General features: G+C 43.8%; 54 protein-coding genes and 1 riboswitch. Of the genes, 39 read left to right on the top strand and 15 right to left on the bottom strand.

Annotation, left to right across the window (positions count from 1 at the left end):
- Positions 1-147 precede the first annotated feature (147 nt).
- Positions 148-227: riboswitch (Fluoride riboswitch) on the top strand.
- A 63-nt stretch (positions 228-290) separates the two neighbouring features.
- From ACEYCN_RS00440 to ACEYCN_RS00420, 5 genes are all read left to right on the top strand, one after another.
- Positions 291-1475 carry a cation:proton antiporter gene (locus ACEYCN_RS00440; RefSeq protein ID WP_373712338.1) on the top strand — a complete coding sequence of 395 codons (1185 nt, stop codon included), beginning with the start codon at positions 291-293 and terminating at the stop codon, positions 1473-1475.
- A 151-nt stretch (positions 1476-1626) separates the two neighbouring features.
- Positions 1627-2703: an aspartate-semialdehyde dehydrogenase gene (locus tag ACEYCN_RS00435; protein WP_373712337.1), complete on the top strand. Its 1077-nt coding sequence runs from the start codon at positions 1627-1629 to the stop codon at positions 2701-2703.
- A 62-nt stretch (positions 2704-2765) separates the two neighbouring features.
- Positions 2766-3701, top strand: coding sequence for a 4-hydroxy-tetrahydrodipicolinate synthase (gene dapA / locus ACEYCN_RS00430; RefSeq protein ID WP_373712336.1), 936 nt, complete (start codon positions 2766-2768; stop codon positions 3699-3701).
- A 15-nt stretch (positions 3702-3716) separates the two neighbouring features.
- Complete coding sequence (locus ACEYCN_RS00425) at positions 3717-3872, top strand: hypothetical protein (RefSeq protein WP_373712335.1); 156 nt, start codon at positions 3717-3719, stop codon at positions 3870-3872.
- A gap of 36 nt (positions 3873-3908) precedes the next feature.
- Positions 3909-4223 (top strand): GNAT family N-acetyltransferase, encoded by a 315-nt coding sequence (locus ACEYCN_RS00420; RefSeq protein ID WP_373712340.1) that lies wholly within the window; start codon positions 3909-3911, stop codon positions 4221-4223.
- Positions 4224-4265: 42 nt separating this feature from the next.
- Here ACEYCN_RS00420 and pepF read toward each other — a convergent pair whose 3' ends face one another.
- Positions 4266-6056 carry an oligoendopeptidase F gene (pepF, locus tag ACEYCN_RS00415; protein ID WP_373712334.1) on the bottom strand — a complete coding sequence of 597 codons (1791 nt, stop codon included), beginning with the start codon at positions 6054-6056 and terminating at the stop codon, positions 4266-4268.
- A 239-nt stretch (positions 6057-6295) separates the two neighbouring features.
- On the opposite strand from pepF, the gene ACEYCN_RS00410 reads away from it, so the two are divergent.
- Positions 6296-6634: an ATP cone domain-containing protein gene (locus ACEYCN_RS00410; protein ID WP_373712333.1), complete on the top strand. Its 339-nt coding sequence runs from the start codon at positions 6296-6298 to the stop codon at positions 6632-6634.
- Between the two features lie 36 nt (positions 6635-6670).
- Here the strand turns inward: ACEYCN_RS00410 and ACEYCN_RS00405 are convergent, their stop codons facing one another.
- Complete coding sequence (locus ACEYCN_RS00405) at positions 6671-7372, bottom strand: YdcF family protein (protein ID WP_373712332.1); 702 nt, start codon at positions 7370-7372, stop codon at positions 6671-6673.
- A 476-nt stretch (positions 7373-7848) separates the two neighbouring features.
- Here ACEYCN_RS00405 and ACEYCN_RS00400 point away from each other — a divergent pair, with 476 nt between their 5' ends.
- The 9 genes from ACEYCN_RS00400 (at position 7849) to ACEYCN_RS00360 (ending at position 22110) form a co-directional block, all read left to right on the top strand.
- Positions 7849-9969, top strand: coding sequence for a 5'-nucleotidase C-terminal domain-containing protein (locus ACEYCN_RS00400; protein ID WP_373712331.1), 2121 nt, complete (start codon positions 7849-7851; stop codon positions 9967-9969).
- A 108-nt stretch (positions 9970-10077) separates the two neighbouring features.
- Positions 10078-11112 carry a YeiH family protein gene (locus ACEYCN_RS00395; protein WP_373712330.1) on the top strand — a complete coding sequence of 345 codons (1035 nt, stop codon included), beginning with the start codon at positions 10078-10080 and terminating at the stop codon, positions 11110-11112.
- A gap of 194 nt (positions 11113-11306) precedes the next feature.
- Complete coding sequence (locus tag ACEYCN_RS00390) at positions 11307-11567, top strand: DNA repair protein (RefSeq protein WP_373712329.1); 261 nt, start codon at positions 11307-11309, stop codon at positions 11565-11567.
- Positions 11560-12150: a signal peptidase I gene (gene lepB / locus ACEYCN_RS00385; protein WP_373712328.1), complete on the top strand. Its 591-nt coding sequence runs from the start codon at positions 11560-11562 to the stop codon at positions 12148-12150. Before ACEYCN_RS00390 ends, lepB begins: the two co-directional genes overlap by 8 nt.
- A gap of 42 nt (positions 12151-12192) precedes the next feature.
- Positions 12193-17181 carry an InlB B-repeat-containing protein gene (locus ACEYCN_RS00380; protein WP_373712327.1) on the top strand — a complete coding sequence of 1663 codons (4989 nt, stop codon included), beginning with the start codon at positions 12193-12195 and terminating at the stop codon, positions 17179-17181.
- Positions 17182-17282: 101 nt separating this feature from the next.
- On the top strand, positions 17283-18773 hold the full coding sequence (locus ACEYCN_RS00375) for a SpaH/EbpB family LPXTG-anchored major pilin (RefSeq protein WP_373712326.1): 1491 nt from the start codon (positions 17283-17285) through the stop codon (positions 18771-18773).
- 165 nt (positions 18774-18938) lie between these two features.
- A complete protein-coding gene (locus ACEYCN_RS00370; RefSeq protein ID WP_373712325.1) occupies positions 18939-19874 on the top strand; it encodes a class C sortase in 936 nt (311 codons plus the stop codon).
- A 206-nt stretch (positions 19875-20080) separates the two neighbouring features.
- Entirely contained in the window at positions 20081-21124 is a 1044-nt protein-coding gene (locus ACEYCN_RS00365) for a zinc-binding dehydrogenase (RefSeq protein ID WP_373712324.1), read from the top strand.
- A 119-nt stretch (positions 21125-21243) separates the two neighbouring features.
- Positions 21244-22110, top strand: a complete 867-nt coding sequence (locus ACEYCN_RS00360; protein ID WP_373712323.1) for a VOC family protein — start codon at positions 21244-21246, stop codon at positions 22108-22110.
- A gap of 30 nt (positions 22111-22140) precedes the next feature.
- Here ACEYCN_RS00360 and ACEYCN_RS00355 read toward each other — a convergent pair whose 3' ends face one another.
- On the bottom strand, positions 22141-23097 hold the full coding sequence (locus ACEYCN_RS00355; RefSeq protein WP_373712322.1) for a polysaccharide deacetylase family protein: 957 nt from the start codon (positions 23095-23097) through the stop codon (positions 22141-22143).
- 143 nt (positions 23098-23240) lie between these two features.
- On the opposite strand from ACEYCN_RS00355, the gene ACEYCN_RS00350 reads away from it, so the two are divergent.
- The 9 genes from ACEYCN_RS00350 (at position 23241) to ACEYCN_RS00310 (ending at position 32505) form a co-directional block, all read left to right on the top strand.
- Entirely contained in the window at positions 23241-24527 is a 1287-nt protein-coding gene (locus ACEYCN_RS00350; RefSeq protein ID WP_373712321.1) for a homoserine dehydrogenase, read from the top strand.
- A gap of 1 nt (position 24528) precedes the next feature.
- Entirely contained in the window at positions 24529-25392 is an 864-nt protein-coding gene (thrB, locus tag ACEYCN_RS00345; protein ID WP_373712320.1) for a homoserine kinase, read from the top strand.
- 261 nt (positions 25393-25653) lie between these two features.
- The gene (argC, locus tag ACEYCN_RS00340; protein ID WP_373712319.1) at positions 25654-26676 is read left to right on the top strand and encodes an N-acetyl-gamma-glutamyl-phosphate reductase; all 1023 of its coding nucleotides are present in this window, start codon (positions 25654-25656) and stop codon (positions 26674-26676) included.
- A gap of 15 nt (positions 26677-26691) precedes the next feature.
- The gene (gene argJ, locus ACEYCN_RS00335; RefSeq protein ID WP_373712318.1) at positions 26692-27885 is read left to right on the top strand and encodes a bifunctional ornithine acetyltransferase/N-acetylglutamate synthase; all 1194 of its coding nucleotides are present in this window, start codon (positions 26692-26694) and stop codon (positions 27883-27885) included.
- 368 nt (positions 27886-28253) lie between these two features.
- Positions 28254-28988 (top strand): acetylglutamate kinase, encoded by a 735-nt coding sequence (gene argB, locus ACEYCN_RS00330; protein WP_373712317.1) that lies wholly within the window; start codon positions 28254-28256, stop codon positions 28986-28988.
- A 2-nt stretch (positions 28989-28990) separates the two neighbouring features.
- A complete protein-coding gene (locus ACEYCN_RS00325; protein ID WP_373712316.1) occupies positions 28991-30121 on the top strand; it encodes an acetylornithine transaminase in 1131 nt (376 codons plus the stop codon).
- Between the two features lie 133 nt (positions 30122-30254).
- A complete protein-coding gene (locus ACEYCN_RS00320; protein WP_373712315.1) occupies positions 30255-30641 on the top strand; it encodes a nuclear transport factor 2 family protein in 387 nt (128 codons plus the stop codon).
- An 11-nt stretch (positions 30642-30652) separates the two neighbouring features.
- The gene (locus tag ACEYCN_RS00315; RefSeq protein ID WP_373712314.1) at positions 30653-31639 is read left to right on the top strand and encodes an aldo/keto reductase; all 987 of its coding nucleotides are present in this window, start codon (positions 30653-30655) and stop codon (positions 31637-31639) included.
- A 23-nt stretch (positions 31640-31662) separates the two neighbouring features.
- Positions 31663-32505, top strand: coding sequence for an aldo/keto reductase (locus ACEYCN_RS00310; RefSeq protein WP_373712313.1), 843 nt, complete (start codon positions 31663-31665; stop codon positions 32503-32505).
- 154 nt (positions 32506-32659) lie between these two features.
- On the opposite strand, the gene ACEYCN_RS00305 is transcribed toward ACEYCN_RS00310, so the two are convergent.
- Positions 32660-33493 (bottom strand): LysR family transcriptional regulator, encoded by an 834-nt coding sequence (locus ACEYCN_RS00305; RefSeq protein ID WP_373712312.1) that lies wholly within the window; start codon positions 33491-33493, stop codon positions 32660-32662.
- A gap of 305 nt (positions 33494-33798) precedes the next feature.
- On the opposite strand from ACEYCN_RS00305, the gene ACEYCN_RS00300 reads away from it, so the two are divergent.
- The 14 genes from ACEYCN_RS00300 (at position 33799) to ACEYCN_RS00235 (ending at position 46594) form a co-directional block, all read left to right on the top strand.
- Positions 33799-34491 carry an N-acetylmannosamine-6-phosphate 2-epimerase gene (locus ACEYCN_RS00300; protein ID WP_373712311.1) on the top strand — a complete coding sequence of 231 codons (693 nt, stop codon included), beginning with the start codon at positions 33799-33801 and terminating at the stop codon, positions 34489-34491.
- Between the two features lie 193 nt (positions 34492-34684).
- A complete protein-coding gene (gene ylqF / locus ACEYCN_RS00295; RefSeq protein WP_373712310.1) occupies positions 34685-35536 on the top strand; it encodes a ribosome biogenesis GTPase YlqF in 852 nt (283 codons plus the stop codon).
- Complete coding sequence (locus ACEYCN_RS00290) at positions 35523-36293, top strand: ribonuclease HII (protein WP_373712309.1); 771 nt, start codon at positions 35523-35525, stop codon at positions 36291-36293. The genes ylqF and ACEYCN_RS00290 overlap by 14 nt, the downstream gene beginning before the upstream one ends.
- Positions 36294-36311: 18 nt before the next feature.
- Positions 36312-36587: a hypothetical protein gene (locus ACEYCN_RS00285; protein ID WP_373712308.1), complete on the top strand. Its 276-nt coding sequence runs from the start codon at positions 36312-36314 to the stop codon at positions 36585-36587.
- A gap of 60 nt (positions 36588-36647) precedes the next feature.
- Entirely contained in the window at positions 36648-37490 is an 843-nt protein-coding gene (gene dprA, locus ACEYCN_RS00280; RefSeq protein WP_373712307.1) for a DNA-processing protein DprA, read from the top strand.
- 91 nt (positions 37491-37581) lie between these two features.
- Positions 37582-39687: a type I DNA topoisomerase gene (topA, locus tag ACEYCN_RS00275; RefSeq protein ID WP_373712306.1), complete on the top strand. Its 2106-nt coding sequence runs from the start codon at positions 37582-37584 to the stop codon at positions 39685-39687.
- A gap of 130 nt (positions 39688-39817) precedes the next feature.
- Entirely contained in the window at positions 39818-40522 is a 705-nt protein-coding gene (locus ACEYCN_RS00270; RefSeq protein ID WP_373712305.1) for a SatD family protein, read from the top strand.
- 168 nt (positions 40523-40690) lie between these two features.
- Positions 40691-42034: a methylenetetrahydrofolate--tRNA-(uracil(54)-C(5))-methyltransferase (FADH(2)-oxidizing) TrmFO gene (gene trmFO / locus ACEYCN_RS00265; RefSeq protein WP_373712304.1), complete on the top strand. Its 1344-nt coding sequence runs from the start codon at positions 40691-40693 to the stop codon at positions 42032-42034.
- A 108-nt stretch (positions 42035-42142) separates the two neighbouring features.
- Positions 42143-42376 (top strand): type II toxin-antitoxin system RelB family antitoxin, encoded by a 234-nt coding sequence (gene relB / locus ACEYCN_RS00260; RefSeq protein WP_373712303.1) that lies wholly within the window; start codon positions 42143-42145, stop codon positions 42374-42376.
- Positions 42369-42647, top strand: coding sequence for a type II toxin-antitoxin system RelE/ParE family toxin (locus tag ACEYCN_RS00255; protein ID WP_373712302.1), 279 nt, complete (start codon positions 42369-42371; stop codon positions 42645-42647). Before relB ends, ACEYCN_RS00255 begins: the two co-directional genes overlap by 8 nt.
- Positions 42648-42711: 64 nt before the next feature.
- Positions 42712-43719 (top strand): DNA glycosylase AlkZ-like family protein, encoded by a 1008-nt coding sequence (locus ACEYCN_RS00250; protein ID WP_373712339.1) that lies wholly within the window; start codon positions 42712-42714, stop codon positions 43717-43719.
- A gap of 106 nt (positions 43720-43825) precedes the next feature.
- The gene (locus tag ACEYCN_RS00245) at positions 43826-44650 is read left to right on the top strand and encodes an alpha/beta hydrolase (RefSeq protein ID WP_373712301.1); all 825 of its coding nucleotides are present in this window, start codon (positions 43826-43828) and stop codon (positions 44648-44650) included.
- Between the two features lie 15 nt (positions 44651-44665).
- Complete coding sequence (locus ACEYCN_RS00240; protein WP_373712300.1) at positions 44666-45412, top strand: esterase family protein; 747 nt, start codon at positions 44666-44668, stop codon at positions 45410-45412.
- A gap of 15 nt (positions 45413-45427) precedes the next feature.
- On the top strand, positions 45428-46594 hold the full coding sequence (locus ACEYCN_RS00235; protein ID WP_373712299.1) for an acetyl-CoA carboxylase biotin carboxylase subunit family protein: 1167 nt from the start codon (positions 45428-45430) through the stop codon (positions 46592-46594).
- An 85-nt stretch (positions 46595-46679) separates the two neighbouring features.
- On the opposite strand, the gene xerS is transcribed toward ACEYCN_RS00235, so the two are convergent.
- The 7 genes from xerS to ACEYCN_RS00200 form a co-directional block, all read right to left on the bottom strand.
- On the bottom strand, positions 46680-47750 hold the full coding sequence (xerS, locus tag ACEYCN_RS00230; protein ID WP_373712298.1) for a tyrosine recombinase XerS: 1071 nt from the start codon (positions 47748-47750) through the stop codon (positions 46680-46682).
- Positions 47751-47858: 108 nt separating this feature from the next.
- Positions 47859-48383 (bottom strand): AAA family ATPase, encoded by a 525-nt coding sequence (locus ACEYCN_RS00225; RefSeq protein WP_373712297.1) that lies wholly within the window; start codon positions 48381-48383, stop codon positions 47859-47861.
- 76 nt (positions 48384-48459) lie between these two features.
- Positions 48460-49212, bottom strand: coding sequence for a DUF3307 domain-containing protein (locus ACEYCN_RS00220; protein WP_373712296.1), 753 nt, complete (start codon positions 49210-49212; stop codon positions 48460-48462).
- Positions 49213-49249: 37 nt separating this feature from the next.
- Positions 49250-50788: a signal recognition particle protein gene (ffh, locus tag ACEYCN_RS00215; protein WP_373712295.1), complete on the bottom strand. Its 1539-nt coding sequence runs from the start codon at positions 50786-50788 to the stop codon at positions 49250-49252.
- Positions 50789-50824: 36 nt separating this feature from the next.
- Complete coding sequence (locus ACEYCN_RS00210; RefSeq protein WP_373712294.1) at positions 50825-51157, bottom strand: putative DNA-binding protein; 333 nt, start codon at positions 51155-51157, stop codon at positions 50825-50827.
- Between the two features lie 71 nt (positions 51158-51228).
- Complete coding sequence (locus ACEYCN_RS00205; RefSeq protein WP_373712293.1) at positions 51229-51765, bottom strand: hypothetical protein; 537 nt, start codon at positions 51763-51765, stop codon at positions 51229-51231.
- A gap of 15 nt (positions 51766-51780) precedes the next feature.
- On the bottom strand, positions 51781-52479 hold the full coding sequence (locus tag ACEYCN_RS00200; RefSeq protein WP_373712292.1) for a GntR family transcriptional regulator: 699 nt from the start codon (positions 52477-52479) through the stop codon (positions 51781-51783).
- Positions 52480-52613: 134 nt separating this feature from the next.
- Between ACEYCN_RS00200 and guaA the strand changes: the two genes are divergently transcribed.
- The gene (guaA, locus tag ACEYCN_RS00195; RefSeq protein WP_373712291.1) at positions 52614-54164 is read left to right on the top strand and encodes a glutamine-hydrolyzing GMP synthase; all 1551 of its coding nucleotides are present in this window, start codon (positions 52614-52616) and stop codon (positions 54162-54164) included.
- Between the two features lie 64 nt (positions 54165-54228).
- On the opposite strand, the gene ACEYCN_RS00190 is transcribed toward guaA, so the two are convergent.
- The 4 genes from ACEYCN_RS00190 to ACEYCN_RS00175 form a co-directional block, all read right to left on the bottom strand.
- A complete protein-coding gene (locus ACEYCN_RS00190; RefSeq protein ID WP_373712290.1) occupies positions 54229-55035 on the bottom strand; it encodes a DUF6287 domain-containing protein in 807 nt (268 codons plus the stop codon).
- A 13-nt stretch (positions 55036-55048) separates the two neighbouring features.
- Positions 55049-55810, bottom strand: a complete 762-nt coding sequence (locus tag ACEYCN_RS00185) for an SDR family NAD(P)-dependent oxidoreductase (RefSeq protein WP_373712289.1) — start codon at positions 55808-55810, stop codon at positions 55049-55051.
- An 87-nt stretch (positions 55811-55897) separates the two neighbouring features.
- Positions 55898-56497 carry a lysozyme family protein gene (locus ACEYCN_RS00180; protein ID WP_373712288.1) on the bottom strand — a complete coding sequence of 200 codons (600 nt, stop codon included), beginning with the start codon at positions 56495-56497 and terminating at the stop codon, positions 55898-55900.
- Between the two features lies 1 nt (position 56498).
- On the bottom strand, positions 56499-56940 hold a 442-nt coding region (locus ACEYCN_RS00175), incomplete at its 5' end, for a nucleoid-associated protein (RefSeq protein WP_373712287.1).

Raw genomic sequence — 56940 nt, 5'->3', positions numbered from 1 at the left:
TAACGCAGGAGCGGACCTTGATGATTTGTGTGAACCTTTTCATCTCATGGCAACATGCCCCTAACCTCTCTTCCTAGGAAGGGAGGTTTTTTTGAGCCCAAAAACTTGTGAAGGGCTTGACAAAACTTGAAAACCTGATATACTAAAGCATTATAAGGGAATGAGGCACTCCCTAAATTCATGCTTGAATTTGAACCGCGATTTACGCTGATGGCTTCTATGACGCTTTTTGTGCTGTCATGGAAGTCATTTTTTTCATGACCTTGGATTTGATTAGAAATGGAGATAGGATGTTACTTTCTTTTGCTTTCCTGTTTTTGGGTGGACTTTTTTTTGCTCTCTTGGCTGAAAGAGTGAAATTGCCGCGTATCATCGGTATGTTGCTGGCTGGTGTGCTGTTTGGTCCCTACTTGCTGGACCTCTTTGATGCCAGTCTTTTGGACAATTCAGCTACTTTTCGTCGGATGGCTCTCATCATCATTCTGATCAAGGCTGGCTTGACCATTGATCTTAAGGATTTGAAAAAAGTTGGGCGACCTGCCTTCCTCATGTCCTTTGTGCCAGCTAGTTTTGAAATCTTAGCCTACCTCCTTTTTGCCCCCATCTTGCTGGGCATGTCCCTACTGGATGCGGCCCTTTTGGGGTCTGTCATGGCGGCCGTATCGCCAGCAGTAGTGGTTCCTCGAATGGTGAACCTTATAGATAAGGGTTACGGCAGCAAGAAATCCATCCCCCAGCTCATTCTTGCGGGAGCCTCTTTGGATGACATTGTGGTGATTGTTCTTTTTACTAGTTTCTTGTCCATGGCCAGCGGAGACAGTGTCAACCTGCTCAGTTTTTTCAATATTCCCATTTCCATCCTCTTGGGTCTCTTAGTCGGGGGCCTCTGTGGGCTGGGCCTGCTACATTTTTTCCAGCAGGTCCGAATCCTGCATCCGGTCCATAAAATTCTGATTATGCTGGGCGTTTCTTTCTTCCTGGTAGCATTGGAAACAATCTTGGATGGAAAAGTTGCTCTTTCTGGGCTCTTGGCTGTCATGGCTATGGCTGCTGTTCTCAAGATGAAGGGGCCCGATCAGGACATTCAGCACCTGGCCTCGTCTTTTGGCAATATTTGGATAGGGGCTGAAGTGGTACTCTTTGTCCTGGTGGGGGCAGCAGTGGATGTTCGCTATCTGGGAGAGGCTGGTCTGCCAGCGGTTGGCTTGATTGTCTTGGCCTTGCTAGTTCGGTCTCTGGGAGTCTACATCAGTGTGTCAGGAAGTCAGCTCAATGCAAGGGAAAAAGTCTTTGCCATCATCGCCTACCTGCCCAAGGCCACTGTCCAGGCTGCCATCGGCTCGGTTCCATTAGCAGCTGGTTTGGAATCAGGCAAACTCATTTTGTCTGTGGCGGTCATCGGCATCGCTCTGACGGCTCCTTTGGGGGCTATCTTGATGGATGCCAGTTATCAAAAACTATTGACCAAAGACTAGTTTTGGGAGATTTTATCTGATTTTCCTTTTTCTTAGAAAAAAAGAAGAAAGAGGGCTGACAATTTTGGCGTAAAATAGTATAATAGTGAAAATATTAATTTTTAGAAAATTTCGAAAGTGTCTTATGTGATGCTGGAGATGAGGAGTAGATATGGGATATACTGTTGCTGTTGTTGGAGCTACTGGAGCTGTTGGAACACAGATGATTAAGATGTTGGAAGAATCCAGTCTTCCAATTGACAAGATTCGCTTTTTGGCTTCTGCACGCTCTGCTGGAAAAACCTTGCAGTTCAAGGGTCAGGATGTCGTGATTGAAGAAACAACGGAAACGGCCTTTGAAGGAGTGGATATTGCCCTCTTTTCTGCAGGTGGTTCTACCTCAGCTAAGTTCGCACCTTATGCTGTCAAAGCTGGAGCAGTGGTGGTGGACAATACCTCTCATTTCCGTCAACATCCAGAAGTTCCTTTGGCCGTTCCAGAGGTCAATGCCCATGCCTTGGATCAGCACAATGGTATCATTGCCTGTCCAAACTGCTCGACCATCCAGATGATGGTAGCTCTTGAGCCGATTCGTCAAAAATGGGGCTTGGAGCGCATTATCGTATCCACCTATCAGGCTGTATCTGGAGCAGGTATGGGGGCTATCTTGGAGACTCAGGCTCAACTCCGCTCTGTCTTGAACGATGGGGTTAATCCAAAGGATGTGGAAGCCAATATTCTGCCTTCAGGTGGGGACAAGAAGCATTATCCGATTGCCTTTAACGCCCTTCCGCAAATCGATGTCTTTACAGACAATGATTACACCTACGAAGAGATGAAGATGACCAAGGAAACCAAGAAAATCATGGAAGATGATTCTATTGCTGTTTCTGCGACCTGTGTGCGTATTCCTGTTTTGTCTGGCCATTCTGAATCCGTTTATATCGAAACCAAGGAAGTTGCACCAATTGATGAAGTGAAGGCAGCCATTGCAGCCTTTCCAGGTGCCGTCCTGGAAGATGATGTGGCCAACCAAATCTACCCTCAGGCCATCAATGCTGTCGGCAGCCGCGACACCTTTGTGGGCCGTATCCGAAAGGACTTGGATAAGAAAAATGGTATCCACATGTGGGTTGTTTCAGACAACTTGCTCAAGGGGGCTGCCTGGAATTCTGTTCAGATTGCAGAAACCCTGCACGAACGTGGCCTGGTCCGCCCAACCGCAGAATTAAAATTTGAATTGAAATAATAAACCTTGATTGGCTAGAATGATTTCTAGCCAATCCTTCTATACAAGGATAGGAGAAGCCTATGTCCATTCAAGATTTAAGAAATGTCCATATCATCACAGCACTGGTCACCCCTTTTCATGAGGATGGGTCCATCAATTTTGAGGCTTTGCCAAAGCTGATTGAGGCTTTGCTGGAGCAGCATACGGAAGGAATCCTTTTGGCTGGTACGACTGCGGAAAGTCCAACCCTGACCCACGAGGAGGAATTGGAGCTTTTTGCGGCTGTTCAAAAAATTGTCAAAGGCCGTGTTCCCCTTATCGCAGGGATTGGAACCAATGATACCAGGGACTCAGTTGAATTTGCCAAGGAAGTGGCAGCCTTTGGTGGTTTTGCAGCTGGCTTGGCCATTGTTCCTTATTACAATAAGCCCAATCAAGAGGGCCTGTATCAGCATTTCAAAGCTATTGCGGATGCCAGTGATTTGCCTATCATCATCTACAATATTCCTGGCCGGGTCGTAGTAGAGGTTGCGCCTGCTACCATGCTGCGCTTGGCAGAACATCCAAATATTATTGGTGTTAAAGAATGTACGACGCTGGATAATATGGCCTATCTGATTGAACACAAGCCAGATGATTTCCTGATTTTCACAGGGGAAGATGGTGAGGCCTTCCATGCCATGAACCTGGGAGCAGATGGGGTCATCAGTGTCGCTTCCCATGTCTGTGGCAATGAAATTTATGAGATGTTTGAGGCCATTAAGGCCAGTGATATCAAGAAGGCAGCTAAAATTCAGCGCCAATATCTGGCCAAGGTTCACGCCCTCTTCTCGGTAGTCAGTCCTGCACCAGTCAAGGCTGTACTCAACCACCTTGGCTACGAAGTTGGTCCCTTGCGTTTGCCACTGGTTTCCTGCACTCCAGAAGAGGCCAAGCGCATCATCAAGGTTGTGTTGGAAGAAGACATTATCGCCACCCGCGAAACGGTCAAAGGCGTCATTCGTCCAGATTATTGATAGGGAGGAATGGACTTGCTAGCTGTTAGACGGGCAGAAGCCAAAGATGTGGAGGCCATTGCTTCTATTTGTAGCGATGGTTGGCGTCAAACTTACAAGGACATTTTGCCCCAGTCCTACATTGAAAAGGTGATTGCGGATTATTATTCCCTTGAGCGTGTCGCCAAATAATGTGCTGAAAACACGCCCTATTTTCATGGCTACTGGCTGGCGGAGATGGACGGTCAAGTCGTGGGCTGTATTGGCGGAGGCATAGACCAAGGAAATGCTGGCCATATCTATGTTTTCTATGTTCGACCAGAACTCAAGCGCCAGGGTGTGGGAAGTGCTCTGCTCAAGGAGTTTACTGCCTACCAGAAAAATACTTATGGAATTAAAGAGCAATGGGTCTCCTCTCTCACCGAAGGGAATCGCATTGGACAGGCCTTTTACGAAAAGAGTGGCTTTGTCTTCGACTTTGCAACTGAAAGCCGTGACCCTTCTCATGCCCAGAGAAAATTTCATTTAAAACGCAGTGTTTAATGATAAAACCAGTTCACTTTTGTGGACTGGTTTTTATGGTATTTAAACTAATTCTTCCAACTTATCCACCAATGAGCCTACATAGGCGATGGTTTCTTTAAGTGGTTGGTCTGTTGAGACATCGATGCCAGCATGTTTGGCCAAGTCTTGGGCAGACAAACTAGCTCCCAATGACAGGGTCTCCAGCCAGGTTTCAACAACCTGCTCCGGTTTTTCTTCCAGCTGTTTGGCCATGGCCGTACCAATGGTCAAGCCAGCTGAGTAGGTATATGGATACAGTCCCATATAATAATGGGGTTGTCTCATCCAGATGAGACCTGCATCCTCACCGATTTCAAAATCTTCTCCCCAGAACTCCTTGATAAGATCCAGCTTGATCTGGCAAAGAATATCGCCATTGAGGTATTCATCCTTGTCCAAACGGGTATAGACTTCCCGTTGGAAGGCTGCTTCCAGGAGGTGGGTCACCATGTTGTGGAAGTAGGTACGGCTAATCAGCTCACTGATGAGATAGGCTTGGAAGCCAGGGTCCTGATTCTGTTTGAGTAGGGTGTTACAGGTCAAGACTTCATTGGCAGTGGATGGCGCCTCGATAAAGTAGAGAGATGGTTCGTAGTTGAGGATGCTTTGTTTCTTGGCAAGTTGGAAATGTCCTGCGTGTCCCAACTCGTGAGCCAGTACCAGGATTTCATTCATGAGACCGGTCCAGGAAAGGAGGATGTAGGAAGGTCCATCATAAAGAGTAGCACAGTAGCCACCAGTTGCCTTACCTTCGTTCTGGGCAAAGTCAATCCAGCGCTGGTCAAAGGCCTCTTCAATCATCCGCACATAGTCCTCGCCCAAGATTCCCAGGCAGTCCATGAGAAATTGCTTGGATTCTTCTGGCGTAATCCGTTGGTTGAAGTCAGAAGGCAGGCTAATTTTCAGATCGGCATGAGTAATCTTGTCTAAGCCATGGGCTTTGGCCATGAGTTTGACAAAACGACGCATGTGGGGAGCCAGCTCTTTCATAATGACATCAATCTGACGGTCAAAGAGGTCGCGGGAAATATTTTGCTGAAAAAGGAGATAGTCAATAGTCGAGTCGAAGCCCCGAAGTTTGGCTTGAATTTGCTCATTTTTGACCTGGGCTAGGTAAGCTGAAGCAGTTGTGTTTTTATAAGCATGGAGGGTTTGGTAGAAGCTGGCTGCGGATGCGCGACGCAGTTCTGTATCATGACTGATTTCGTAGTCATTTTCAAACAGAACATAGCTATTTTTATAGCTTTGACCATTGGCCTCAAAATCAGCAAAGGTCATGTCCTCAAACTTGGTTGTTTCATAGCTATCATAGGCCTGACGGAGGGTCGGAGCGAAATTAGCCAACAACTCTTCCTGATCAGCTGTTAATTGATGAGGCTTTTGGCGAAGGATATTTTCCAAAAAGCTTTTCCACTGAGGCTGCTCAGAAATAACCGTTCTCAGCAGGTCATCCTCTTGCAAACCAAGTTCAGTTTCTAAAAAGGAAAGACGAGGAGCAGTGGCAGCAAAAACCAGTTGACACTCGTTGGCCATACTAGCTAGGTCCACATTCATCTTGTCCACATCTAGGTTGAGGAAGGCATAGTGCATGAGGCGACTATTGATGATGAGGATTTGTTCATAGTCTTTGAGGGCTGAGGCAATGGTCTGGCTATCTGTCAATTTTCCCTTGAACTCGGACTCAAATTGACCAATCATTTCCTTATAATCTTCTAGGGCTTGACGGTAGTCAGCTGGATGTTGATAAATGAGGCTGGTGTCCCAGGTCAGTTGGCTGTCGATTTCTTGCCGTTTGGGCATAACAGTTGTCATAAAATTCTCCTTTATATGATTTGTCAAATAAAACTCTAAAATTGATTATATCATATTGGATTAAAAACTTGACAAATGGTCCATATACTTGGATAATAAAAGTAAGATAAACAAGCTTTTTGCTTGAACATGTGAACACCGAACAACTGGTTCATCTGGTTTTTGTAGATGATAGGAATTTGGCCATCCATCATCCCTTATCTTTTCTGGCCTGACTACTTGACCAAAGGAGAGTCTATATGCAAGTTATTAAACGGAGTGGTGAAATTGTAGAGTTTGATCCAGATAAGATTTATCAGGCCATCATCAAGGCAGCCCAAACAGTCTATGTTATTGATGATACCTGGAGACAAAATCTGGCCCAGGTGACCAAAAAAGTGGTTTTGGATTTGGAAGAAGCCCATACTGAACGCCCAACCATCAGCATGGTGCAATCACAGGTAGAGCACCGTCTCTTGGACGCTGGCTATATCACCATTGCAGAACACTATATTTCCTATCGTTTGCAACGGGATTTGGAACGCAATGGCTATGGAGACAAGATTGTTGTCCACCTTCATTTTGAACAAGTGAGATAAAACAAAAAGCACTATTTCAGTGCTTTTTTTGCTTACTTACAATGGCTGCTTCAACAGATATAATATTGTGATCAAAATAGTGAGTGGTATTACCAATATACTGAGAAGTGTGATATGTAGTTTGCGTTTGAGGTAGAGGTAACCAACCAATTCTCGAATGTAGGCATTGAGAGTGAAGTAAAGACGAGTTTTGGCACCAAATCCAATGCAGGAAATTTCTAGCTCCTTGGCCAGCAAGAGAGCGCGAAAAAGATGGTAATAGTTACTGATAATAGCAAATCGGCTGCCATTTGTCATCAGTTCTTTGGAAAAAAGGATATTTTCTCTTGTATTTCGAGCCTTGTTTTCGATAATGATATCTTCTGCAGCAATACCTTGTTTCTCTGCGTAGAGAGCCATGGCCTGACCTTCGGAGATTCTTTCATCTGGACCTTGCCCGCCAGAAAAAATCAGTTTGCAATTTTGGTTAGATTTGTAGATGTGGATGCCCTTTTCAATGCGACTGGCCAGCAAGGGGGGGACCTTATCTCCAATCAGGCCACTCCCTAATACCACCACATAATCTAATTTCTGGTTTTTCCAATGGAAAAGGTTTAGGAAACTTGAAATAGTATATACAATGGTCATGATAAAGAGGTAGAAGATAATCAGAGTACCAAGGTAATAAAAATAGAGCATCAGAGGCTGATCTGAAAAGGTATCGAGATAAGTGTTGCCGATGATGGGATATAGAAACAAGAGGATTCCCAAAGCTAGGAGCATAAAATTTTTTAGGGAACGTCCTTCTCTTTTCAGTAACCTAAGACCATTGAAAATAAAGACAATAATCAGGATAGTTGGGCTGAGTGCAAGCAAAACAGCAAATATAAATATGATTATTAGAAGAAGGGCACTCCAAAAGGTTTGTCCATTCGTATGGATATAGCGGATGGTTATGATTAAAAAGCTGATACCTGCTGTTACTAGAAAGGTCAAGAAACTGAGCCCGAGAAGCAGTGTTCTGGGATCTTTAAAATAGATGAATAAACTGGTAAATAAAGCAAGACATGAAATTGTGATGAGCAGATACATAGAAACCTCCAGGTGGTTTGCAATCATTATACCAAAAACTCGAAGATGAAAAGAGGTCAAGAAATAGGTTTGAAATTGAAATCGGTTTCCAAATATTGTAAAATGGAGTAGTAGTTTTAAGTATTTTTAGTTTGGAGGAAACTATGAAGAAAAAATTTTGGTTAAAATCAAGTGCCCTAGGTCTCTTGATTTCGGGAAGTTTGCTGGCCAGCACCGTATCAGCTGACCAAGCACCGATTCAAATTTTGGGCATCAATGATTTTCATGGAGCCCTAAATACGACTGGTTCGGCCTATATGCCAGAAGGTCGGATTTCAGGTGCAGGATCTGCTGCGGTACTTTCCACCTATTTGAAAAATGCAGAGAATGAATTTTTGGCGGCTAATCCAAATGGTGTCAGTCTGCGTGTTCAGGCTGGTGATATGGTTGGAGCCAGTCCAGCCAATTCCGGTCTCTTGCAGGATGAGCCAACGATCCGTGTTCTCAATGCTATGGGCTTTGACTATGGTACACTTGGTAACCATGAATTTGACGAAGGTCTGCCAGAGTTTTATCGGATTCTCAATGGCCAGGCTCCGTCCCCAGGTCAATTTTATGATATCGTAAACAACTATCCACGTGAGGCTTCTCAACAAAAAACTGTCATCGCTAATGTCGTAGATAAGGCTACGGGTGCAATACCTTATGGTTGGAGTCCTTATGCCATTGAAAATGTAACAGTCAACGGTCAAACTGTCAAGGTTGGTTTTATCGGAGTTGTTACTACAGAGATTCCGAGTCTGGTTTTGAAGCAGCACCACGAAGGCTACAATTTCCTTGATGAAGCTGAAACTATTGCGACCTATGCGAAACAGCTGCGTGAGCAAGAGGTAAATGCTATTGTGGTCTTGGCCCATGTTCCATCGACCAGTCAAGGAGATGTGGCTAGTGGCCAAGCTGCTGACATGATGGCCCGTGTGGCGGCGATTGACCCAAATCATTCAGTCGATGTCGTTTTTGCAGGTCATAATCATGTCTATACTAACGGTTTATCAGGTAATACCCGTATCGTACAGGCAGTTTCTCAAGGGAAGGCCTATGCCGATGTGCGCGGTATTCTTGACACGGAAACCAAGGACTTTGTATCAACTCCAACAGCGACAGTTACAGCAACTGCACCAGGTGTTGAAAAAGATCCAGCTATTCAGGCTATTGTTGATGAAGCAGATAGCATTGTTTCAACCGTGACTCAGGCTAAAATCGGAACAGCCGTTTCATCTGATGATATTACGCGTGATGTTAATGAGTTTAAGGAAAGTCCAGTTGGTAATCTGATTACAACTGCTCAGCTTGAAATTGCACGCAAGGAAGGCTACCATGCAGACTTTGCCATCACCAATAATGGCGGAATTCGCTCAGACTTAATTGTCGGTGATGATAAATCCATCACTTGGGGTGCGGCGCAAGCAGTGCAACCTTTCGGCAATATCTTGCAAGTTGTTGAGTTGACTGGTCAGCAGATTTATGATGCTCTCAACCAGCAGTATGATGAGTCCGAACGGTACTTTCTTCAGATGTCTGGCCTTAAATATGTCTATACAGATGCAGATAACCCTACACCTGAAAATCCTTATAAAGTCTATAAGGCCTATAAGGCGGATGGAACAGAGTTGGACCCAAATGCCACCTATACAGTTGTCATCAATGATTTCTTATTTGGCGGTGGCGATAGCTTTTCTGCCTTAACAGGTGGCCGATTTGTAGGTGCTATCCAGCCTGATACAGAAGTGTTTGTTTCCTACATCAAGGGACTGGAAGCAGCTGGTCAGCCAGTTTCAGCAAGTATCACCGGCGTTAAAACTTACAAGTCAGCTGAACAAATTGCAGCTGAGCAAACAACCACTGAGGAAGTGGAGATTCCATTTGAAACCCAACGTTTGGAAGACGCTACTTTACCAGAAGGAACTGAAAAAGTGGTGACCAAAGGTGTTAATGGCAAAGCCAAAGTAGTCAAGGATGCTACTGGTAAGGAAATCAGTCGAACAGTCTTGGTAGAACCAGTGACCGAAGTGATTCATGTTGGAACCAAAAAAGTAACCAAGCCTGGTCAAAATGTTCCAACTCCGACAACAACTGAAGAACCAACTCCTCCAGCAGCTAAGGCTAAAAAGAAAGCTCTTCTTCCAGCTACTGGTGAACAAGCAGGTCTTTTCTTAACCATTTTAGGAGTGGTCGGACTTGGTCTAGGCCTGGTACTCTGGTTCAAAAAAAGCAAAGCAAAATAAACAGTGAAAAATTCTATATGATTTTTATCATGTAGGATTTTTCTTGTAAATTGATGACCACATGTTGAAAAAGGAGTATAATAGGGAGGTATACATAGGAGGCAATACATGAAAGTCACGATAGGTAAATACATACCAGGAATTGGAATCTGTCTAGGAATAGCCTTTGTCAGCCAGTGGTTAGGGCAGTATTTTCCCCTTGTTGGTGGGGCTGTTTTTGCCTTGTTGATAGGGATGATGTTGGTCCCTCTTGTAAAAGAAAGTGATCGATTGAATGTTGGATTGACTTTTACTTCTAAGAAAATTTTACAGTCTGCTGTTGTGCTACTTGGTTTTGGTCTAAATCTGGGAGTTGTGTTGCAAACTGGGAAGCAGTCTTTACCAATCATTCTTTCTACTATTTCAGCTGCTCTCTTCATCGCTTATATTGGACGCCGATTTTTGAACATTGAGAGCGACATTGCGACCTTAGTTGGTGTAGGTTCCTCCATTTGTGGAGGTTCAGCCATTGCTGCGACAGCTCCGGTCATAAATGCCAAGGAAGAGGATGTTGCTCAGGCTATTTCAGTCATCTTCTTTTTTAATCTGTTAGCGGCTCTTTTGTTTCCTAGTTTAGGTCAGTTTTTGGGTTTTTCTACGCAAACCGGAGCGCACTTTGGTCTCTTTGCGGGTACAGCCATCAATGACACTTCCTCTGTAACGGCGGCAGCTTCGACCTGGGATAGTCTTTATCACTTAGGAAGTCATACATTAGATACAGCGGTGACCGTTAAATTAACAAGAACACTTGCTATCATCCCTATTACAGCAGTCTTGTCTATTTTTTATACCAAAAGAGAAGTAGGAGTAGAGCGGAAATTTTCAGTGAAAAGTCTCTTTCCAACCTTTATCTTCTTTTTCATTCTAGCTAGTCTTTTCACAACTGTCTGGACTAGTTTGGGATTTTCTAACCAAGTCTTTCTCCCAGCAAAAAATCTGTCAAAATTTTTCATCACAATGGCTATGGCAGCAATTGGCCTGAGAACAAATTTTTTACATCTTTTACAAAGAGGGAAAAAAGCACTTTTGCTTGGATTTTGCTGTTGGATCGGTATCACCCTAGTGTCCCTTTTGTTACAGCATCTGATGGGAATGATACGCTGATAATTTGAAAGTTGTAGCGCAATAATTTGGTGTCAGAAACCGTCATTGTCATAGACTTTATGGACAATTTGTGATAAAATAAACAAGGCCCATATTATTTCATTGAAATGTGAAGCGAACCACTTGTTTTTTTAACTTTCTTCTGATATACTCACACTTAGTTTTCATCATACATAAAGGTTATATAAATTAGAATGAACGAAAAAGATTTTCGGAAGCTCAAGCGAGTGGAACTATACGAAATTATGCTGGCACAGGCTGAAGAAATTGATGACTTGAGAGCCCAGCTGGCAACAGCCAAAAAAGAACTGGAAAATAAGAGGATTGATATTCAACAATCAGGATCAATTGCAGAAGCTTCTCTTAAACTGACGAAGATCTTCGAAGAAGCTCAAAAAGCAGCAGATCTCTACCTTTCCAATATAAAAAAAGAAACAGGAGATGCAGATGAGTAGCCTAAACTACCAGAAAAGGCAGCTTCCTGAAACATCAGAAATAAAAGCAGCGTACCAAAAAGCCAAATACAAAAAGACCTTTTGGGAAACCATCAGAAGTACCGTGTTTATGCTCGTAGTGGTTGCTGCTTTTGCTGTGCTTATCGCTGTCTTATTTCTTCCTATTTTGAGAATTTATGGCAATTCCATGAAGGGAACATTGGACAGCGGTGATATCGTTGTTTCTGTGAAAAGTACTGATTTCGAAACCAGTGATGTAGTTGCTTTCTACTATAATAACAATATTCTTGTTAAACGCGTGATTGCCGAATCTGGTGATTGGGTGGATATGGACGAGAAAGGCAATGTCTACGTCAATAAGAAGAAGTTAGATGAGCCTTACTTGGCCAATAAAGCCTATGGTCATACAGATATTACATTTCCCTACCAGGTACCTGAAAACCGGATTTTTGTTATGGGAGATAACCGAGAAGAATCCATCGATTCGCGAAACAATGCCATCGGTACGGTTGCTGATGAACAGATTGTCGGAAAGTTAATTTTTAAAATCTGGCCTCTGCAAAAGTTAGGAGGCATTGAATAGAATGAATTGGAATAAAAAATTTAAGAAGAAGGGAGGGAGACTATGTGGAATCCGTTTAAGTTTGAGAAATTTCTATTATGGCGAAAAAAATACAGTAAAATTGTCAATCTAATTGCTATTTTAGTTGTATTTGCAACAACCTATGCCTTAATTTTACCGGCCTTAACGCTTGACCAAGATAAGGTAGATCAAACTTCGGGTATCAATACCCAGCTGGCCCCATCAACAACAGAAAATGGCAGTGGGCAGATAACGACCCTTGAGGCACCAGTAGTACCTGCAGCACCACAAGCAGATACCCCAGCTCCAACTGATTCACAAGAGCCAGCAACGACAGAAGCTAATAGTGAATCTACTCCTGACCAAGAAAAGATTACTGAGCCAACCACCATGGTGCAAAAGGGTGATGGTTACGAGCTGACTGCAGAATTTGATGCAAGTGCCCAATTTCCAAAAGGTGTCGAGCTAAAAGTTAGAGAGCTGGATAGTCAGTCTGAGGAATATAAAGCTCATTATGATAAAGCCAAGGAAACCTTGAGAGCAAGCAGTCTCAGCTATGCACGATTCTTTGATATTCAATTCCTTTTTGAGGGAAATGAAGTAGAACCAGCTTCACCTGTCAAGATTAGTATAAAAAATGACAAGGCCCTTCAACTCGGTGAAGACAGCAAACTTAAAATTGTTCACTTTGAAGATGCTAACCAAGTAGAAGTCATTAAGGCAAATACAAAGGAAGAGAACAAACAAGTTTCAGAAGTTTCCTTCCAAGCAGATTCTTTCTCCGTCTATGGAGACGTTGCAGCTGATTTCTATACGGTAAAATTTGTCATGTTGGATTCAGATGATGTAGAGCAGGAAATTGTTACACTGGTTGACATTGCTGAGGGAGCTACCATCAAAGACCTTCCTGAAGAACCATTCAAATCTGGCCATACCTTTAAGCATTGGATGGATCGGAAAACAGGAAATATTGTGACAGCAGACACACCTGTTACCGAAGATATGGTTGTTGAGGCTGTTTTTGAACCTATTTCCATCTATACGATTAAGGTCAATTATTTCTATCAGAATAAGAGTGCAAATCAAAACGTTGTTTTCGACTCTGAAACCTTCCAATTGGATGATAGTGATATTCCATATCGAATTACACCTCCAGCCTCTACAAAGGTTTACCGAAGTGATGATCCGTCCCTACCAGCAGATGCAATCTACTATCCTCAGCAGCCTCTTATTGAAATCACCCAGGATCAAATTGCAACACTGGCAAATCAAGAAGATAAGACTATCACAATCGATTTGGAGTTTGTACCCTATACAGCAGAATATGACTTTGTTTATCTTTTGAAAGATTTGACTGGTGATGGCTACACTGAGATTGAGCGAGTCCATGCTTATGGAATTTTAGGATCGACTGTTACTGCTCAAATCCTCAATTATAGCTATGCTGATTTTGAAAAAACAGATTCTGTAGAAATCACTCAAAGAGATGGTCAAGAATTAAAGGTTTATTATACTCGAAAATCATATACCTTAAGTTATCAAACTAATGGCGGAAGTTATGTAGAACCCCAAACAGGGCTTTATAAAGAGAAGCTGTCAATTTCCAGTGTTATTCCAACAAAAGAAGGCTATACCTTCGCTGGTTGGTATTCAAACAAAGACCTGTCAGGCAGCCCTGTAACTGGGTCAATCGAGTTAGATGGAGATCAAACACTATACGCCAAGTGGGAACCCAAAATTGTTCCTTACACTGTAGTTTATTTTAAAGAGGTTTATGATACTAGTACAGGGACCTTTAGCTATGTTTATCAAACCACTGCTAGCAAATCTGGAACTGTCGGAACGACGGTTCAGGCAAGTTCTGCAGATTCGATAGCCTCTACCTTGCCTTACCACCAAACAGATACCGTAGCTAATGCTAACTCATCAGTTGTCATTAAACCGGATGGTTCTTCTGTGCTCAATGTCTACTATAAACTGAAGCGCTATACTCTTCGATTTGACTTAGGCTCAACAGGTGATTATTGGGCAGACAGTCGTCTCCGTCTGGTCATGAATGGACAGACCTATACCAAGACAAGTGGAACATACTACGAGATTAAAGATGTGGTTCTTGGTCAATATATGGCACCGCAGTGGCCGTCTTCTACAAATGAAATTTTTGACTCAGGGAACTCCTATGGTTTCACTGGTTGGTATAACATAAATAATCCGAATAATACCTTATATCTAACGGACCGTGATAAGGTGACAGAGGATGTCATCAATGGAGCAGACAGTAACAATATTAAGATATTTACTGCACAGTGGCAAGCTGGCTTAATTGATAAAAAAGTAGAATATTACTTACAGTCTGCTGATAATCCAAATACTTATGACTTGTCTGACCTCAGTCAGTCCTTCAAGTCACGTTGGAATTCAGGTCTTGGCCAGAAGTCCATTGCTGGTTTTATTCCAATTTCGGTGCCACCAGGTCAGCCAGGTAATGTAACCTCTACAATCTGGATTAATAGTTATTACGGTTATCGAAATGTTGTAACAACCTACCGTTTCTATTACCAACGCGAAACCTATACCATCGACTATTTCTACAAGGATAGTTTGATTAAATCGACAGGAAAAACAGTTCGGTTTGATCAGAATATCAACACTCCGACCTATGATTACATACCTCCGCGGCCTGCAACAGTCGATGCGGACTATACTTGGGGAGGTTGGTACTCAGATCCTGACCTAAGAAGTAAATACACCTTCGGGGTAATGCCGCCAAACAATCTAGCCTTATATGCCAATTGGGTTGCTCCTTCCTATCCAGTTACCTTTGATCTGAATGGGGGAAGCGGAACACCACCGCCAACGCAGATGGTAGAGAAATACAAAACTGCGACAGTGCCATCTGATCCAACCCGTGATTATTATGATTTTGTTGGTTGGTATACTCAGCCAACTGGAGGGACATATTACGACTGGAGCAAACCTGTAACAGGTCCTGTCACCCTTTATGCAAGGTGGAAACTGAAGCCTTTGACCTATACTGTCAAATACTTAGAAGCGGGCACAAATAAAGCACTAGCAACAGAGAAGGTAGTTACTAGTCCAGCCTTTGTACTAGGTCAAACGATTACTGAAGATGCATTAGCTATCACAGGATATCGACCAGACAGTAGAAGTAAAGATGTTGTGTTGGACTATGCCAACAATGAAATTATCTTCTACTATGCGAGCAAAACGGCTGACATTACCTATACTATCAAATATGTCTTAGCAACAGATCCAACTATCGAAGTGGCGCCATCAGTAACTAAGACGGTTCCAGGAAGCACGATTCGTGTTAAGGAAACGGCCACCAAGGTAAATAAAGAGTATTTTGCTACTCAGCCAAATGTTACTGCAGACATGCTTGCCAAGGATTACTATCCAGTGGTCAATCTCAAAACCTTGACCCTATCATCCAATGATGCCAACAATGTTCTAGTTTTTGAATATCGGGATTATGATACCGCTAAGATTACCGTGAATTATCTAGACATGGATGGAAATCCAATTCCTGGTCAAAAACCAACCATTGCTTATCGTAAAAAATCGAGTTCTTATCTAGTTACTCGTCCAAGTATTGCTGGCTATACCTATGAGAAATCTTTGGATAACAACAATGTTGCCAATAAGCAACTCTACCGAATTTCTGATACTAATGATATTGTCATTGATCTCTACTATAAGAAAAATTTGACTTTAACGGCTACAAATAAGAGCAAAATTTATGATGGTCAAGCTCTTGAAAGTACAGATTTGACAGATATCAATACAGATTATCAGGCTTACTTAGAACCAGGAGACACACTTGAAAGCATCGCATTTGCTGGAAGCCAAACGGATGTTGGTCAAAGTGCAACAACTCCGAAAGATGCTGTTCTGAAATCCGGTACTACTGATAGAAATTACTTCTACAATATTCAGTACATTCCAGGCGTTCTGACTGTAACCCCACAACCAGTAGTTGTCTACATTGAGGGAGAAATCAAGGATAAGATTTACGACGGCAAAGCGGAAACAATTGGCTATAGTATTAAAAGTATTGAAGATAGTAGCGGCCTCTTTAAAGAATCTATGATTGTGTTCAATGGTTCAGATACCGACAAGACGCTTACGAAAACTGATGCAGGTGAATATATCCTCAGTCTTCAAAATCGTTTCTCAAGCTCAAGTCCAAATTTCTCAGTTGATTTCCATATTTTAGATGGAAAACTAACTATCGATAAACGTCATTTGATTTTAACATCTGATTCAGCAAGCAAGGATTATGATGGTAGTGAGCTCCGTGCTGACAGTATCGCTATTTCGGTTCCAACTGGAGTTGACTATACTGGATTTGTCGATGGAGAAGGAGTTGTTCCAACCTTCCTAGGCGGACCAACCGAACCAGGTTTCATGCCGAATTACTTCAACTATCAGCCTAAGGACGGAACCAATCTGGCCAATTATGAGTTGGATAGTCAGTTTGGTCAGTTGAAAGTTAATGAAGTTATCAAAATTCAGAAGACTGACTTAACTTGGCAGGACTTGTCAGGTGGTAAGTTTGAACTGACTAAGTGGGATGGTCTCAATTGGGCTCAGGTTGATGGTGCACAATATTTTGCTATAACTAGCACAGATGGCAGCAATATTCCTGTGGGCTTGGAACCTGGTCGTTATCGACTCCAGGAGTTGGCAGCACCGGATGGCTTCATTATCCTAGACAGCTTTATCTACTTTACCATTAAGGATAACTTCAATGAAGAACAGACAATGTCCTTCTACACGGTCTCCCTATCTGATGAAATGGGTAACGATGCTACTCCAGAAAGGGCCCAGTTAGAAAGAACAACGGGTGATGCCAGTCATCGCATCAAGGTTGCTAATGAGCAAGGCCGAGCTCTGCCAAGCACTGGCGGAAGTGGACAGAAATGGTTTATCCTTTCTGGACTTGTTCTCATAGTCTCCTCCTATCTGATGCATCTATTTGTTCAACGTAATCGGAAAAAGAGGTCCTAGGGCTGAATTTCCGCTTACTTTAATACTAGTTTCGCAATGCGAGTTGCAGGATTTCATGTCTGCCTCTCCGTAGTAAAAAAAGAAAAAGGAAAAAGAAAATCATGAATAAATTAAAAAGTCTTTTCATGACCGTGTTGGCAGTGCTAGCTATGGTCTTGCCTACCACTGTCGCTAGTGCGCAAGAGGTGGATACAAACGCAGGTGGTACAGGAACAATTACTGTACGCAATGCTTCGCAAAGTCAAACCTATGAGCTTTACAAACTCTTTGATGCAACTGTAACAGCAGATGGTTCTGGTATCTCTTATAAACTCCCAAGTGGTAAAACTGCAGCAGATTTTGGTGGTGACACCTGGTTTGATGTGGATAGCAAAGGCAATATCACTGCAAAACAAAATGCAGATGTGTCAACTCCAGAATTTGCTGCATGGGCAAAAAGCTTCGGAACAAAAGTTACTAGCTCGACTGCAACAGATAATACTCTAGTATTTACAAACTTAACATTTGGTTACTATTTTGTAACTTCTTCACTTGGGGCAGTGCTTACTGTTGACAGTACAACTCCGAATGCAACTGTTATTGACAAGAACGAACAAGGACCAACTATTCCAGATGGTACAAATGGTGGTGGTAAGAAAATTTTAGCAGCAGATGGATCAACTACATCCACAACAACTGCTAAAATTGGTGATACAGTACCATTCCAAATTAAGTTTAATGCTACTAACTATGTAACTACTGCTGGTGTGACCAAGCAAATCCTATCTTACACTGTTACCGATACGCCTACAGCATTAGCAATTGACCAAACCTCCGTAGTTGTCAAAGTTGGTACTAAAACACTTGTTAAGGATACTGATTACACTGTTAGCTTTGACTCTAACGGCAAAATGACTGTTGTCTTGGATTGGATGCAAGATAATAAGTCAACTATTTACGATTCACCAAGTGAAGTATTAGTAACTTATTCCGCTGTAGTAACGAAAGATGCTAAAGAAGGAGAAGCGACCAATACTGCAACTATTGGATACAATTCTTTTGATCCAACAGATCTAACAGATCCAAATAACCCTGACAATCCAAACCCAACTCCAACAGATCCAACCCCAGTAAATCCTCAGAATCCAGACGATAACAAGACTACAGTGACTACTCACCGTTTCACTTTGAAGAAAACAAACGATGCAGGTGAAACTCTTACTGGAGCAGAATTCAAACTCTATGATGCTTCAACTGGTGGTACTGAAATCAAGGTTGTCAAAGATGCAGATGGAACTTACCGTGTAGCAGAAGCTAATGAAGCAGGCGTTGCGATTGAAGCTGGTCAAGTGGTTATTAAGGGCCTTAAAGGTGGTACAACTTATTACCTTGAAGAAATTAAGGCACCAAATGGTTACAATGTATTGACTGAACGTCAAGCTATCGAAGTGACTGCTGACAACACTGCGCAAGCAAATGTTATCAACAAAAAAGGTGGTGTATTACCGAATACTGGTGCAATCGGAACAACGTTATTCTACTTAGTTGGTTCAATTCTACTTTTGGTAGCACTGGTTTATACTATTTCAAAACGTCGTATGAACAATATCTAAGCGTCATACATCGTTCATAAAGAACTTATCTTCGGAAGTGCGGAAGCAGCTGTTGGAAGTATTTCCGAAGGTATTTCTTTGGTCTAAACACTTGTGTTTAGACTTTTGGGATAGGGAATTTCTGTCTCAAAAGTGTGATACACAAGGAAGAAAGGAGGGAATTGCATGTTCAAGTGGCTTAAACAGAAAGCCCCTTCTTTTGTTATGCCTCTCGTCTTTTTTGTTGGTCTGGGATTATTAGCTTACCCCTCTGTCAGTGATTACTGGAATTCTTTCCACCAATCTGAGGCTATCATGTCTTATTCACAAAGTGTATCGGATATGACAGATGAGGAATATCAGAAAATCATTGATAGTGCCCATCGCTACAATGACAGCCATCCCCTTAATTGGAATGTTTCGGCATCTGATTTAGAAACGTATAATCAGGAGCTCAATTTCAACAATAATGGCATCATGGGTTATATTGAAATTCCTAAAATCCATGTGAAGCTCTCCCTTTTTCATGGGACAGATGAAAAAGTTCTGGAAACTTCAATTGGGCACCTGGAAGGAACGTCTTTACCTGTAGGTGGACTTGGGACGCACAGTGTTCTATCAGGCCACCGCGGCCTCCCGTCAGCTCGTCTATTTTCAGATTTAGACAAACTGCGAGAGGGAGATATTTTTACACTTCATATCCTAAACGAAACCTTGACCTATCAAGTGGACCAGATCCGTGTAGTAGAGCCAACAGACTTATCTACCTTGGTGGCAAATCCTGAGCAAGATTTGGTAACTCTCGTGACCTGTACGCCTTATGGTATCAATTCCCATCGTTTACTAGTTCGTGGACATCGGATTGAAAATGTGGACGGAAACGCTTCAGTTATTTCAGATGCCGTTCAAATCAAGGCTATCTTTATTGCACCATTTATCGCGATTCCGATTTTACTGATTCTGATTATTTATATCCTTATTGTTACCAGCAAGGGTTATCAAAATAAACACAAGAACAGGGTGGCTCGCTATTTAGCGGAAAAATCAATCAACCTGTCCCCCCTTTCTAAAACATCTTACCGTGATGTGATAGAAGCCATCATAAAGATGAGAAATAAATAAAAGACTAGCTACCATATGTGAACCGCACCCCAAAAGTTAGATTTTGTCTGTCTAACTTTTGGGGTGCGGTTCATTGCTAGTCTTTTATTTATGCTCGATTTGTCATTATTTTCATATTTTTACTTGACTTGGAGTTGACTTCAAGTGTTATACTAGTGTAAAAGAAGTGGAAAGGCATATCTTCAAAAGATATGAAAGGTTTTTCTATGAAAACAGCAATTTTTGAAAAGGCAGGTTCTATGATTGTGGAGGAGGTTGCCAAACCAAGCCTTCAAGCTGATGATGATGTTATTATCAAAATTGTTCGGGCCTGTGTCTGCGGATCCGATTTGTGGTCCTATTCCCACGGTGATAACAAGGAAGGTCATTCTATCAACTCTGGTCATGAAGCCCTAGGCATTATCGAAGAGGTTGGATCTGCCATTACAACGGTAAAACCGGGTGATTTTGTCATTGTTCCTTTTACTCATGGTTGCGGTCACTGTGATGCCTGCCGGGCAGGTTTTGATGGAACCTGTGACAATCACCCTGGTTATAGCAACTGGGGTGGCGGTTACCAGGCTCAATATCTTCGTTTCCACTATGCCAATTGGGCACTGGTCAAGGTCCCAGGCCAGCCGAGCGATTATTCAGAAGGGATGATCAAATCCCTCTTGACCTTGGCAGATGTCATGCCGACTGGCTACCACGCTGCCCGTGTGGCCAATGTCCAACGTGGAGATAAGGTGGTGGTCATTGGTGATGGGGCTGTAGGCCAGTGTGCAGTCATCGCAGCTAAGATGATGGGAGCTTCCCAAATTATCATGATGAGTCGCCATAAGGACCGCCAAGAAATGGCCCTAGAATCAGGAGCCACAGCAGTAGTAGCAGAAAGAGGCCCAGAAGGGATTGCAAAGGTACGTGAAATTCTCGGAGGCGGTGCGGATGCTGCTCTGGAATGTGTCGGAACAGAAAGTTCCATTGACCAAGCCCTCGGCGTTCTCCACAATGGTGGCCGAATCGGTTTTGTTGGGGTTCCCCACTATAATAATCATCCACTGGGATCAACCTTTGCCCAAAACATCACAGTTGGTGGTGGGGCTGCATCCGTCACAACCTATGACAAACAAGTCTTGCTCAAGGCAGTGCTGGACGGGGATATTAACCCAGGCCGTGTCTTTACAGATACCTACCACCTGGATGATGTCAATCAAGCCTACCAAGATATGGCTGATAGAAAGGCTATAAAGGCGATGTTGCTGGTGGATTAAGTGAGGAAAACGGAAAATGATTTCCGTTTTCTTTTTGTTCAAATTTAAGATTCGATAGCATATTTTTGTCTTTTTGTCACTATTTAGTTATAATTTTTTTATAGAAAAGGAGGAAGAAGATGAGATATCCCTACCAATCCGAAATAAGTTTAGGCGAGGTGACACTAAATGTACATGATGTGGTAAGCCAAGCAGCGTTTTATAGTAAATACATTGGTTTTTCCATCCTGAGTCAGACAGATTCAGAAGCGGAACTGGGCTTGAAGGAGTCAAAGCAAGTTCTTATCCGCCTACTGAAGACAGATTTACCAGCTGAGAAAAATTATGGTCTCTTTCATATAGCAATCTTAGTTCCAAGTCGTCCAGCATTAGGAGCAGCCTTGAAACACTTGCTGTTATCCGGTGTCAACTTGACAGGTGGTGCAGACCACGGCTATAGTGAGGCTATTTATCTGGATGATCCTGAGGGAAATGGGATTGAAATCTATTGTGATAAGCCAGTCGAAGAATGGGATATCCGAAAGGATGACAGAATCATAGGAGTGACAGAAGAGTTGGATGCCAATGGCCTTTTGGCCAGCAGCCAGAATTTGAATACCTACTACTTGAACAAAGAGACAGTCATCGGCCATGTTCACCTGAGTGTGAGGGATGCTATGGCCTCATCCAAACGCTATCAGAAAATCTTTAACCTAGGAGACAAGATGACCATTCCATCGGCTTCCTGGATTGCTTCAGGAAATTACCACCATCATTTAGCTTTCAATCAATGGGCTGGTCCAAATTTAGCAAAGCGTGAGAAATATCGGCCAGGTTTGAATTATTTCACTGTTGCTTTTAACAATCCTATCCCATTCAAGGCTTCTCTCAAAAAGGCAATGCTCCATTCGGTGCCTATCCTAGAACGATCAGATACTTATTACTTCATGGAAGATGGGGATGGTCTGCGGATAAAGGTTATCCTTGAAAATGATTGTTTAAACTAAAGAAAAAATACGGAAAAAATTCCGTATTTTTTATGGAGTTGCAATTGTTTGAAGCAGTAGTTCCGCTGTCATGGAAGGAAGAACACGGACACGGTTGAGTGATAGGAGGCCATCGGCTGCAGAAGCAATTCCTTCATTGGTGGTCAAAGCCATTTTAAAATTATTTCTTTCTGCAATGGCAATAGTTTCTTCTGTATAGCTTCCTGATGGATAGGCAAAGGAGATTGTGTCTTGATCCAAGTTGCTATCTAAATAGCTTTTTGAATCTGCCAGCTCAGTATTTTGCAAGGCTGGGTCCGTATTGCCCAAGGCCGGATGAGTGACCGTATGACCTTGGAGTGAAATACCATTTTCTTTCATTTCCTTCATCTCGTCCAAACTGAGATTGGCTTCGTGTCCAACTGTACCTGTGATGACATTGTTAGTGGCTTTCATCCCATATTTTTTGAGAAGAGGATAGGCAATATCATAGAAGTCCCATAAACTATCATCAAAGGTCAACCAGACTGCTTTTTTGTCTTTCGGTACAACATTCTCGGTCAGCATCTTGTAGGCTTCTTCTGGAGATACCGCATAATAGCCAGCTTGCTGAAGCGCCTGAAGATGACTTTCAAAGGTTGTAGGGTCAACAATCAAGTTTGCATTCCCTTCTTCACCAGGAGCTATCACATGAATCGCATGGTACATTAGAATAGGAAGCTGGACTGGTTTCTCTTGTTTTTCCCAGACAATGTCTGTTGTAGGAGCAGGATCCTGTTCTTCTGTTGAAGAAAGAGTTGCCGCTTCAGTTGTAACTGGAACTTCCGAATTATTAGCTACTTTCTTTGGTTGTTGCTTGTTTGTTGTTTGGTGTCCAAGATTAGCTAGGTAACTTTCACTTTGAGTATAGATAACCCCAATAACCAAGGCAACTAACATCAGTAAGGTCAACATCAGTAGAAGCAGTTCCTTTTTATTTTTCTTTCCTTTACGATGAGCAGTTGCCATCATTTCCTCCTTCAGTAAAAACAGGTCAGTTATTTTGATTGATTTGTTTTTTTGCGTACTACGCTTATTATATCATAACATTCTTTGGAATAATATCAGAAAATTTGATATAATAGAAAAAATTATATTTAAAAGGAGTCATCATGACAGTCAAGATTGGATTATTGGGATTTGGTACAGTAGCCAGCGGTGTGCCATTTTTATTGACAGAAAACGCTGAAAAAATTAAGCAAGCTGCCCAAGATGACATTGAAGTGACCAAAATTTTGGTCAAGGATGATGCAGAAAAAGAGCGTCTCTTGGCTGCAGGTCATGATTATCACTTTGTTACTGACATTGATGAGTTGATTTTGGACGAAGAGATTTCCATTATCGTGGAGTTGATGGGCCGAATCGAGCCTGCAAAAACGTTTATTTCACGGGCACTCCAAACCAAGAAGCATGTCGTTACTGCAAATAAGGACTTATTGGCTGTTCATGGAAGCGAGCTTCGGGCTATCGCCAAGGAAAATGGCGTTGCTCTCTACTATGAAGCAGCGGTAGCGGGTGGGATTCCTATCTTGCGGACCCTAGCAAACTCTTTTGCTTCCGATAAAATCACTCGTATCTTGGGAGTCCTTAACGGAACCTCTAACTTCATGCTGACCAAGATGGTGGATGAGAGTTGGACCTATGAAGAAGCGTTGAAAACTGCGCAGGAACTGGGCTATGCGGAAAGCGACCCAACCAATGATGTGGAAGGGATTGACGCAGCCTATAAAGCTGTGATTTTGAGTCAATTTGCCTTTGGTATGACCATTGCTTTTGATCAGGTGAGCCACAAGGGGATTACAGGAATTACGCCTGAAGATGTAACTGTTGCTCAAGAATTGGGCTATGTCATCAAGCTTGTCGGTGATATCCAAGAAACAGCATCTGGTATTTCTGCTGAGGTGTCACCGACTTTCTTGCCAAAAGATCATCCGCTTGCCAGTGTTAATGGTGTTATGAACGCTGTTTTTGTAGAGTCTGTCGGTATTGGTGAGTCTATGTTTTATGGTCCGGGTGCGGGTCAAAAGCCGACTGCAGCTAGCGTGACAGCTGATATCATCCGCATTGTCCGTCGTTTGAAAGACAATACAATTGGCAAGGATTTCAATGAATTTTCTCGTCCGCTCCAGTTGGCAACTGCAGAAGATGTGAAGAGTGATTATTACTTCTCTATTTTGACGCCGGATGTTCAAGGGAAAATGCTACGCTTGGCTGAAATTTTTAACGCTCAGGCTATTTCCTTTAAGCAAATCCTGCAACAACCTTCCGATGAAAAAGAAGCCCGCTTGGTTATTGTGACCCACTCGATGAGCAAAAACCAGCTTGAAAATGTCACAAAGCAATTAGAAGAGGCAGCAGAATTCCGTGTCTCCAATGTCTTTAAGGTATTGGGGGACTAAAATGAAAATTATTGTACCTGCAACCAGTGCCAACATTGGACCAGGATTTGACTCAGTTGGTGTGGCATTGTCTAAATACCTATCCATTGAAGTCTTGGAAAAAACGGATAAATGGGTTGTTGAGCATGATTTGGAGTTTGTACCAAATGATGAGCGCAATCTCCTCATCAAAACGGCTCTTAAGGTCAGCAAAAACCTCCAACCCCATCGGGTTAAAATGACATCAGATATCCCCTTGGCGCGTGGTCTGGGCTCATCAAGCTCGGTCATTGTTGCCGGGATTGAATTAGCCAATCAACTGGGGCAGCTCAACCTATCTGATGAAGAAAAGTTACGTTTCGCAACGACTTTTGAGGGGCATCCTGATAATGTTGCACCGGCTATTTTTGGTAATCTTGTCATTGCAAGTTATGTTAACAAGCAAGTATCTGCTGTTGTGGCGGATTTTCCTGATGTAGCTTTTCTGGCCTTTATTCCAAACTATCAGTTGAGAACTAGTGATAGTCGCAATGTTCTTCCCAACCAACTTTCCCATAAGAAAGCTGTTGCTGCTAGTTCTATAGCTAATGTTGCGATTGCGGCCCTGATGAAGGGGGATATGGTCACTGCTGGAAGAGCGATTGAATCGGACATGTTTCATGAACAATTCCGTCAAAAATTGGTTCCAGAATTTTATCCAATCAAGCAGCTAGCAAGAGAAGTAGGAGCCTATGCCACCTATTTATCAGGTGCTGGTCCGACTGTTATGACTTTGTTGCCAAAAGATCAATTGGATGAGATGGTGGAGAAATTGGAGGCAAAACAATTCGATGGCCAGATTTGTCCATTGACAGTGGATAGCCAAGGCATTTGTATTGAAAACTAACTGACAGCATCTCCTGATTTGCAAGGAGATGTTTTTTTGTGTCCACATCCTCTGAATAGACAAAGCTCATCAGAAAGAATGTTTTATAATGTTAAATAAGACCACTATTCACAAGAATGGTGGTTTTTAGATGATTTTGCAAAAATTTCGCAATTTTGCTTATGAAAACGCATAAATTGCACATTTTTAAATAAAATCCTTGACATTTCATTCAAAACCCTTTAGAATGGTGTGTATATTTATACAAACGGAGTGAATAGAATGAAGGTTTCGATTGTTGGAATAACAGGTTATAGTGGCTTGGAGCTGGTTCGTATTTTGCATAATCATCCAAAAGTTGAGCTGGTTTCTATTCATGCAACCAAGGATTTGGGGAAAAAATTATCTGATCTCTATCCATATTTGCTGGGGATTTGTGATTTGGTCATTGAGGCCTTTGATACATCTGCTATTATGCAGCAGTCCGATTTGGTTTTTTTGGCCACTCCGAGTGGGGTTGCCAAGGATTTGAGTCAAGATTTTGTGACTGTTGGTTTTCCTGTCATTGACTTGTCGGGGGACCACCGCTTACCAGTTGCGAGCTATGAAAAATGGTATGGGAAAGCAGCTGCCAATCAGTTGATTTTGGACCAGTTTGTTTATGGGCTTTCTGAGTTTACTCCTGTAAAGGGCAAGAAATTCATCGCCAATCCAGGCTGTTATGCAACAGCCACCAGCTTAGCCCTAGCCCCTCTTTTGCATGCGGACATCATTGAGCCTGACTCCATCATCGTGGATGCTAAATCTGGCTTGACAGGGGCAGGCAAGGCCCTTAGCGAGTCCAGCCATTTTGTCAATGTCCATGATAATTATGTGACCTATAAACTCAACCGCCATCAGCATATTCCTGAGATTGTTCAGCAGTTGAAAACCTTCAATCATCAGCTAAACTATATTCAATTTTCCACCTCCCTTTTGCCAGTCAATCGCGGTATTATGGCGACTTGTTATGCAAAAATCAAGGAAGGTGTTGAGGTAGATGATATTGAAGCTGCCTTTAACCAAACTTATGCAAAGAAACCTTTTGTTCGTATCCAGAAGGAACTGCCAGAATTGTACAATGTCATCGGATCAAACTTTACGGATATCGGCTTTGCTTACAATCCTGTGACCCAGATTGTGACAGTTATCGCAGTCATTGACAACTTGGTCAAGGGAGCGGCTGGCCAAGCTGTTCAGAATCTCAATCTGATGATGGGATGGCCTGAAACCGAGGGCTTTATTATGGCTCCAAATTATTTATAGAATGGAAATGTAGAGATGAAAGTGATTAATGGAAATATTGCCAGCCCCTTGGGCTTTTCAGCAGATGGGCTCCATGCTGGTTTTAAAAAGAAAAAAATGGATTTCGGCTGGATTGTGTCAGAAGTACCTGCCAGCGTAGCTGGAGTTTACACGACCAACAAGGTCATTGCGGCTCCGCTCCTTGTAACTAAGGAAGCAGTAGAGAAATCCCAGAAGATGCGGGCAGTTGTGGTCAATTCTGGCTGCGCCAATTCCTGTACGGGTCAGCAAGGCTTGGAAGATGCCTACACCATGCAACAATGGACAGCGGACAAATTGGGTGTGGAGCCAGAAACCGTTGCTGTGGCCTCGACCGGGGTTATCGGAGAGCTAATGCCAATGGATACCCTGAAAAAGGGCTTGTCCAAGTTGGTGGTCAATGGCAATGCGGATGATTTTTCCAAGGCCATTTTGACAACCGATACGGATATCAAGACCGTGGCGGTGACGGAAATGTTTGGACGAGACGAGGTCACCATGGCAGGTGTTGCCAAGGGTTCAGGCATGATTCATCCCAATATGGCTACCATGCTGGCCTTTATCACCTGTGATGCGGTTATTTCCAGCGAAACCCTACAACTGGCCCTTGCCAAGACGGTTGAAAAAACCTTCAATCAAATTACGGTGGATGGTGATACCTCTACCAATGATATGGTTTTGGTTCTGTCAAATGGCTGCACCCTCAACAAGGAAATAGTGCCAGATACGGCTGATTTTGAGAAATTCACTGCCATGCTCAACTTTGTCATGCAGGATTTGGCCAAGAAAATTGCCAGAGATGGTGAGGGCGCGACCAAGCTTATTGAGGTCAATGTGGTCAATGCTCCCAATGAAGCGGATGCGCGGATGATGGCCAAGTCAGTGGTGGGTTCTAGTCTTGTGAAGACCGCCATTTTTGGAGAGGACCCTAACTGGGGAAGGATTCTGGCAGCAGTAGGCTATGCTGGTGTAGATGTTCCGGTTGAAAATATCGATATCAAACTGGGCGATCTTCCAGTCATGCTAGCTTCCAGCCCAGTATCCTTTGACGAAGAGGAAATGGCGGATGTTATGCAGGCTGATCAAGTGACCATCACTGTCGACTTGCACGCTGGAGAGGCACTTGGTCAGGCCTGGGGGTGTGATTTGTCATATGATTATGTCAAAATCAATGCTCTTTATCGCACTTAAGACTTCAGGTTAGGGTGTTAGTTTCTTTTGGCGTACTCCAGTACAGCCTGCAAGAAACTGCCTACTAACCTTTTGCCTTAAGCCCTGCATTTAATCATTTTTTGTCTGCGTCAGTTTGCCTTGTTGCTCTTTGGATTTAGTGGTTAATCAGACTTCAGGTGAGGGCCTTAGTTTCGTTTGGCCCACCCCAGTACAGCCTGCAAGAAACTGCCTACTAACCTTTTGTCTTAAGCCCTGCATGCAAACATTTTTTTGTCTGCGTCAGTTTGCCTTGTTGCTCTTTGGATGTAGTGATTTTGTAGAGTTTTTTGTCCACAAATTCGAAAAACCAGTGTTTATTATCTTATTTGAAAGAAGTGAATGTTCTTATGTCTCAAACCATTGTTATCAAAATTGGCGGTGTTGCCAGTCAGCAGCTGAGTCAGGATTTTCTAAACCAAGTAAAGGCTTGGAAGAATGAGGGTCATCGGCTGGTTATTGTCCATGGGGGTGGCTATGCCATCAATAAACTCATGAAAGAACAGTCCATTCCTGTCAAGAAAATCAATGGGTTGCGGGTGACCAGTCAGTCAGATATGGCCCTGGTTCACCATGCCTTGGTAGAGCAGGTTGGGCTTGACATCAGTAAGAAATTGCTGAAGATGGATATTGATTCCATTCAGCTCAAGGCTAGTTTGGCCAGAATTGTAGAAGCGGAATTTTTAGACCAAGAAACACTTGGCTATGTTGGCAAAATTAGTCAAATCCATCCCACATTTCTTGACCTGGTCTTGGAAGATGATTTTGTACCGATTTTAGCATCGCTGGGCTATAATAAGGCAGGTCAGGAGCTCAATATCAATGCGGACTATTTGGCAACTTCAGTGGCCAGTGCCCTCAAGGCGGACCGCTTGATTTTGATGACGGATGTGCCTGGAGTCCTGGAAAATAAGCAAGTCCTAGATGTCTTGAGGGTATCAGATGTGCAGGAAAAGATTGATCAAGAAATTATTTCTGGCGGGATGATTCCAAAGATTCAAGCCGCAGTAGAGACAGTTTTAGCAGGAGTGGGGCAGGTGCTCATCGGAGACAACCTCAGCACGGGCACCATTATTAGGGAGTGAGTATGAGCAAATTATTTCAAAATTACAAGCGGGCTGACCTGGAGTTTGTCAAAGCAGAAGGGGCCTACTTGTTTGATCAGGATGGGAAGAAGTATCTGGACTTTTCATCAGGCATTGGGGTTACTAATCTAGGTTTTCATCCCCAGATCAAGGCTGCCTTGGCCCAGCAGGTGGATGCCATCTGGCACAGTCCCAACCTTTATCAAAGCAGCCTGCAGGAGGAAGTAGCTGAAAAGCTGATTGGGACCTATGATTACCTGGCTTTTTTCTGCAATAGCGGGGCGGAGGCCAATGAGGCTGCCATCAAGTTGGCCCGCAAGGCCACTGGCAAGCAGGAAATCATCAGCTTTATCGATTCCTTTCATGGCCGGACTTTCGGAGCCATGTCTGCCACAGGTCAGGACAAAATCAAGGAGGGCTTTGGCGACTTGGTTCCGCATTTTAGCTATGCGACCTACAACGACCTAGACTCAGTCAAGGCTTTGGTCACCAATGAGACAGCCGCGGTCATGCTGGAGCTGGTTCAAGGTGAATCAGGGGTTCTTCCTGCCCAATCTGACTTCGTGAAAGGCTTGGCAGCCTTTTGCCAAGAAAAGGGAATCTTGCTCATCGTGGACGAGGTTCAAACGGGAATGGGGCGGACTGGGAAACTCTTTGCCTTTGAACATTATGGCATTCTGCCCGATATTGTCAGTCTTGCCAAGGGCTTGGCCAGTGGTGTACCTGCTGGGGCCATTTTAGGCCGTAGTCAGCTAAGTTCTGCCTTCTCTTATGGTAGTCATGGTTCGACCTTTGGGGGGAATAAGCTGGCCATGGCAGCGGCTTCCGCTAGTTTGGATCTCCTGAAAGCAGATGGATTTCTGGAGGCGGTTCAAGAAAAGAGCCAGCTTCTGATGAAAGAATTAAAAGAAGCCATGCACGATAAAAAATCAGTAGTAGACATCCGTGGTCTGGGTTACATGATTGGAATTGAAACGACTGGAGACTTGCCTGACTTGGTTGCTAAAGCCCGTGCCAAGGGCTTGATTATTCTGACAGCTGGTACCAATGTCATCCGCCTCTTACCACCATTGACCATTACTAATGACCAAATCCATCAGGCAGTAAGCATTTTAAAAAATATTTTTGACTAATCTCCTCGGAGATTGGTTTTTTTTTTTTTTGCTCAGTATTCATTTTATAAATACTGGTATGTGAAATCACTATTTTACAGAAGGTTTTTCCAGGAGTATACTATTTCTAAAGAAGGGATAAAGGAGGTAGTTTATGGTTCACATGATAGAAAACTTATCTGAAAAGATTTGGCAGGCCAAACTGGCAAACGCGATGGAGCCTGTCAAGGATTTGATTGCTGACAAAGCTCACTTTGTTCACATGGGTATTACCTTAGACAAGGAGGGAGAGTTGGAGGCATTTGATAGCCGAAAATTCGTCTATCAGGATGTCCAAGTTTTGGAACAAGTCCTAGAGGATTTTGGGCAAACAGCCGTGATTTACAAGAAATTGGTCTTAAAGGCTGTGGTCAAGGGTACTCCAGTTGAGAACCCCTTTGTCGTCACAGAAATTTTTTCAAAAACAGAGCAAGGATGGCAGCTGGTTACAGAATGCTACACACGAATCGCTACTGAGCTGGCGGATTATCGCTTTTTGTAGGAGGATAAAAGATGGAATATACAAAATTAGGTCAAACAGGGTTGGAAGTATCTAAATTATGCCTGGGTTGCATGAGTTTTTCAGACCCAAATCGTGGCTTTCATGCCGGATGGGTCCTCGATGAGGAAGCCAGCAGACAAATCATTAAAAAGGCACTGGATGCGGGTATCAACTTCTTCGATACGGCCAATATCTATGGCTATGGTTCAAGTGAAGAAATCTTGGGCCAGGCCCTGAAAGATTTTACAAATCGGGAGGAAGTGGTGATTGCTACCAAGCTGTTCTTTGGCGATGGTAGTGGTTCTGGTCTCAATACGACCAAGTTGTCTCGTAAGGCTATTTTTGCCCAAGTGGAGGCTAGCCTCAAACGCTTGCAGACGGATTATATCGACATACTTTACATCCATCGCTGGGACTATGATACTCCGATTGAAGAAACCATAGCAGCCCTCAATGATTTGGTCCGTGCAGGAAAAGTTCTCTATCTGGGAGCATCTGCCATGTATGCTTGGCAGTTCCAAAAGGCCCAATACATAGCTGAAAAGAATGGCTGGACCAAGTTCTCTGTCATGCAAAATCACTACAATCTTCTTTACCGTGAAGACGAAAGGGAAATGATTCCCTTCTGTAAGGATTCAGGAGTTGGCTTGGCGCCTTATAGCCCATTGGCAGCAGGTCGTGTGGTTCGGGACTGGTCCGCAGAAACCGCCCGTAGCCAGACGGACGAAGTGGCAAAATCCAAGTACGACGCAACAGAAGCTGAGGATCGCTTGATTGTGGAGCGGGTTGCTCAGCTGGCGGAAAAACACGGCAAATCGCGTGCACAGGTGGCTCTGGCTTGGTTATGGCAAAAGGGGATTGATTCTCCTATTGTCGGTGTGACCAAGGAAAAATACCTAGATGACTTTGTTGGGGCCTTTGGCTTTGAATTATCAACTGAGGAAATGGCCTTCCTAGATGAATTGTACCGCCCTCATGCCATTGTAGGGGCCCTATAAGAAAAATAAAAGAGGAATTATGTATGCAAGAAATCACCTTAAATAACGGCGTTACCATCCCCATTTTAGGTTTTGGTGTCTTCCAAATTCCAGCTGAAGAAACCAAGCAGGCTGTGCTGGATGCCATTGCGGCGGGCTACCGCCATTTTGACACCGCCCAGGCCTATGCCAATGAAAGAGAAGTTGGTCAAGCCATCGCCGAATCTGGACTTCCACGGGAAGAATTTTTCATCACCAGCAAGGTTTGGCTGGATAATTATGGCTATGAGAAAGCTGGCCAGTCTGTCCTTGATTCCTTGGAAAAAATGGGGCTGGACTACCTAGATCTGATGCTCTTGCACCAGCCATTCTCAGACTACTACGGGGCCTATCGGGCCTTGGAGGACCTGTATCGGGAGGGCAAACTTCGGGCTATCGGGGTCAGCAATTTCTATCCGGACCGCCTCAGTGATTTGGCAGCCTTTACTGAAATTACACCTCAGGTTAACCAGGTTGAAACCCATCCCTTTAACCAGCAAATCTTTGCTCAGGAAAACATGGTGAAAAATAAGGTTCAGATTGAATCCTGGGCGACCTTTGCAGAAGGGCGTAATGGCATTTTCACCAATCCAGTTCTGGAGGAAATCGGCCGCAAGTATGGAAAAAGTACAGCTCAGATTATGGTTCGCTGGCAGGTTCAAAGAGGAATTGTCTGCCTGACTAAAACGGTCAAACCAGAAAGGATGAAGGAAAATCTGGATGTCTTTAACTTTGAACTGTCAGATGAAGATATGAAGGCCATCGCTGGCCTCGACACCAAAACCAGTCTCTTCTTTAATCACCAGGATGCTTCGACAGTCGATCTCTTTGTCAACCTCATCCAGTAAAGACGGGGTAATATTTAATCAAGTTTGTGGAACTAGATTGCCTCACACCACCCTCTTTGATGACTACCATTCACCATCATCGGTTGAAACTCTGGCAGGATTTTTAGGAAAAAGCTTTTAATGAAAACAGCACTGGTAGCACCAGTGCTGTTTTTTACTTGCAACCAAAGAGGGAGAGAAGCTGCCTGTTTTTTTCAAGGACGGAGAGATAGAAGCTTTTGGTGGCTTCTGGATCCCTGATGGGAATATGGACTCGGCCTTGACTATTTTCTGAGAGGTCTTGGCTAATGTTGGTTGAAAAGCTGGGCAGGTTGGAGGCCTGAATCAGTTCTTCAAAGGTCTCCCAGTCCTTTTGAACGATAAATCTGGTCTGGGTCAGTGTCTCTACCAAGGACTGCCAAATACCCAAGTCGGAGCGAATCAGCATGGTCAAATCAGCCAAGTCTTTCAATTCAATCTCGTCCTTAGCTGCAAGGGGGTGGCTGGGATGGATAGACAGATAGAACTGCTCCATAAAGAGGCCAGCTGTCACAATACCCTCTTCATCGATCGGATGATTCGTCACAATCAGATGAAATTCTCCTGTCAGCAACCCTTTTTTGAGAGCAGGATTTGCCAGCAGCTTGATTTGCAGCTGGTTTTTTTGGTCTCTTTCCATCAGACGATTTTTCAACTCCCACTCGGCAGCGGGGGCACAGATGCCAGCAAAAAGACTGATTTGGTGTTGGTAATAATTCTGCACACCTTCCACAAATTCCTGACTTTTTGCAAGAAGGAGTTGGGCCTCTTGAACCGTATAGTGACCTGTTTCCGTCAGAACTAAGCGATTTCTTCTTCGTTCGAAGAGCTGAACCCCCAAATCTTCTTCCAGGCTTTGCATATTCCGCGTCAGTGAGGGCTGCGACATCAGCAAGACCTGTGCAGCTTTTGAGAGGGTTCCTTCCTGAGCAACTGTCACAAGCTGCTCAAGGAGCTGGAGATTGATCATGGTAACTCCTTTCCATGCCAAAGCAGATATTTCTTTTACTGCCATTTTACTATTTTTTAGAAAGTCTGTAAAACAAATCATGGACTTGACTGACTTCGAAATGTTTTCCTTAGCCAGAGAATGGGATAGCTTTATCTCTGAAAGTACTTTCAGGAGAAAGAGGGAAACTTTGATGGATTGAATATAAATTCTAAACGCAGTAAAGCTATTGCGCTAGAATACTTAGTACATTATAATATTAAATGTAAACGTTACCAATGTAAAAAACTTATTAAGGGACAGTGTCCAAGAAAGTGAGGCTTTCAATGAAGAAAGACCAATTGATTTCTCAAATTCAGGATGGCATCATCGTTTCCTGTCAGGCCTTGCCTGGTGAGCCCCTGTATGTTGAGGAGGGAGGAGTGATTCCCCTTTTGGTCAAGGCAGCAGAAGAGGGGGGCGCAGTTGGGATTCGTGCCAACAGTGTCCGAGATATAAAGGAGATAAAGGAAGTCACCAAGTTGCCGATTATCGGCATTATCAAACGGGACTATCCACCCCAAGAGCCATTTATCACTGCAACCATGAAGGAAGTGGATGAATTGGCTGCCCTGGACATTGCAGTCATTGCCTTGGATTGTACCAATCGGGAACGCCATGACGGCTTGAAAATCGTCGATTTTATCCACCGGGTCAAGGAAAAATACCCAGACCAACTGTTAATGGCCGATATTTCTACCTTGGAAGAGGGCCTTCAGGCCTTTGAAGCTGGTGTTGATTTTGTTGGAACCACCTTGTCTGGCTACACCTCTTATAGTCGCCAAGAGGACGGACCGGATATTCAATTGATTGATCAACTGTGCCAGGCCGGGGTAGATGTCATTGCTGAAGGCAAGATTCATGAACCAGCTCAGGCCAAAAAAATCCATGATTTGGGTGTTAAGGGCATTGTTGTCGGCGGTGCCATCACAAGACCAAAGGAAATCACTCAACGTTATGTAGCGGCTCTGAATGACTAAGTGCCTAGCCAAGACCTATTTTGTAATCAAATTCCTTTCCAGCTATTTAATATAGCTTGAAGTCTCCAAAATCAGAAAGAAAGCAGAAGTCTCAAACCCAATCAATATGACAAATGGCAAGCAATTTACCCACAAAAATGGTAGAATGAAAGGTACATGACAAAAAAAGAATATTCAAAGAAGGAGAAAGTACATGGCAATAATCCAATGGTTTCCGGGCCATATGTCCAAGGCCCGCCGTCAGGTCCAGGAAAACCTCAAACATGTTGATTTTGTGACCATTCTGGTTGATGCCCGTTTGCCCCTGTCCAGTCAGAACCCCATGCTGACTAAAATCGTAGGCGACAAGCCCAAACTCATGATTCTCAACAAGGTGGACTTAGCAGACCCTATTCGGACCAAGGAATGGCAGAGCTACTTTGAAGGACAGGGCATTAAAACCTTGGCTATCAACTCAAAAGAGCAGGCGACGGTGAAAAAGATGACTGAGGCAGCAAAAAGCCTCATGAAAGACAAGATTGAGCGTCTCCGCCAAAGAGGTATTCAAAAAGAAACCCTGCGAACCATGATTATCGGGATTCCAAATGCCGGCAAATCCACCCTCATGAACCGACTGGCAGGCAAGAAAATCGCTGTCGTCGGCAACAAACCAGGTGTCACCAAGGGCCAGCAATGGCTCAAGACCAACAAGGATTTGGAAATCTTGGACACACCAGGGATCCTTTGGCCTAAGTTTGAAGACCAAGAGGTCGGCCTCAAACTGGCGCTGACAGGTGCCATCAAGGACCAGCTCCTGCCCATGGATGAAGTCACTATCTTTGGCTTGGACTATTTCAAGGCCAACTATCCAGAGCGCTTACTGGAGCGCTTTAAGGGCATGGACTTGGAGCAGGATACACCAGAGTTGATTATGACTTGGACACAAAAACTAGGCTTCCGAGATGATTATGACCGTTTTTACCAGCTCTTTGTCAAGGAGGTTCGAGACGGGCGCCTAGGAACTTATACATTAGACAAGGTGAGTGATTTGGATGGCAACGATTAAGGAAATAAAAGCTACCTTGGAAGATGTAACTGACTTAGCAGACCCGCGCTGGGTAGACTTTGAAGCCGATAGCAGAAGTGGTGTACAAAAAGTCATTTTACAGCGAAAAAAAGCGATTGAGGCTGAAGAAGCAGAAAATGAGCGTCTTGAGTCCATGCTTCGCCATGAAAAGGAAATCTACGCACAAGGATTTCAGCTGATTGCCGGTATTGACGAAGTGGGCCGCGGGCCCTTAGCAGGTCCAGTGGTGGCAGCAGCAGTCATTCTGCCCAAGGGCTGCAAAATCAAGCACCTCAACGACTCCAAGAAAATCCCCAAATCCAAGCACGAAGCCATCTATCACGAAGTCATGGAGCAAGCAGTAGCAGTGGGAATTGGCATAAAAGATGCACAGGTTATCGACCAAGTGAACATTTACGAGGCGACCAAGCTGGCCATGCTGGAGGCCTTGGGCAAGCTAAACCCAGCCCCTCAGCACCTCCTGATTGATGCCATGAAGCTGGACACCCCCATCCCTCAGCAGTCTATCATCAAGGGCGATGCCAATTCCTTATCGATCGCAGCGGCTTCCATCGTGGCCAAGGTGACCAGGGACAGGTTGATGGTCGACTATGACCAAACCTATCCAGGCTATGGCTTTGCCAAAAATGCAGGATATGGCACCGCAGAGCATCTGGAAGGACTGGAAAAATACAGGATTACCCCTATTCATCGTAAGACTTTTGAACCTATCAAATCTATGATGAGAAATCGTTGAAGCTAGAGGAGATAAAATATGTATCCAAGAAGATTTTCAAGAATAATTGCCGAAAAGGCTGTAGAAAAAGTGGAGAAAAGTCAACATCGCAATCTTATTTTGATAATAGGATTACTTGGCTTTGGTCTATTCATGCTGGTTGTTGCAATGATGAATATTTTTTCTGAAGCTACCCCTGATCCGACAACACGTTGGATTGGAGTAGTCATCTGTATCTTACTTTCCTTCCTTTCATTCTCCATTGGAATAGTTTTATGGAGTCAGAAAAAAGAAGAGAATAAGGATTTGCCCTAAACTTTCAAACCGTTCAGTCACAAGCTGAGCGGTTTTCGAATAGATTAAGTGGAGGTAGTTATGAACAATTTTGAAATTTTTAAATTAAAGAAAGCTGGTTTGTCCAATTTGCAGGTCAATAAGGTCCTGATATATCGTGAAAAGACTGGAAAGTCACTCAGTCTGCGCAATATTGCCGTGGTTTCCGAAACCAGCAAGCCCACCCTCTTCATGGAGCAATACAAGGCCCTGGATGTCAAGGCCTGCCGCGAAGAATTTAATCGTTTTCCTTCCTTTTCCATCCTAGACAAGGTCTATCCGCAAGCTCTGAAAGAAATTTACAACCCGCCGACACTCTTGTTTTATCAAGGAAATTTAGAACTCCTAGACTATCCAAAACTAGCTGTTGTCGGTACCCGAAATGCTAGTAAAACTGGCGTTCAGTCTGTCCAAAAGCTGATTAAGGAGCTAGACAACCGCTTTGTCATTGTCAGCGGATTGGCTCGGGGGATTGATACCGCAGCCCATATTGCCAGTCTCAAGAACGGCGGTAAGACCATCGCCGTCATCGGTACAGGCCTCAGCCATACCTATCCTAAGGAAAATCGTCAACTGCAGCGCTATATCGCCAAAAATCACCTACTCTTATCCGAATACAATTCTGACCAACCCGCCCTCAAATACCATTTTCCTGAGCGCAATCGCATCATCGCTGGTTTAGCTGGAGGAGTCCTAGTGGCGGAGGCCAAGATGCGGTCTGGCAGTCTCATCACCTGCGAACGGGCCCTTGAGGAGGGTAGGGATATTTTTGCCGTACCAGGCTCCATTTTAGATGGAAAATCAGATGGCTGTCATCACCTGATCCAAGAGGGCGCAAAGTGCGTCGTATCAGGTTTTGACATCCTTTCAGAGTACCAGGGATAAAGCGTGTTTTCCTATAGGAAAAAGAAATTTCTTGACACTTGCTTGAAAATAGTATATCCTTTGTGAAGTTAAACTATTAAAAGGGATCTAAATGGCTACGAAAACAAGCAAAAAGAAAACAAGCAGCAAAAAAACAGCTGGTCAAAAAAACCTGGTTATCGTGGAGTCACCGGCCAAGGCCAAGACAATTGAGAAATATTTGGGCCGCAACTACAAGGTTGTGGCTTCTGTCGGACATATTCGTGACTTGAAAAAATCAACCATGTCCATTGACTTTGAAAACAACTACGAACCGCAGTATATCAACATCCGTGGCAAGGGTGACTTGATCAATTCTTTGAAAAAAGAAGCCAAAACGGCCAAAAAAGTCTTTCTGGCAAGTGACCCGGACCGAGAAGGAGAAGCTATCTCATGGCACTTGGCCCACATTCTGAACCTGGATGAGTCCGAGGCCAATCGGGTCGTCTTCAACGAAATTACTAAGGATGCGGTCAAAAACGCCTTTAAGGAGCCCCGCACCATCAATCAAGACCTGGTTGATGCCCAGCAGGCCCGCCGCGTTTTGGACAGGATTGTTGGATATTCCATTTCGCCCATTCTTTGGAAAAAGGTCAAAAAAGGCTTGTCAGCAGGTCGTGTCCAGTCAGTGGCCCTCAAGCTCATCATTGACCGGGAAAATGAAATCAACAACTTCAAACCAGAAGAATACTGGACTATTGATTCCACTTTCAAAAAAGGCAACAAAAAATTCCAAGCTAGCTTTTATGGCCTAGATGGCAAGAAGGTCAAGCTGGAAACCAATGACCAGGTCAAGGAAGTCTTGTCCCGTATCCAGAGTGATGACTTCAATGTGGATCAGGTGGAGCGCAAGGAGCGCAAACGCAATGCTCCCCTCCCTTACACCACCTCAACCATGCAGATGGATGCGGCCAATAAGCTCAATTTCAGAACCCGTAAGACCATGATGGTGTCCCAGCAGCTCTACGAAGGAGTCAGTCTTGGAACAGGTGGAGCACAAGGTTTGATTACCTATATGCGTACGGATTCTACCCGTATCAGCCCTATTGCCCAGGCCCAGGCGGCAGACTTTATCACAGACAAGTTTGGCGAAAAGTATTCCAAGCATGGCAGTCGGGTTAAAAATGTTTCTGGAGCTCAGGATGCTCACGAGGCCATCCGTCCTTCCAATGTCCAACTGACACCTGACTCTATTGCCAAGTATTTGGACAAGGATCAACTCAAGCTCTATACTCTTGTCTGGAACCGCTTTGTGGCTAGCCAAATGACAGCCGCCATCTTTGACACCATGAATGTTCGTCTGGGACAAAATGGCGTCATCTTCACTGCCAATGGAAGCCAGGTCAAATTTGACGGTTACATGGCTGTCTACAACGACTCCGATAAGAACAAGATGTTGCCAGATATGGAAGAGGGTGATACCGTCACACGGACCAGCTCCAATCCTGAACAGCATTTCACGCAGCCACCTGCCCGCTATTCAGAAGCAACCCTGATTAAAACCCTGGAAGAAAATGGAGTTGGACGTCCATCCACATACGCCCCAACCATTGAAACCATTCAAAAACGCTACTATGTCAAATTGGCCTCCAAACGCTTCGAGCCAACGGAGCTGGGCGAAATTGTCAACAAGCTGATTGTGGAATTTTTCCCTGATATTGTCAACGTCACCTTTACTGCCGAAATGGAGCAGAAATTGGATGATGTCGAGATTGGTAAGGAGCAGTGGCAGAAGGTCATCGATGGCTTTTACCAGCCCTTCAAACTTGAATTGGCCAAGGCCGAGAGCCAAATGGAAAAAATCCAAATCAAGGACGAGCCAGCTGGTTTTGACTGTGATGTTTGTGGTCAGCCAATGGTTATCAAACTGGGCAAATACGGCAAGTTTTATGCCTGCTCCAATTTCCCAGATTGCCGCAATACCAAGCAGATTGTCAAGGCCATCGGCGTCACCTGCCCCCTTTGTCAAGAAGGCCAGGTCATCGAGCGCAAGAGCAAACGAAACCGCATCTTCTATGGATGTGACCGCTACCCAGCCTGTGAGTTTACTTCTTGGGACAAGCCAGTCGGCCGTTCTTGTCCAAAATGCGACCATTACTTGGTCGAGAAAAAGGTCCGAGGCGGTGGTAAGCAAGTCGTCTGCCCCAATGGTGACTATGAAGAAGAAAAAGTGAAATAAAGAATTGAGTTTACATAAGATTGTTTATGTAAACTTTTTTTGTCTATTCTAATAGAAAATCAAAACTCTTTCCGTTATAATAGACATTTATCAAATTGTCTGTTATAATGGACTTAAAAGGAGGCTTCATATGGACTACATAGCTATTATTGGAGATATGATTGATTCAAAAGATATTGCAAATCGTTTTGAAGGCCAGCAGCAGCTCAAAGCCTGCTTGGACAAGCTAAACACAAAGTATCAGGCTGTCCTGGCTTCCAAGTTTTCCATTACCTTGGGAGATGAATTTCAGGGTTTGCTCATGGCTGAAGCTCCTCTTTTCCAGATGATTGATGAAATCAACCAATCGATGGAGGGGATCAATCTGCGTTTTGGCATTGGTCTGGGAAAGATTCTGACAGACATCGATCCAACAGTCAGTCTTGGAGCAGATGGTCCAGCCTACTGGTATGCAAGGGAGGCTATCAACTACATCCACCAGAAAAATGATTACGGCAATACCCAACTTGCCATTCGGATGGATGAAGAAGAAGCAGAAGAAGTAATCAACAGCCTGCTTGCTGCCAGTGAGGCCATCAAGGCTAGCTGGAGAGACAGTCAGAAGGTCCTGCTACAAACCCTTCTGGAATTGGGCATCTACGAGGAACGCTTTGAACAGCAAGCTTTAGCTCAAGCCCTCCAGCTCAACTCCAGTGCCCTGTCCAAACGCCTGAAAAGTTCCAGCATCAAGGTCTATTTACGGGCCAGGAATTCAGCCTTGAAACTGCTACAAGCTAGCATTCTTAATGGAGAAACAGGCCCTCAAGAGACCCAGAATCCCGATTTTTTGGTATAATAGGTCAGTAAAATATTGAATACTCTATGAAAATTAAAAATTATCTAGGAGATGAGGCGCAGGCTGTACTGGTGTACGGCAAGCTGATATCGACAAGAAATCATTTTGATTTTCGAAGAGAATTAGAAAGATTTGTGTTAGTTCATCTAACAAAGAGGTATTAGTGTATTGTCTCAATCTAAAGCAACTTATATCAACGTCATCGGAGCTGGTCTTGCTGGCTCTGAAGCAGCCTATCAGATTGCCAAGCGTGGCATTCCCGTCAAACTTTACGAGATGCGGGGTGTCAAACCCACTCCCCAGCACAAGACCGACAAGTTTGCTGAGTTGGTTTGTTCCAACTCCTTCCGTGGTGATAGTTTGACCAATGCGGTTGGGCTGCTCAAGGAAGAAATGCGTCGTCTGGATTCCATTATTCTTCGGGCTGGCGAGGCTCACCGAGTGCCTGCTGGTGGTGCTATGGCCATGGACCGAGAAAATTTCTCTCAGGCAGTGACAGATGAGATTCACAATCATCCCCTGATTGAGGTCATCCGTGGTGAGATTACTGAGATTCCTGAAGATGCTATTACAGTTATTGCGACGGGGCCTTTGACGTCTGACGCCTTGGCAGAAAAGATTCACGATCTCAATGGTGGTGATGGTTTTTATTTCTACGATGCGGCAGCACCGATTGTGGACAGCTCGACCATTAACATGGACTTGGTCTATCTCAAGTCCCGTTATGACAAGGGCGAGGCTGCCTATCTCAATGCACCGATGAACAAGGAGCAGTTCACTGCTTTCTACGAGGCCTTGATTTCTGCCGAAGAAGCACCACTCAATTCCTTTGAAAAAGAAAAATACTTTGAAGGCTGTATGCCAATCGAAGTTATGGCCAAACGCGGTATCAAAACCATGCTCTATGGTCCAATGAAGCCAGTTGGTCTGGAATACCCAGAAGACTACAAGGGACCACGTGACGGAGAATACAAGACACCTTATGCAGTTGTCCAGCTCCGTCAGGACAACGCAGCAGGTAGCCTTTATAACATCGTTGGCTTCCAAACCCACCTCAAGTGGGGTGAGCAGAAGCGGGTTTTCCAGATGATTCCAGGACTTGAAAATGCGGAGTTTGTCCGCTACGGCGTTATGCACCGCAATTCCTACATGGATTCGCCAAACTTATTGGAACAGACTTTTGCGACCAAGAAAAATCCAAATCTTTTCTTTGCAGGTCAAATGACAGGAGTAGAAGGCTATGTCGAGTCTGCCGCCTCTGGCTTAGTGGCCGGTATCAACGCTGTTCGCCGTTTCCGTGGCGAAGAGCCAGTCATTTTCCCACAGACCACAGCCATCGGCGCTCTGCCATTTTACATCACCCATACCGAAAGCAAGCACTTCCAGCCTATGAATGTCAACTTTGGCATCATCAAGGAGCTGGACGGCCCCCGTATCCGCGATAAGAAGGAACGCTACGAAGCAATAGCAGAGCGTTCCCTCAAGGATTTGGAAGAGTTTTTGGCCTACTAAGTTGATCAGTTTTCCCAGACACCTTCGGGTGTCTTTTGTGTACATCATTGACTTTTTTTACATTTCAGATTATAATGTTTACATAGTAAACATTTGGAGGTGAGAGGCATGTCCACACTATCAAAACCAATCGCAGTGCGCTTCGATGAAGATTTGGTTCAACTGATTGAGGAAATTTCTTCTGGTCAGCATATGACCAAAACTGATTTTATTCGAGAGGCTGTTTTAGAAAAGCTGGAAGATATGTACGATATTGCCAAGGCAGATGACACCTATAAAGAATGGGTAGAGGCTGGTAAGAAAACCCTCAGTCACGATGAGATGATGAAGCGCTATGGCTAAATATCGGGTTGAATACGCTCCTAGTTTTTTTGCAGACATGGACAAGCTTGATAAAGGCGTTAGTCGGAAGATTGCCAACTGGATTGATAAGCACTTGGTAGATGTCGACTTTCCCCGTTCTCCCGGAAAGTACCTGACGGGCAATCTATCTGGCTATGTCCGTTTCCGCGTTGGCAACTATCGCATCATTGCTGCTGTGGACGATGGAGAGTTAGTATTGCTCAATCTCCATGTAGGCCATCGTTCAGATATTTATAAGAAGTTGAAATAATTCCCAGACACCTTCGGGTGTCTTTATGCTATACTGGACTTAGTAAAGGTGAAAGGGGAAAATGATGAATCAGGAAACTTGGAAGGGAATTATTCTCAAGAAACAAGGGCTGCTGGACGGGCAATCTGTTGAAAAAATCTGTCAAAATCTCAATGGTTTACAGGCCCAGTTCCAGCCCTATGTCCATATCGGTTTTCAGAATCGGATGACAGAACAGGAATTTCAGCAGGCAGACTGGCAGGAAAAGCTGACCCGCCAATGGTCCATACGCAGGACAGTTCATGCCTATCTCAAATCTGAAATTCCTCTCTACATCCATGAGGGGCGTATGGCTGATACCGCCTATTTACAGACTGAGTACCGGGATGAATTAAGTCCTCAAACCAAGCAGCGATTCCACCATGTTATCTTGGAGGGGCTGAGTCAGGAATCTTTGACCCGTGACCAGATAAAGGACCTCTGTCGGGCAGAGAAAATTAGCCTAGAAGATGAAAAGCGGATTTTCAATGCTTGGGGCGGACTCTTGCGCTATATGGTTGAAAGGGGGGAAATCTACCAGGAATATGGGGCCAAACGTTTCCATTTGCTCAAGGATTTTCAACCCCTGCCCAAGAAAGAAGCAGAGCTGGAAATTGCCCGCCGATATTTTTCAGGATTTGGTCCAGTCAGTCTGGCAGATGCCCGTTATTATTTCAAAGAAAATAAGTCAACTGTACTTGATTGGATGAAGCAGCTGGACTTAAAAACCATCCAAGTTGCTGGTGAGGAGCGCTTTTATCTGGGGGATTTGGAAGAAGCAGAATTGCCAGATTGTCTCTTCATAGCTGGTTTTGACCAACTCTTGCTAGGCTATGAAAAGAAGGCCAATCCATTTTTTGACCCCAAGCACATCCGCCAAATCTATACCTTGACAGGCATTATCAAACCGACTGTCTTTTACAAGGGACGTTTGGTTGCCACTTGGAAGCGGGATAAGAAAGACATTATTTTGGATGTTTTTGAAGACTTGACCAGTTCTGAGTTGAAAGAGTTGGAAGGGTACAGGCAAGCCTACCAGGCCAAGTTGCCTTGATTTGTTCGGAATAATCGGATATTGACATTAAATAACTAAATTTTCTGAATATTTCATTGAAAATATGCTATAATAGTCTAATATTAGTTGAAAAGAGAGTTTGTAAGTGAATAAATCCTATTTTTACCTTGACATGAAAACCCATGAATTGCAGGTTCCCTATACCCATCAGAACCGCCGCGTCCGTGTCTTGTTACCGAAAAATTATGAAGAAGACACCGACACCAGCTACCCCGTTGTTTATTTCCATGACGGGCAAAATGTCCTATACAGCAAGGAATCCTATTCAGGACATTCTTGGAAAACCATTCCAACCATCAAGCGCAATCCCGACATCCCTAAGATGATTATCGTGGCTATTGACAATGACGGCTTGGAGCGGATGCACGAGTATGCTGCCTGGAAATACAGCGAAATGGGGATTCCAGGTATTCAATTTGGTGGCAAGGGAACCCTCTATGCCGAATTTGTCATGGATGTGGTCAAACCCTTTATCGATAAGGAATACCGAACCAAGCCAGACAAGGCTCACACAGCCATGATTGGTTCCTCGCTGGGAGGAAATATCACCCAGTTTATGGGCCTGGCCTACCAGGATCAGATTGGCTGCCTAGGTGTTTTCTCATCCGCCAACTGGCTGCATCAGGAGGCCTTTAACCGCTACATCGAGCGTCAGGCATTAGACCCAGACCAACGGGTTTACATCTATGTCGGCACAGAAGAAGCAGATGATACGGACAAGACCCTCATGGCAGGCAATATCAAACAGGCCTACTTGGATTCCTCCCTTTCCTACTATCGCCAGTTGATAGCAGGAGGAGTGGCTTTGGAGAACCTAGCCCTTGAAATCACATCAGGAGCACTGCATAATGAAGAGGCCTGGGCAGCCCACCTACCGGCTTGCCTGCGTTTCTTGAGTGAAAAATGGTAAGGAGAAAAGAATAATATGCACGTAGAATTTTTAAGTCACTGGTCTGGTAATCTTGGCCGTGAAATGAACCTCAACCGCTATGGTCATGCTGGGATACCAGTTGTCGTTTTTGCCTCATCAGGCGGTTCGTTTAGCGAATACGCTGACTTCGGCATGATTGAGGCCTGCCGCGAATTTATCGAGGCTGGTAAGGTTCAATTCTTTACCCTGACCAGCTATGACAAGGAAAGCTGGTTAGCGGATTGGAAATCCATTCACGACAAGGCAAAAGCCCACAGAGCCTATGAACGCTATATTATCGAAGAAGCCATTCCCTTTATCAAGCACAAAACCAACTGGTTTGATGGCATGATGGCGACAGGCTGCTCTATGGGGGCCTACCACGCCGTCAATTTCTTCCTCCAGCATCCAGATGTCTTTACCAAGGTTGTAGCCCTCTCTGGTATCTACGATGCCCGCTTTTTCAATAACAATCAAGACTATGGACAAGACGATGCTGTCTATCAAAATTCCCCAGCTGATTATATCTGGAATCAAAACGATGGCTGGTTTATCGACCGTTATCGACAAGCAGAAATCATCGTGTGTACAGGTCTAGGGGACTGGGAACAAGATGGCCTCCCAAGCTTCTACAACCTCAAACATGCCTTTGAAAGCAAGCAAATCCCTGCCTGGTTTGATGAATGGGGCGGCGATGTTGCCCACGATTGGGTCTGGTGGCGTCAGCAAATGCCATACTTCTTGGCACAAATGAATCTATAAAGAAAGGAAAGACTTATGAATTACCTTGTTATTTCCCCCTTTTATCCTGAAAACTTCCAACCCTTTACCATTGAATTGGCTAAAAAAGAAGGAGTAACGGTACTGGGTATCGGTCAAGAGCCCTATGACCAGCTGCCAGAAGACCTTCGCAATGCCTTGACAGAGTATTTCCGTGTGGAAAACCTGGAAAACCTGGATGAGGTCAAGCGTGCGGCAGCCTTTCTTATCTACAAACACGGCCCAATCGACCGTGTGGAATCCCACAATGAACACTGGCTGGAATCTGATGCACAACTGCGTGAGCAGTTCAATATCTTTGGGGCTAAACCAAGCCAGCTGAAAAAGACCAAGTTTAAGTCCGAAATGAAGAAATACTTCACCAAGGCTGGAGTTCCAGTGGCCCCTGGCCAGATTGTCAAATCTGAAAAAGATATTGCCAAGGCTGTCAAGAAAATTGGTTTCCCAATGATAGCCAAACCAGATAATGGTGTCGGAGCATCAGGTACCTTCAAACTGACGAAAAAAGCTGACCTGGATGGTTTCAAAGAGGCCTGGGACGGAAAGACTGCGTATTTCTTTGAAAAATTCATTGACACCAATACACTGGTCACCTATGATGGCCTGGTCGACAGCAAGGGAAATGTGGTCTTTGAGACCAGCCTGGCCTATGTCCATACCCCTCTGGAGCTCTTATTGTCTAAAAAGGACAATGCCTACTTTATCGAAAAGGAACTGGATCCAAAATTGGTTGAGTATGGCCGTGCCGTTATCAAGGCCTTTGGGATGAAGGAGCGCTTTTTCCATATCGAATTTTTCAAGGATGGTGATGACTACATCGCCCTCGAATACAACAACCGCATGGCAGGTGGCTTCACTGTTGAGGCCTACAACTATGCCCACTCGATTGACCTTTTCCGTGACTACGCCAATGTTGTCACAGGACAAGAAGTAGAAGAGCGCCGCTTCCCGTCTCAATACTGCCTGGTTGCCACTCGCAGAGATGCAACTGACTATGTTCACTCAGCGGATGAGATTAAAGAACGTTACGCAGCCCATCTCAAGACAACCAAGCGCATGCCTGAAGCCTTTGCTGAATTACAGGGCAACGATGCCTATCTGCTAGTCACTGACAGCAAGGAAGTTCTGGATGAAATGATTGCCTTCATTGGTGAGACCAAATAAAATGAAAGACACCGAACTGGTGTCTTTTTGGTATTCAAAAAGTGTAATAAATAACCCTTTGTTTACATAACATATATTATGTAAATTATAATTTATCCAAGGCATTTTTTTGTTCATCATTGACAATATGAGTATAGAGGTCTGTTACCTGCGTAGAGGCATGACCCAGTTGGTGACTGACTAAAACTTGTGATTTGGTGGCATCATAGAGCCTGGTAGCCAGGGTATGGCGGAGTTTGTGGGGTGTCACGCGGATTTTGAAGTCCTGGGAGTATTTTCCAACCATTTTTTCAACACTGGATGCATCGATACGGTTAGGTATGCCACGGTACTCTGTGAGAAAGAGGGCTGTATCCTGTTTTTCAGCCTTGTATCTGGCTTTTCGAATTTCCAGGTATTGCTCCAGATAGGGCTTGGCGAATCCAGCAACATTGACAGAATCCCGTTTACCGCCCTTACGAGTGACATCGATGACCATCATCTTGAGATTGAGGTCCTTCAAATCCAGATTAACCGCCTCAGACAAACGAACCCCTGAAGCTAGCAGCAAGGCAATGATGGCTAGGTCACGTTCCTTGTTTTTATAAAAGGAAGACTTGGCCCGATTGGATAACTTGACCTCGTATTCACTATCGACATATTCCAGAAATTCCATGGTTTCATCACCCAAAAAGAGTTTTTGTTTGATATTTTCGGCCCGTGACGCCAGGGTTTCCTTTTGCTTTTTGGTGGCCACCTTTTTCATGACATTGCGATAGAAGTAGGGCTCACCATTTTTATCCTCCACCTCCTCTGTCAAATACTTAAAGAGACTGGATAGGGCAGACAAGGTCCGGTTGATGGTGGTCTGAGAGACCCCTTGCTTGGTCGAATAGGTATTGAGGGATGGCCGTTCACGCAGATAGAGAATGAAGGTTTCCATGTCCTTTTTGCTGAGGTTTTCAAGAGTTTTGAGGTCAATATCCGCAATCAAACCCGCATCTGAGATACCAGCATCCAGTAACCATTCAAAAAATCGTCTGTATTCCTTGAGATATTCATACAGGGTCGTAAAACTGTAAGGGACCGTCAACTTGGACTGATAGTAGTCCAGAACAAACCAGGGCATAATAGCTTTCAGTTCCTCAATTTTTTCTAAAAGTAATTCGCGTCTCATCTTTTTCTCCAAATCTTTCTATAATAGCAGTATATCACAACCTTACATGTATTTCAAGAAAATTACAGTTTTTCGGAAAGATGTTATGGGAAATAATATGAACCCAGTTTAATCAACCTTACTTATTTCAGATACTTCTAAGACTATTTCAGCAATCTCATCGACTGTTAAGCCACCTGTATCTATCTTTCGTCCTGGAATCTGGTCTTCAAATGCCTGCAAACAGTTATCTAGATGTTTTAATGCCCAGTTATTATTTTCCTGGGTTCGTTTGTCTAAACGGTCCAAAATCGTCTCTTTTTCAGCAACCAAAATATAATGCTGTACACACATGTCCTCTCTCAGCCCTTGTTCGATGATTTCCTGGTAATATTCCTTTTTAAATATCGTCATCGGCACAATGATGACCTTACCTGTTTTAGTGGCTAAATCTCGGATAATCTGAACCGTTGTCTGACGCCAAATTAGATAATCCTGAAAATCTTCTGGACAGACAGTTTTTGGGAGGTTTTCTTGAAAAAAATCACCGAGATGCTCTGGATCATAGAGGATTGAGTCCGGAATTTCTTGATCGAGACGATTTGCAAGAGTTGTTTTTCCAACACCAAAGGGACCATTTAACCAGATAATCATTCGAACTCCTTTTATAATGTTACATAATATATATTATGTAACATTAATTAAAAAACCAAGTTGAACTTGGTTAATATTATAAGACTAGTAAGGCATACAGCAGCAAAACACTGATAATGCTAAAGAGGGAACCAATCAGGTAATATTCTGCAAATCCCTGGTCCTTTGAAATACGGTCAAAACGTGCAATGGATTTGGCAGTAAAGACCAGGCCAATGGCAGCAAATTGACCCCAAATCAGAAAGATAGCCATGGTCAAACGTTCTAATTGACCAATCAGGGCACCAGCTCCAGCCTTTGTTTTCGGTGCTTCTTCTCCTTCTTTTGGCTGGTATTTGCTGAAAAAGAGTTTAAAGACAATATTGACAGGCTTGGTGATGAGCACTAAAAGGAGGAGAATATTAAAAATTGGAAAGGCTGGATACTCAGCTTTTGGTGCATCTAGTACAGCTGCTGTGTAGGCATATTGATCATAAATGAGAAAGATTGCTACCAGATGAAGGATTTGATCAATCAGAAAAACATATTTTTCCCAAAGAGGCTTGATAAAGCTCTTCTTGGTCAGGAAATACTTGATAAAATCAATAGCAAAATGCGCCAACCAAACTTCAAAAAAGAAAGAATTGATTCGGAAAGGAAAGATGATAGCGATCATCAGAAGAGGCAATCCTACCCAGAACAGATGGCTCAAGAGTGCCTTGAAGCTTACCTTTTTCTCATTGGCCAGTGCTTGGCTTTGGAAATGGAAATCTCCTAAAAAATGAGCTATGAGAGCCAGTGTAAAAGGGAGATGCTCAAATAGATAATAAGAAATGACATTATTGTCCATATAGCTACCTCCATTACTCTACTCTCAGCTATATTATTTACTTGCGTTTTTTCTTGGCCTTCTTCATTTTATTGACCTGGCGTTTCATGGCTTGTTTCATGGCAAATTCACCAATTTTACCCTTGATGCCACCCCCCATCATCTGGCTCATATCCGGCATTCCTGCTCCGCCCATGAGAGCAGACATATCCGGCATTGCTCCACCGCCCATATTTGGCATGTTCTTAGGCATATTGTTGGGGTTGAGGCCCATTTGGCGCATCATCTTATCCATATCGCCAGACATCATGCCCTGCATCATGGTTTTGGCCTGGTTAAAGTCCTTGATGAACTTGTTGACATCAACAAAGGAATTACCAGAACCTGCTGCGATGCGGCGGCGGCGACTCGGTGACAGAATATCAGGATTTTCCCTTTCTTCTGGGGTCATGGAAGACACGATAGCCCGTTTTCTGGCAATTTCACGCTCATCAACCTTGATGTTGGCCAAGGCTGGGTTGCCAGCCATACCTGGAATCATCTTCAGCAAGTCTTCCATCGGTCCCATGTTTTGAACCTGATCCAACTGATCGATGAAATCGTTGAAATCAAAGGTATTTTCCCGCATCTTTTCGGCCAATTCCAATGATTTTTTCTCATCGTATTCTTGAGAGGCCTTCTCAATCAGGGTCAACAGGTCACCCATACCCAAGATTCGGCTGGACATCCGATCTGGGTGGAAGGTTTCGATATCAGTGATTTTTTCACCGGTACCGGTAAATTTAATCGGCTTGCCAGTGATTTCACGAACTGAGAGTGCCGCACCACCACGGGTATCCCCGTCAATCTTGGTCAGAACGACACCGGTGATTTCAAGCTGTTTGTGGAATTCTGCCGCGACATTGGCTGCTTCCTGACCAATCATGCTGTCGATAACCAGAAGAATTTCATTCGGTTGTGCCAGGGCCTTGACATCACGGAGTTCTTCCATGAGTTTCTCATCAATTTGCAGGCGGCCGGCCGTATCGATGAGGACATAGTCATTACGGTTTTCCCGCGCCAAAGCAAGACCTTGGGAGACAATCTCGACCGCCGAATGGTCAGTCCCCATATCAAAGACAGGTACATTGATTTGCTGACCCAGGGTTTTGAGCTGATCGATGGCTGCTGGACGGTAAATATCGGCCGCAATCATCATGGGACGAGCATTCTCTTCCTTGATCAGCTTGTTGGCCAACTTGCCTGCAAAGGTGGTTTTACCTGCACCCTGCAAACCTACCATCATGATAATGGTCGGAATCTTTGGTGACTTCTCGATTTCAGCCGTTTCTGAACCCAGAATTTCCGTCAACTCTTCATTAACGATTTTAACGATTTGTTGGGTTGGGTCCAGGGTATCAATGATTTCATGACCAACTGCCCGTTCACGAACCCGCTTGATGAAGGTTTTTACGACTGGCAGGGCAACATCGGCTTCAAGAAGGGCCAGGCGGATTTCCTTGGTGACTTCTTGAACATCTTTTTCGGATAATTTTTTCTTTCCACGTAGGTTTTTAAAGACGCTTTGTAGGCGCTCGGTTAAGCTTTCAAAAGCCATGGTTCACTTCTCCTAAAGTAGTTATTTTATTTGAATTTAATCGCGGTTGTCAATGCTGGATAAAATGGAAATTTTTTCCTGAAGAAAGGCATCTTCTGGGTACTTTTCCATGATGGCATCAAAAATTTCACTGCGAACGATGTAATCTGAGTACATGTGCAGCTTCATTTCGTAATCTTCAAGAATTTTTTCAGTCCGCTTGATATTGTCATAGACGGCTTGGCGGCTGACACCGAACTCTTCAGCGATTTCAGCCAGACTGTAATCATCCGCATAATAGAGCTCAATATAGTTCATCTGCTTGTCGGTCAAGAGGGCTGCATAAAACTCAAAGAGGGCATTCATTCGATTGGTTTTTTCGATTTCCATAAACTTCATTATACCAAAAAAGCCCGCAATTTAATAGAGTAAAGTCGGACTTTTATCGGATATTAGGGCACTTATGCCACAGCTGCTGCTTTCACTTCTTTGACCAATAAAAAGGTAAAGAGAGCTTCGATGCCAACCATGACAAGGGCCAAGATGGTTGCTGAAAAAAGATTCCCCAAAATCAGTGCCAAAACTGGAATCAGGATGGCGAAGAGTTGGTAGCTTGGGGATTTGTACAGCCAAGAATAAGGCAAAAGATGGGCTCCAAACACCATGGCATAGACCATGACCATCTTATCAGGAACGGCATTGAAGACCCACATAACAATCAGCAAATACAGCACTTGGTTGAGGGTAAAGAGAAATCCAAGTTTACCAAGAGGATTTTCATTTGAAAAAATATCCACCTTCAACTGCTTGCCAATCAGCCATGCCAAAGGCAAGAGGGGGCAGGAACAAGCGAAAACAAGAATATTTTCCATTGTCTGCTTAAAACCAAGAGAGGTAACAATGGAAATCAAAAGCCAAATAAGAACAGAACTAGCAATAAAAGGGAGCCCTTTTTTCTGCTTGAGAATGATGTCATTTCTTAATTCATCTAGGTTCATAATTTTACCTTCTTTCTAATTGTTTTCCAGATAAAACTCGAAGCGCTCACCGACATACTGACTGTTGACATACTCAAAAGGCTGTCCATCTTCCAAATAAGAAACCTGTCTGAGTGCAAGGATGGCCTGGTTTTTCTTGATGTCCAGGAGTCGAGCAACCTTGTCATTGGCCAATCTGGCAAAGATGGTTTGGTGGCTTTTACCGATGCGGTAGCCATTGTCTGTTAGGGTTTTAAAAAAGTGATTGGTGACATCTTCTTTCTTGACATTTTGAATCAGGCGCTCTGGGATGCTGGCTACTTCATAGACAACGGGAACACCATCTGCAAAACGGACCCGCTCCATCCGAACGATATTTTCCTTGGAATCTAAGTGGAGCATCTGCCTTTCCTTTTCATTGGGCTGGGTCTTGATATAGGAAAGGAGCTGGCTCGACGGTGTCTTCCCTTGAAGCTGAATGATTTCGGTAAAAGAGGTTGTGCCCCGCATCTTTTCCTGGACCCGAGTGCTGGCAACATAGGTGCCTGAGCCCACTTTCCTGGTCAGCACTCCTTCTTCTACCAAAAGAGTGATGGCTTGGCGGAGGGTCATCCTTGAAACCCCAAACTCATCCGCCAAATCCCGTTCACTGGGCAGGCGTTGACCAATTTTCCAAATCCCCAAATCAATGTCATCTTTTATCTTATCATGGATAGTTATATAGGCAGCTTTCATGAATTTTCCTCGCAACTTCTTCCCTTATTTTATCAAAAATCTAGTTTTTTATCCATTCCTACTGCAAATAGTTCGCTTTTGTGTTAAAATAAATAGCAGAAAAGGTAAGATTTTCGATTTGAAAGGAAAAAAGAATGACAATGCAAGATGTGCAAAAGATTATCGTTCTGGATTACGGTAGTCAATACAACCAGCTGATTTCTCGCCGTATCCGTGAATTCGGCGTATTTTCTGAGTTGAAAAGCCATAAGATTTCAGTAGCCGAGGTGAAAGAGCTCAATCCAATTGGTATCGTTCTTTCAGGCGGTCCAAACTCTGTTTATGCTGAGAATGCTTTTGATATTGACCCAGGAATCTTTGAATTGGGGATTCCAATCCTCGGAATCTGTTACGGAATGCAGCTCATCACCCATAAATTGGGTGGGAAGGTGGTGCCAGCTGGTGAGGCAGGAAACCGTGAATATGGTCAATCCACTCTTCAACTGAAAGCTGATTCAGCCCTCTTTGCTGGGACTCCTGCTGAGCAAGTGGTTCTGATGAGCCATGGAGATGCGGTAACTGAGATTCCAGCCGACTTCCACTTGGTTGGTTTGTCATCAGACTGTCCTTTTGCTGCGATTGAAAACACAGACAAGAAAATCTTTGGAATCCAATTCCATCCAGAAGTTCGTCATTCTGTGTATGGAAATGATATTTTGAAAAATTTTGCTATCAACATCTGCGGTGGCCGTGGAGATTGGACCATGGAAAACTTCATCGATGTTGAGATTCAAAAAATTCGGGAAACCGTTGGTGATAAGAAGGTGCTTCTTGGTTTGTCTGGCGGGGTTGACTCTTCAGTTGTCGGCGTTCTTTTGCAGCGGGCCATTGGTGACCAGCTGACCTGTATCTTTGTAGACCACGGTCTTCTTCGTAAAAATGAAGGCAATCAGGTCATGGAAATGTTGGGCGGCAAGTTTGGCCTAAACATCATTCGCGTAGATGCTTCCAAGCGCTTCCTTGACCTACTGGCTGGCGTATCAGATCCAGAGAAAAAGCGTAAAATCATCGGAAATGAATTTGTCTATGTCTTTGACGATGAAGCCAGCAAGCTGACGGATGTGGACTTCCTGGCTCAAGGAACCCTTTATACTGACATCATCGAATCGGGAACCGAAACCGCTCAGACTATCAAGAGCCACCACAATGTGGGCGGCCTGCCTGAGGATATGCAGTTCAAACTAATCGAACCTCTCAACACGCTGTTCAAGGACGAGGTTCGGGCTTTGGGGACTGCTCTGGGCATGCCAGATGAGATTGTTTGGCGCCAACCCTTCCCAGGTCCAGGGCTTGCGATCCGTGTCATGGGTGAAATCACTGAAGAAAAATTGATGACCGTCCGCGAATCAGATGCCATCCTGCGTGAAGAAATCGCCAAAGCTGGCCTAGATCGTGATGTCTGGCAATACTTCACCGTCAACACAGGCGTACGTTCCGTTGGCGTTATGGGCGACGGCCGCACCTATGATTACACCATTGCCATCCGTGCTATCACTTCGATCGATGGCATGACAGCTGACTTTGCCAAACTCCCTTGGGAAGTCCTCCAAAAAATTTCCGTCCGCATCGTCAATGAAGTTGACCACGTCAACCGCATCGTCTACGACATCACCAGCAAACCACCAGCAACGGTGGAGTGGGAATAAATCCGCATTTATTAAAAATCCCTTTGAATCATTAAGTTCAAAGGGATTTTATTGTTCAATCTTTCTATGGCATATAGACAATTACATTTTTAATTTGTGAAAGGATAACGCCATTGCGATAAACACGGAATAGGGAACCATTTTCTCCTTGAAGAAGTTCAAATGGAATGCTCTCTGTTCGATTGTAATTGCTTTCGATAATTTTCCAGTTGAGCAATCCTAAAATAGAATTTGCATAATCAATTGTATTTTGTCCACTCTCTAAGCGAACACCAGTATCATCATTTGTTAATGGGTTACTTTCAATATTGGTTTTCGGTGGAAGGCGGTAAAATGGTTTGTAATCACTTGCTTTGTTAAGATTCTGCTGACTGCCTATCATCCGATCTTGGTGTATATCAGTATCGTCATCCCCTGTATTAAAATACTGACCAGGAATTTTGACTTCTGAGGGAATCATGACCAAACGATAACCACCTTGGCTACCATCTTTAGGTTTGACAACAGTCTCTAATGCTCCCTCTACCATCTTAAAGCCATCAACAGTTTCTGGATTGCTATCAGCCACTAAGCCAACTGAATTGAAAGTGAGCAGTCTGCCATCATCACTGCACCATGTTCCGATAATGCTCGAAAAATCATCCTGTGAGATGGCTTCTATATCCATTTTAGCAAATATCACAGTTAAAGGATTCTCGTTAGAAGTCGGACTCTCAGTTGTAGAAACCGTTGATTTTGGGGTTGTCTGCGTTTGCTTCGTTTGGTTTGTTGTACTCGTACTACTGCTAGGTGATGTACCTGTTTTTTTACCACAGGCAACAAGAAGCGTTGCGAGAAGAACTGTCGCAGCAATAAGTTTGATCTTTTTCATATATCTAATCCTTCTAATTTTCGCGATGAATGGTAAAGCCAGTAGCTTGTTGATTGGCCATGATAGTAATATCAGATATTTGTACTCGTCTTGGCTGGTTAGCAATGTAGAGGACTATATCCGCAATATCTTGGGCCTGAAGGGCCTCAATCCCCTTGTAAAATTGAGCAGCTCGCTCTTCATCTCCATGGAAGCGAACCAGACTAAAATCTGTTTCGACCAGACCAGGCTGAACGGTCGTGACCTTGATATCCGTGGCAACTGTATCAATCCGTATGCCATCACTGAGCACTTTGACAGCCGCCTTAGTAGCTGAATAGACAGCAGCACCTCCATAAGCATAAATACCCGCAGTAGAGCCAATATTGATAATATGTCCCTTATTTCTCTCGACCATTTGTGGCAGGATTTGGCGAGTTACGAACATCAAGCCTTTGACATTTGTATCAAACATGGTCAGCATATCCTCTAGCACATAATCTTGAAATTTCTCCAAACCGAGGGCTAGACCAGCATTGTTGACCAAAATATCAACAAACCCCACTTCTGCTAGAATCTTTTGGCAAATGTCTGTAACCTGATCAATCTGTGTCACATCCATAGGATAGGTCCAGACAGTTGCCTGATAGTTTTTTTCCAAGTCTGACTGAACTGCAGCGAGACGTTGTTCTCTGCGGCCTGTCAGCACCAGTTTATCCCCATTTTGGGCAAAGGTATGGGCAATGGCTTCTCCAATACCACTTGTTGCTCCAGTAATCAATACGGTTCTACTCATTCAGCAAATCTTCCTTTCATTTTCTATGACTATTATAGCATTTTTAGACCAATAAAAAACCAATCAGGTGATGTTTGATTGATTTTCTTAGAATATATTCATCAGTTTTAAGATACAGAGATTGAGCTGTACTTGGCGGGAATAGTAGATATTTCCACCATTGACATAGAGTTTTCCTCCATGAATCAGAGAAATGGGATGGAAATAGTTATAGGTTTCACCAGAACTGTTTCCAAGACTTGGTGCCACTACTTCTTTTGAATATTTTTTGGCAACCTCAATGGTATTTTCTCCACCATTTTCAGCCACATAGTTGATGTAGGCTGGGCCGTAGTTGTATGCCTGAACAGCTGTCCACACATCGACCTGAGCTTCTTCAGCCAAAATCAGATTGTTGCTCAAATATTGGACACCTTGACGGATGCTTTCTTTTTTATCTGTGATACTGTTGATATAGCCTGTTGCAGACTCGCTAGACTGCATGACATCTACTTTTTGTCCCTTGGTTTCCGTGTAAATCATGGCCAGGATCAGCTCTTCATTGGCTTTGGTATCATTCTCTGCCAAAACCTCTTGCACCAAGGACTGGTAGGTCATGACTTGTTTGACATTGCGCCAAGTCTGATAGGTTTGATAGGCTAGAAAAACAAGGACGACAAGAAGGATCGTTCTTGTTATTTTTTTCATACTATTGGTTTTTGATATCCTCGATATTCTTTATTAGGATAGAGTAAGTTCCGTTCTCATTCTGAATAAATTCAACAGACTCTGCATCCTGATAGATGTTATTGGGTACGATGAGTTCGATACCGTTTGAAAGAGACAGTTTCTGGTTTTCAAATTTTTTGAGCTGGCGGCTGGCATCAATCTCCTCGAAGACAATCTTCTCAGGAACAACCTCTTTCAGTTCATCCACAAAGCTGAGGCGAGCTGTTAAGTTTTGGTCGAAAAGCTGGTTGGCTAACTTTTCAGGTGACAATTCCCCATCTTCTTCCAGATGATTAAAGATAGCAGATTTGACCTTGGATTGGAATTGGAAATCCCCCTGCTGGAAATTATCCGCAATCTTCTGGGCCGTTTTTTCTACTGCTTGAATGGATTTTTTTGGCAGAAATAGTCGGTTTGTCCTG

Origin of the sequence: Streptococcus sp., assembly GCF_041802885.1 — a bacterium.
Lineage (GTDB): Bacteria > Bacillota > Bacilli > Lactobacillales > Streptococcaceae > Streptococcus.
The sequence above is the reverse complement of the archived record's forward strand: the minus strand, read 5'-3'. Positions and strand labels throughout refer to the sequence as shown.

Bases quoted from the DNA above. Each gene is read 5' to 3' on its own strand.
- ACEYCN_RS00440 (WP_373712338.1), top strand. From the start codon at position 291: ATGTTACTTTCTTTTGCTTTCCTGTTTTTGGGTGGACTTTTTTTTGCT.
- ACEYCN_RS00435 (WP_373712337.1), top strand. From the start codon at position 1,627: ATGGGATATACTGTTGCTGTTGTTGGAGCTACTGGAGCTGTTGGAACA.
- dapA (WP_373712336.1), top strand. From the start codon at position 2,766: ATGTCCATTCAAGATTTAAGAAATGTCCATATCATCACAGCACTGGTC.
- pepF (WP_373712334.1), bottom strand. From the start codon at position 6,056: ATGACAACTGTTATGCCCAAACGGCAAGAAATCGACAGCCAACTGACC.
- ACEYCN_RS00410 (WP_373712333.1), top strand. From the start codon at position 6,296: ATGCAAGTTATTAAACGGAGTGGTGAAATTGTAGAGTTTGATCCAGAT.
- ACEYCN_RS00400 (WP_373712331.1), top strand. From the start codon at position 7,849: ATGAAGAAAAAATTTTGGTTAAAATCAAGTGCCCTAGGTCTCTTGATT.
- ACEYCN_RS00395 (WP_373712330.1), top strand. From the start codon at position 10,078: ATGAAAGTCACGATAGGTAAATACATACCAGGAATTGGAATCTGTCTA.
- ACEYCN_RS00390 (WP_373712329.1), top strand. From the start codon at position 11,307: ATGAACGAAAAAGATTTTCGGAAGCTCAAGCGAGTGGAACTATACGAA.
- lepB (WP_373712328.1), top strand. From the start codon at position 11,560: ATGAGTAGCCTAAACTACCAGAAAAGGCAGCTTCCTGAAACATCAGAA.
- ACEYCN_RS00380 (WP_373712327.1), top strand. From the start codon at position 12,193: ATGTGGAATCCGTTTAAGTTTGAGAAATTTCTATTATGGCGAAAAAAA.
- ACEYCN_RS00375 (WP_373712326.1), top strand. From the start codon at position 17,283: ATGAATAAATTAAAAAGTCTTTTCATGACCGTGTTGGCAGTGCTAGCT.
- ACEYCN_RS00370 (WP_373712325.1), top strand. From the start codon at position 18,939: ATGTTCAAGTGGCTTAAACAGAAAGCCCCTTCTTTTGTTATGCCTCTC.
- ACEYCN_RS00365 (WP_373712324.1), top strand. From the start codon at position 20,081: ATGAAAACAGCAATTTTTGAAAAGGCAGGTTCTATGATTGTGGAGGAG.
- ACEYCN_RS00360 (WP_373712323.1), top strand. From the start codon at position 21,244: ATGAGATATCCCTACCAATCCGAAATAAGTTTAGGCGAGGTGACACTA.
- ACEYCN_RS00355 (WP_373712322.1), bottom strand. From the start codon at position 23,097: ATGGCAACTGCTCATCGTAAAGGAAAGAAAAATAAAAAGGAACTGCTT.
- ACEYCN_RS00350 (WP_373712321.1), top strand. From the start codon at position 23,241: ATGACAGTCAAGATTGGATTATTGGGATTTGGTACAGTAGCCAGCGGT.
- thrB (WP_373712320.1), top strand. From the start codon at position 24,529: ATGAAAATTATTGTACCTGCAACCAGTGCCAACATTGGACCAGGATTT.
- argC (WP_373712319.1), top strand. From the start codon at position 25,654: ATGAAGGTTTCGATTGTTGGAATAACAGGTTATAGTGGCTTGGAGCTG.
- argJ (WP_373712318.1), top strand. From the start codon at position 26,692: ATGAAAGTGATTAATGGAAATATTGCCAGCCCCTTGGGCTTTTCAGCA.
- argB (WP_373712317.1), top strand. From the start codon at position 28,254: ATGTCTCAAACCATTGTTATCAAAATTGGCGGTGTTGCCAGTCAGCAG.
- ACEYCN_RS00325 (WP_373712316.1), top strand. From the start codon at position 28,991: ATGAGCAAATTATTTCAAAATTACAAGCGGGCTGACCTGGAGTTTGTC.
- ACEYCN_RS00320 (WP_373712315.1), top strand. From the start codon at position 30,255: ATGGTTCACATGATAGAAAACTTATCTGAAAAGATTTGGCAGGCCAAA.
- ACEYCN_RS00315 (WP_373712314.1), top strand. From the start codon at position 30,653: ATGGAATATACAAAATTAGGTCAAACAGGGTTGGAAGTATCTAAATTA.
- ACEYCN_RS00310 (WP_373712313.1), top strand. From the start codon at position 31,663: ATGCAAGAAATCACCTTAAATAACGGCGTTACCATCCCCATTTTAGGT.
- ACEYCN_RS00305 (WP_373712312.1), bottom strand. From the start codon at position 33,493: ATGATCAATCTCCAGCTCCTTGAGCAGCTTGTGACAGTTGCTCAGGAA.
- ACEYCN_RS00300 (WP_373712311.1), top strand. From the start codon at position 33,799: ATGAAGAAAGACCAATTGATTTCTCAAATTCAGGATGGCATCATCGTT.
- ylqF (WP_373712310.1), top strand. From the start codon at position 34,685: ATGGCAATAATCCAATGGTTTCCGGGCCATATGTCCAAGGCCCGCCGT.
- ACEYCN_RS00290 (WP_373712309.1), top strand. From the start codon at position 35,523: ATGGCAACGATTAAGGAAATAAAAGCTACCTTGGAAGATGTAACTGAC.
- ACEYCN_RS00285 (WP_373712308.1), top strand. From the start codon at position 36,312: ATGTATCCAAGAAGATTTTCAAGAATAATTGCCGAAAAGGCTGTAGAA.
- dprA (WP_373712307.1), top strand. From the start codon at position 36,648: ATGAACAATTTTGAAATTTTTAAATTAAAGAAAGCTGGTTTGTCCAAT.
- topA (WP_373712306.1), top strand. From the start codon at position 37,582: ATGGCTACGAAAACAAGCAAAAAGAAAACAAGCAGCAAAAAAACAGCT.
- ACEYCN_RS00270 (WP_373712305.1), top strand. From the start codon at position 39,818: ATGGACTACATAGCTATTATTGGAGATATGATTGATTCAAAAGATATT.
- relB (WP_373712303.1), top strand. From the start codon at position 42,143: ATGTCCACACTATCAAAACCAATCGCAGTGCGCTTCGATGAAGATTTG.
- ACEYCN_RS00255 (WP_373712302.1), top strand. From the start codon at position 42,369: ATGGCTAAATATCGGGTTGAATACGCTCCTAGTTTTTTTGCAGACATG.
- ACEYCN_RS00250 (WP_373712339.1), top strand. From the start codon at position 42,712: ATGAATCAGGAAACTTGGAAGGGAATTATTCTCAAGAAACAAGGGCTG.
- ACEYCN_RS00240 (WP_373712300.1), top strand. From the start codon at position 44,666: ATGCACGTAGAATTTTTAAGTCACTGGTCTGGTAATCTTGGCCGTGAA.
- ACEYCN_RS00235 (WP_373712299.1), top strand. From the start codon at position 45,428: ATGAATTACCTTGTTATTTCCCCCTTTTATCCTGAAAACTTCCAACCC.
- xerS (WP_373712298.1), bottom strand. From the start codon at position 47,750: ATGAGACGCGAATTACTTTTAGAAAAAATTGAGGAACTGAAAGCTATT.
- ACEYCN_RS00225 (WP_373712297.1), bottom strand. From the start codon at position 48,383: ATGATTATCTGGTTAAATGGTCCCTTTGGTGTTGGAAAAACAACTCTT.
- ACEYCN_RS00220 (WP_373712296.1), bottom strand. From the start codon at position 49,212: ATGGACAATAATGTCATTTCTTATTATCTATTTGAGCATCTCCCTTTT.
- ffh (WP_373712295.1), bottom strand. From the start codon at position 50,788: ATGGCTTTTGAAAGCTTAACCGAGCGCCTACAAAGCGTCTTTAAAAAC.
- ACEYCN_RS00210 (WP_373712294.1), bottom strand. From the start codon at position 51,157: ATGGAAATCGAAAAAACCAATCGAATGAATGCCCTCTTTGAGTTTTAT.
- ACEYCN_RS00205 (WP_373712293.1), bottom strand. From the start codon at position 51,765: ATGAACCTAGATGAATTAAGAAATGACATCATTCTCAAGCAGAAAAAA.
- ACEYCN_RS00200 (WP_373712292.1), bottom strand. From the start codon at position 52,479: ATGAAAGCTGCCTATATAACTATCCATGATAAGATAAAAGATGACATT.
- guaA (WP_373712291.1), top strand. From the start codon at position 52,614: ATGACAATGCAAGATGTGCAAAAGATTATCGTTCTGGATTACGGTAGT.
- ACEYCN_RS00190 (WP_373712290.1), bottom strand. From the start codon at position 55,035: ATGAAAAAGATCAAACTTATTGCTGCGACAGTTCTTCTCGCAACGCTT.
- ACEYCN_RS00185 (WP_373712289.1), bottom strand. From the start codon at position 55,810: ATGAGTAGAACCGTATTGATTACTGGAGCAACAAGTGGTATTGGAGAA.
- ACEYCN_RS00180 (WP_373712288.1), bottom strand. From the start codon at position 56,497: ATGAAAAAAATAACAAGAACGATCCTTCTTGTCGTCCTTGTTTTTCTA.